The 57671-nt window shown below is 74.1% G+C and carries 46 protein-coding genes, 1 tRNA gene and 1 riboswitch (2 of these 48 running past the window's edge); of the genes, 16 read left to right on the top strand and 31 right to left on the bottom strand.

The window, feature by feature from the left end; translation table 11 throughout:
• Nucleotides 1-1219: the 5' portion of a hypothetical protein gene (locus ACZ4UX_RS12870; RefSeq protein ID WP_465706651.1), read on the bottom strand. The gene continues 29 nt to the left of window position 1, outside the view; the window shows 1219 of its 1248 coding nt (coding positions 1-1219); its start codon is at nucleotides 1217-1219; its stop codon lies beyond the left edge, outside the window.
• A 383-nt stretch (nucleotides 1220-1602) separates the two neighbouring features.
• Nucleotides 1603-1729: riboswitch (cobalamin riboswitch) on the top strand.
• A 189-nt stretch (nucleotides 1730-1918) separates the two neighbouring features.
• On the opposite strand from ACZ4UX_RS12870, the gene ACZ4UX_RS12865 reads away from it, so the two are divergent.
• From ACZ4UX_RS12865 to ACZ4UX_RS12855, 3 genes are all read left to right on the top strand, one after another.
• Nucleotides 1919-4324, top strand: a complete 2406-nt coding sequence (locus tag ACZ4UX_RS12865; RefSeq protein WP_465706747.1) for a ribonucleoside-diphosphate reductase subunit alpha — start codon at nucleotides 1919-1921, stop codon at nucleotides 4322-4324.
• A gap of 35 nt (nucleotides 4325-4359) precedes the next feature.
• Nucleotides 4360-5355 (top strand): ribonucleotide-diphosphate reductase subunit beta, encoded by a 996-nt coding sequence (locus tag ACZ4UX_RS12860; protein WP_329492241.1) that lies wholly within the window; start codon nucleotides 4360-4362, stop codon nucleotides 5353-5355.
• 195 nt (nucleotides 5356-5550) lie between these two features.
• Complete coding sequence (locus ACZ4UX_RS12855) at nucleotides 5551-6612, top strand: ferritin-like domain-containing protein (RefSeq protein ID WP_465706650.1); 1062 nt, start codon at nucleotides 5551-5553, stop codon at nucleotides 6610-6612.
• A 50-nt stretch (nucleotides 6613-6662) separates the two neighbouring features.
• Here ACZ4UX_RS12855 and def read toward each other — a convergent pair whose 3' ends face one another.
• The 8 genes from def to ACZ4UX_RS12815 all read right to left on the bottom strand — a co-directional run bounded on the left by def (nucleotide 6663) and on the right by ACZ4UX_RS12815 (nucleotide 14529).
• Nucleotides 6663-7304, bottom strand: a complete 642-nt coding sequence (gene def / locus ACZ4UX_RS12850) for a peptide deformylase (protein ID WP_465706649.1) — start codon at nucleotides 7302-7304, stop codon at nucleotides 6663-6665.
• Nucleotides 7305-7366: 62 nt separating this feature from the next.
• Nucleotides 7367-8356 (bottom strand): tetratricopeptide repeat protein, encoded by a 990-nt coding sequence (locus ACZ4UX_RS12845; RefSeq protein ID WP_329489532.1) that lies wholly within the window; start codon nucleotides 8354-8356, stop codon nucleotides 7367-7369.
• 247 nt (nucleotides 8357-8603) lie between these two features.
• On the bottom strand, nucleotides 8604-9905 hold the full coding sequence (locus ACZ4UX_RS12840) for an HD-GYP domain-containing protein (protein ID WP_465706648.1): 1302 nt from the start codon (nucleotides 9903-9905) through the stop codon (nucleotides 8604-8606).
• On the bottom strand, nucleotides 9902-11335 hold the full coding sequence (locus ACZ4UX_RS12835) for an HD-GYP domain-containing protein (RefSeq protein WP_465706647.1): 1434 nt from the start codon (nucleotides 11333-11335) through the stop codon (nucleotides 9902-9904). Before ACZ4UX_RS12835 ends, ACZ4UX_RS12840 begins: the two co-directional genes overlap by 4 nt.
• Nucleotides 11336-11641: 306 nt before the next feature.
• Entirely contained in the window at nucleotides 11642-12046 is a 405-nt protein-coding gene (gene rsrA / locus ACZ4UX_RS12830) for a mycothiol system anti-sigma-R factor (protein ID WP_465706646.1), read from the bottom strand.
• Entirely contained in the window at nucleotides 12043-12786 is a 744-nt protein-coding gene (locus ACZ4UX_RS12825) for a sigma-70 family RNA polymerase sigma factor (RefSeq protein WP_380391665.1), read from the bottom strand. Before ACZ4UX_RS12825 ends, rsrA begins: the two co-directional genes overlap by 4 nt.
• 287 nt (nucleotides 12787-13073) lie before the next feature.
• Entirely contained in the window at nucleotides 13074-13709 is a 636-nt protein-coding gene (locus ACZ4UX_RS12820) for an alpha/beta hydrolase family protein (RefSeq protein ID WP_329489527.1), read from the bottom strand.
• A 67-nt stretch (nucleotides 13710-13776) separates the two neighbouring features.
• Complete coding sequence (locus ACZ4UX_RS12815) at nucleotides 13777-14529, bottom strand: SOS response-associated peptidase (RefSeq protein ID WP_465706645.1); 753 nt, start codon at nucleotides 14527-14529, stop codon at nucleotides 13777-13779.
• A 154-nt stretch (nucleotides 14530-14683) separates the two neighbouring features.
• Here ACZ4UX_RS12815 and ACZ4UX_RS12810 point away from each other — a divergent pair, with 154 nt between their 5' ends.
• From ACZ4UX_RS12810 to hisN, 5 genes are all read left to right on the top strand, one after another.
• A complete protein-coding gene (locus tag ACZ4UX_RS12810; RefSeq protein WP_465706644.1) occupies nucleotides 14684-15400 on the top strand; it encodes a M50 family metallopeptidase in 717 nt (238 codons plus the stop codon).
• Nucleotides 15401-15490: 90 nt separating this feature from the next.
• Complete coding sequence (aroA, locus tag ACZ4UX_RS12805) at nucleotides 15491-16822, top strand: 3-phosphoshikimate 1-carboxyvinyltransferase (RefSeq protein ID WP_352293076.1); 1332 nt, start codon at nucleotides 15491-15493, stop codon at nucleotides 16820-16822.
• Nucleotides 16823-16838: 16 nt separating this feature from the next.
• Nucleotides 16839-17894, top strand: coding sequence for a ribosome small subunit-dependent GTPase A (rsgA, locus tag ACZ4UX_RS12800; RefSeq protein ID WP_465706643.1), 1056 nt, complete (start codon nucleotides 16839-16841; stop codon nucleotides 17892-17894).
• A 118-nt stretch (nucleotides 17895-18012) separates the two neighbouring features.
• A complete protein-coding gene (locus ACZ4UX_RS12795) occupies nucleotides 18013-18336 on the top strand; it encodes a DMT family transporter (RefSeq protein WP_329489522.1) in 324 nt (107 codons plus the stop codon).
• Nucleotides 18337-18730: 394 nt separating this feature from the next.
• Complete coding sequence (gene hisN, locus ACZ4UX_RS12790; RefSeq protein ID WP_329489521.1) at nucleotides 18731-19528, top strand: histidinol-phosphatase; 798 nt, start codon at nucleotides 18731-18733, stop codon at nucleotides 19526-19528.
• Nucleotides 19529-19752: 224 nt separating this feature from the next.
• Here the strand turns inward: hisN and ACZ4UX_RS12785 are convergent, their stop codons facing one another.
• Nucleotides 19753-21231, bottom strand: coding sequence for a catalase (locus ACZ4UX_RS12785; protein WP_465706642.1), 1479 nt, complete (start codon nucleotides 21229-21231; stop codon nucleotides 19753-19755).
• 107 nt (nucleotides 21232-21338) lie between these two features.
• On the opposite strand from ACZ4UX_RS12785, the gene ACZ4UX_RS12780 reads away from it, so the two are divergent.
• Nucleotides 21339-21758: a Fur family transcriptional regulator gene (locus tag ACZ4UX_RS12780; protein WP_359834982.1), complete on the top strand. Its 420-nt coding sequence runs from the start codon at nucleotides 21339-21341 to the stop codon at nucleotides 21756-21758.
• Between the two features lie 7 nt (nucleotides 21759-21765).
• Here the strand turns inward: ACZ4UX_RS12780 and ACZ4UX_RS12775 are convergent, their stop codons facing one another.
• The 3 genes from ACZ4UX_RS12775 to ACZ4UX_RS12765 all read right to left on the bottom strand — a co-directional run bounded on the left by ACZ4UX_RS12775 (nucleotide 21766) and on the right by ACZ4UX_RS12765 (nucleotide 27251).
• Nucleotides 21766-23748 carry a tetratricopeptide repeat protein gene (locus ACZ4UX_RS12775; RefSeq protein WP_465706641.1) on the bottom strand — a complete coding sequence of 661 codons (1983 nt, stop codon included), beginning with the start codon at nucleotides 23746-23748 and terminating at the stop codon, nucleotides 21766-21768.
• Nucleotides 23749-24130: 382 nt separating this feature from the next.
• Nucleotides 24131-24204: transfer RNA gene (locus ACZ4UX_RS12770), tRNA-Met, on the bottom strand.
• A gap of 56 nt (nucleotides 24205-24260) precedes the next feature.
• A complete protein-coding gene (locus ACZ4UX_RS12765; protein WP_359803242.1) occupies nucleotides 24261-27251 on the bottom strand; it encodes a UPF0182 family membrane protein in 2991 nt (996 codons plus the stop codon).
• 278 nt (nucleotides 27252-27529) lie between these two features.
• On the opposite strand from ACZ4UX_RS12765, the gene ACZ4UX_RS12760 reads away from it, so the two are divergent.
• The gene (locus tag ACZ4UX_RS12760) at nucleotides 27530-28093 is read left to right on the top strand and encodes a PPA1309 family protein (protein ID WP_329489516.1); all 564 of its coding nucleotides are present in this window, start codon (nucleotides 27530-27532) and stop codon (nucleotides 28091-28093) included.
• A gap of 62 nt (nucleotides 28094-28155) precedes the next feature.
• Here the strand turns inward: ACZ4UX_RS12760 and ACZ4UX_RS12755 are convergent, their stop codons facing one another.
• From ACZ4UX_RS12755 to ACZ4UX_RS12740, 4 genes are all read right to left on the bottom strand, one after another.
• The gene (locus ACZ4UX_RS12755) at nucleotides 28156-29241 is read right to left on the bottom strand and encodes a YlbL family protein (RefSeq protein WP_465706639.1); all 1086 of its coding nucleotides are present in this window, start codon (nucleotides 29239-29241) and stop codon (nucleotides 28156-28158) included.
• 42 nt (nucleotides 29242-29283) lie between these two features.
• Complete coding sequence (locus tag ACZ4UX_RS12750; RefSeq protein WP_465706638.1) at nucleotides 29284-29454, bottom strand: hypothetical protein; 171 nt, start codon at nucleotides 29452-29454, stop codon at nucleotides 29284-29286.
• A gap of 200 nt (nucleotides 29455-29654) precedes the next feature.
• Nucleotides 29655-30095 (bottom strand): molybdenum cofactor biosynthesis protein MoaE, encoded by a 441-nt coding sequence (locus tag ACZ4UX_RS12745; protein ID WP_329489513.1) that lies wholly within the window; start codon nucleotides 30093-30095, stop codon nucleotides 29655-29657.
• A gap of 144 nt (nucleotides 30096-30239) precedes the next feature.
• Nucleotides 30240-31388 carry an NAD-dependent epimerase/dehydratase family protein gene (locus ACZ4UX_RS12740; RefSeq protein ID WP_380388081.1) on the bottom strand — a complete coding sequence of 383 codons (1149 nt, stop codon included), beginning with the start codon at nucleotides 31386-31388 and terminating at the stop codon, nucleotides 30240-30242.
• A 209-nt stretch (nucleotides 31389-31597) separates the two neighbouring features.
• On the opposite strand from ACZ4UX_RS12740, the gene ACZ4UX_RS12735 reads away from it, so the two are divergent.
• Together ACZ4UX_RS12735 and ACZ4UX_RS12730 are read left to right on the top strand one after the other, a co-directional pair.
• Nucleotides 31598-33175: a zinc-dependent metalloprotease gene (locus ACZ4UX_RS12735; RefSeq protein ID WP_465706637.1), complete on the top strand. Its 1578-nt coding sequence runs from the start codon at nucleotides 31598-31600 to the stop codon at nucleotides 33173-33175.
• The gene (locus tag ACZ4UX_RS12730; protein ID WP_465706636.1) at nucleotides 33172-33759 is read left to right on the top strand and encodes an NUDIX hydrolase; all 588 of its coding nucleotides are present in this window, start codon (nucleotides 33172-33174) and stop codon (nucleotides 33757-33759) included. Before ACZ4UX_RS12735 ends, ACZ4UX_RS12730 begins: the two co-directional genes overlap by 4 nt.
• 133 nt (nucleotides 33760-33892) lie before the next feature.
• Here the strand turns inward: ACZ4UX_RS12730 and ACZ4UX_RS12725 are convergent, their stop codons facing one another.
• Nucleotides 33893-34462, bottom strand: coding sequence for a M48 metallopeptidase family protein (locus ACZ4UX_RS12725; protein ID WP_329492238.1), 570 nt, complete (start codon nucleotides 34460-34462; stop codon nucleotides 33893-33895).
• A 414-nt stretch (nucleotides 34463-34876) separates the two neighbouring features.
• Between ACZ4UX_RS12725 and ACZ4UX_RS12720 the strand changes: the two genes are divergently transcribed.
• Both ACZ4UX_RS12720 and ACZ4UX_RS12715 read left to right on the top strand, forming a co-directional pair.
• The gene (locus ACZ4UX_RS12720) at nucleotides 34877-35962 is read left to right on the top strand and encodes a ThiF family adenylyltransferase (RefSeq protein ID WP_465706635.1); all 1086 of its coding nucleotides are present in this window, start codon (nucleotides 34877-34879) and stop codon (nucleotides 35960-35962) included.
• 140 nt (nucleotides 35963-36102) lie between these two features.
• A complete protein-coding gene (locus ACZ4UX_RS12715; protein WP_359803250.1) occupies nucleotides 36103-37494 on the top strand; it encodes an ABC1 kinase family protein in 1392 nt (463 codons plus the stop codon).
• Nucleotides 37495-37584: 90 nt separating this feature from the next.
• Here ACZ4UX_RS12715 and ACZ4UX_RS12710 read toward each other — a convergent pair whose 3' ends face one another.
• From ACZ4UX_RS12710 to ACZ4UX_RS12695, 4 genes are all read right to left on the bottom strand, one after another.
• Nucleotides 37585-37830, bottom strand: a complete 246-nt coding sequence (locus ACZ4UX_RS12710) for a Clp protease/crotonase-like domain-containing protein (protein ID WP_380388100.1) — start codon at nucleotides 37828-37830, stop codon at nucleotides 37585-37587.
• A 149-nt stretch (nucleotides 37831-37979) separates the two neighbouring features.
• Nucleotides 37980-38348 carry a WhiB family transcriptional regulator gene (locus tag ACZ4UX_RS12705; protein ID WP_380388088.1) on the bottom strand — a complete coding sequence of 123 codons (369 nt, stop codon included), beginning with the start codon at nucleotides 38346-38348 and terminating at the stop codon, nucleotides 37980-37982.
• Between the two features lie 168 nt (nucleotides 38349-38516).
• The gene (locus tag ACZ4UX_RS12700) at nucleotides 38517-38999 is read right to left on the bottom strand and encodes a hypothetical protein (protein WP_465706634.1); all 483 of its coding nucleotides are present in this window, start codon (nucleotides 38997-38999) and stop codon (nucleotides 38517-38519) included.
• Between the two features lie 296 nt (nucleotides 39000-39295).
• On the bottom strand, nucleotides 39296-41527 hold the full coding sequence (locus tag ACZ4UX_RS12695) for an ATP-dependent DNA helicase UvrD2 (RefSeq protein WP_465706633.1): 2232 nt from the start codon (nucleotides 41525-41527) through the stop codon (nucleotides 39296-39298).
• 189 nt (nucleotides 41528-41716) lie between these two features.
• Here ACZ4UX_RS12695 and ACZ4UX_RS12690 point away from each other — a divergent pair, with 189 nt between their 5' ends.
• Nucleotides 41717-41974: a mycoredoxin gene (locus tag ACZ4UX_RS12690; RefSeq protein WP_329489505.1), complete on the top strand. Its 258-nt coding sequence runs from the start codon at nucleotides 41717-41719 to the stop codon at nucleotides 41972-41974.
• A gap of 35 nt (nucleotides 41975-42009) precedes the next feature.
• On the opposite strand, the gene ACZ4UX_RS12685 is transcribed toward ACZ4UX_RS12690, so the two are convergent.
• The 6 genes from ACZ4UX_RS12685 to ACZ4UX_RS12660 form a co-directional block, all read right to left on the bottom strand.
• Nucleotides 42010-42864, bottom strand: coding sequence for a GntR family transcriptional regulator (locus ACZ4UX_RS12685; protein ID WP_465706632.1), 855 nt, complete (start codon nucleotides 42862-42864; stop codon nucleotides 42010-42012).
• Nucleotides 42865-43141: 277 nt separating this feature from the next.
• The gene (gene nudC, locus ACZ4UX_RS12680; RefSeq protein ID WP_465706631.1) at nucleotides 43142-44083 is read right to left on the bottom strand and encodes an NAD(+) diphosphatase; all 942 of its coding nucleotides are present in this window, start codon (nucleotides 44081-44083) and stop codon (nucleotides 43142-43144) included.
• Between the two features lie 81 nt (nucleotides 44084-44164).
• Nucleotides 44165-45577 (bottom strand): dipeptidase, encoded by a 1413-nt coding sequence (locus ACZ4UX_RS12675; RefSeq protein WP_352295766.1) that lies wholly within the window; start codon nucleotides 45575-45577, stop codon nucleotides 44165-44167.
• A gap of 139 nt (nucleotides 45578-45716) precedes the next feature.
• Nucleotides 45717-48605 (bottom strand): FtsX-like permease family protein, encoded by a 2889-nt coding sequence (locus ACZ4UX_RS12670; protein ID WP_465706630.1) that lies wholly within the window; start codon nucleotides 48603-48605, stop codon nucleotides 45717-45719.
• Nucleotides 48602-49375, bottom strand: coding sequence for an ABC transporter ATP-binding protein (locus ACZ4UX_RS12665; RefSeq protein ID WP_329489500.1), 774 nt, complete (start codon nucleotides 49373-49375; stop codon nucleotides 48602-48604). Before ACZ4UX_RS12665 ends, ACZ4UX_RS12670 begins: the two co-directional genes overlap by 4 nt.
• 73 nt (nucleotides 49376-49448) lie before the next feature.
• Nucleotides 49449-50087, bottom strand: a complete 639-nt coding sequence (locus ACZ4UX_RS12660) for a PadR family transcriptional regulator (protein WP_329489499.1) — start codon at nucleotides 50085-50087, stop codon at nucleotides 49449-49451.
• A 76-nt stretch (nucleotides 50088-50163) separates the two neighbouring features.
• Between ACZ4UX_RS12660 and ACZ4UX_RS12655 the strand changes: the two genes are divergently transcribed.
• Nucleotides 50164-51135 carry an endonuclease/exonuclease/phosphatase family protein gene (locus ACZ4UX_RS12655; protein WP_465706629.1) on the top strand — a complete coding sequence of 324 codons (972 nt, stop codon included), beginning with the start codon at nucleotides 50164-50166 and terminating at the stop codon, nucleotides 51133-51135.
• Between the two features lie 32 nt (nucleotides 51136-51167).
• Here the strand turns inward: ACZ4UX_RS12655 and ACZ4UX_RS12650 are convergent, their stop codons facing one another.
• From ACZ4UX_RS12650 to ACZ4UX_RS12640, 3 genes are all read right to left on the bottom strand, one after another.
• Nucleotides 51168-52340, bottom strand: coding sequence for a PP2C family protein-serine/threonine phosphatase (locus tag ACZ4UX_RS12650; RefSeq protein WP_465706628.1), 1173 nt, complete (start codon nucleotides 52338-52340; stop codon nucleotides 51168-51170).
• A 210-nt stretch (nucleotides 52341-52550) separates the two neighbouring features.
• On the bottom strand, nucleotides 52551-55778 hold the full coding sequence (locus ACZ4UX_RS12645; protein ID WP_465706627.1) for a UvrD-helicase domain-containing protein: 3228 nt from the start codon (nucleotides 55776-55778) through the stop codon (nucleotides 52551-52553).
• Between the two features lie 77 nt (nucleotides 55779-55855).
• On the bottom strand, nucleotides 55856-57671 hold the 3' portion of the coding sequence (locus tag ACZ4UX_RS12640; protein ID WP_465706626.1) for an ATP-dependent helicase. Its footprint extends 1502 nt past the window's final position; only the last 1816 of its 3318 coding nucleotides appear in the window; its start codon lies off the right edge, out of view — the gene reads right to left on this strand; it ends in the stop codon at nucleotides 55856-55858.

Genomic DNA, 57671 nt, shown 5'->3' with positions numbered 1-57671 from the left:
CGCCCGCCGCCTTGGTGCGTTGGAGGAGCTGGTTCTTCACGTGCTCGTCGAAGCCCCCGGCGGCCGCGGTCGCGGCGGCGTCCGCGGTGTTGCCGCCCTTGGCGGAGCCCTCGACGGTGAAGAAGCCGTACCGGCCCAGGGTGCCCTTGGTGTTGGTGCAGCCGGGGGTGGTGCAGAACGCCGGCGAGCCGGGGGCCGCGGCGCCCTTGAGGTGGCCGACGTAGTTCTTCACCGCGGTCTCGGCCTGCTGCTTGTGGTCGAAGACCGCGACGCCGACCGTCACCGCGCTGTCGCCGGAGACGTAGGTGGCCCGGAGCACCTGGCGGCAGCCCTGGTCACCGAGGACCTTGCCGAGGCCGCCGACCGTGGAGTTGCCGTCCCAGCAGGGCGAGTCGAGCGAGACCACGGTGCGGTTCCAGGTGGCGCCGTTGACCGTCACGGTGAGCGCCGAGAAGAGCGCCGCCGCGTCCTGCGGAGCCGGGTCGGTGGTCGCCTCCCAGAGCGGCTTCGACGGGTCCTCGGGCGTGGCGCTCGGGGTGGCCGTCGGGGACGCCTTGCCGGACGCCGTGGGCGCCGGCGGCTGGGTGGCCGCCGTGGCGGCGCCGGTGGGATCCGCGACCGGCTTCTTGTCGTCGCCCTTGTTCAGGAACAGCAGGCCGCCGGCGACCAGGCCGCCGACCACCAGGAGGGTGACCACGCCGCCGATGATCCGCGTCCGGCCCTTGCGCCTGGCCTCCGCCTCGTTCCGGTCCGCGAGGGCGGCCCAGTCCGGCTCGGCGTGCTGCGGCACGGGCTGGGGGTGCGGGTGCGGGTGCTGCTGGGGCTGCGGCTGCCACTGCTGCGGCTGCGGCTGGACCTGCTGCTGGTGCACCGGGGGCTGGGGCTGCACCGGCGCCGGCTGCTGCGGGACCGGCTGCGGCACGGGCGGCTGGACCTGCTGCGGCGGCTGCGGCACGGACGGCACCGGCGGCTGGACCGGCTGCGGCGCGGGCACCGGCGGCCCGTACGAGGCGGGCGGCGGACCGAACCCGCCCGGGGCCGGCGGCACCGGCTGCGGCGCGCCGGGGTACGGCGCGGGCGGCGGGCCCTGCGGCGGCTGTCCGGGCGTGCCCGGCTGCTGGTTCTGCGCGCCACCCGGCCCGGCGGGAGGGGGCGGCTGCTGCCCCGGCGAGCCGGGTCGGCCGCTCCACTCCCCGGGCGTGCCCGTTCCGTCGCTCATGCGCCCCCCTCACTGCCTTCGGCGGCCGCTCCGCGAATCACGTCGGTGTCGACGACTCGCTGGCTCCGCTCCCTCATGAGCCGAGATCGTAGGGCATGCCCCTGACGGCGGGCCTGCCCGGTGGCCGATCCGTTTCCGAATCCGAACACCGGCCGGGCCCCGGGCACTCCCGGCGATGCCCTGCGCCGCGGTCCGCGAAGGCCCTGGAACGACCCTGCGGCGGCCCCCGGCGCCGGCCCCCGCGGCGGGCGGCCGGGGGCCGGCCGCAGCCCCGGAACGGCCCCGGAACAGCCCGGGAAAGGCCTCTCGCCGGTACCACCTGCGATCACGTCGACACGCGACGCCGCACAACATGTGGGGTCGCATCGAGCGGACACCACTAGATGTATGCTCATCCCTGCTGTCGACGCAGGGGAACCCGGTGCGAGTCCGGGACTGCCCCGCAGCGGTGTGCGGGCGGCTCCGACAGAGCCCGCGAGTCCGAATACCTGCCGACGGCGTGCCGCCTGGCCTCCCCGCAGAGGCCTTTCGCACCAGCACCACTTCCGGGCCTCGCGGGCGGGCCGGGGATGCCACCGTCGCGCGCCGCCTCCGGGCCGGCGCGCCGTGCTCCCCTGCCCCGAACGGTCCGGCCCGAGCCACCGCCGACGCCGATCGCCGCCAGGAGAGAGCGCCTTGACCACCGCTGCCTCAGTCACCCTGCCCGCCCAGGGTTCCAGCTCCGCCCCCGTCGACCCGACGGTGTCCGACCCCGGTGGCGCACTGCTCCGGCTGCTGACCGACCGCAGCGCCGACCTCCCCCAGGTGGACCCCGGCCATGTCGCCGCCGCCGCGCTGCGCGGCCGCCACGCCGGCTCGGACTTCGCCGAGCTGCGCGGGCTGGCCGTGGACGCCGCAGCGTCGATGATCGCCGAGGACCCGCAGTACTCGAAGCTCGCCGCGCGACTGCTCGCGCTGGAGATCGTCGACGAGGCGGTGAGCCAGGGTTCGGTCACCTTCTCGGACTCGATCGCGGTCGGCCACGCCGAGGGCCTGATCGGCGACTCCACCGCCGACTTCGTCGCCAAGCACGCCACCGCCCTGAACGCGCTGATCGACCCCGCGGGCGACGGCCGCTTCGAGTACTTCGGCCTGCGCACCGTGCAGTCCCGGTACCTGCTGCGCCACCCGATCACCCGCAAGGTCGTCGAGACCCCGCAGCAGTTCCTGCTCCGCGTCGCCTGTGGTCTGGCGGTCGGCGACAACGAGCAGTCGGTGCGCGAGGTCTCCGAGCTGTACGGCCTGATGAGCCGGCTGGAGTACCTGACCTCCTCGCCGACGCTCTTCAACTCCGGCACCAAGCACCCGCAGATGTCGAGCTGCTACCTGCTGGACTCGCCGCTGGACAACCTGGACTCGATCTACTCCCGGTACGCCCAGATCGCCCGCCTCTCCAAGCACGCCGGCGGCATCGGCCTGTCCTACTCGCGGATCCGCTCGCGCGGCAGCCTGATCCGGGGCACCAACGGCAAGTCCAACGGCATCGTCCCGTTCCTGCGCACCCTCGACTCCTCGGTCGCCGCGGTCAACCAGGGCGGCCGCCGCAAGGGCGCGGCCTGCGTCTACCTGGAGACCTGGCACGCGGACATCGAGGAGTTCCTGGAGCTGCGCGACAACACCGGTGAGGAGGCGCGCCGCACCCACAACCTCAACCTGGCGCACTGGATCCCGGACGAGTTCATGCGCCGCGTCAACGCGAACGCCGACTGGTCGCTGTTCTCCCCCGCCGACGTGCCCGAGCTGGTCGACCTCTGGGGCGCCGAGTTCGACGAGGCGTACCTGAAGGCCGAGCAGGCCGGCAAGGCCGTCCGCACCATCCCGGCGCAGACCCTCTACTCCCGGATGATGCGCACCCTGGCGCAGACCGGCAACGGCTGGATGACCTTCAAGGACGCCTCCAACCGCGCCGCCAACCAGACCGCGCTGCCCGGCCGCACGGTGCACAGCTCCAACCTCTGCACCGAGATCCTGGAGGTCACGGACGACTCCGAGACCGCCGTCTGCAACCTCGGCTCGGTCAACCTCGGCGCCCACGTCGCCCCCGGTGCCACCGCCGCCGACCTGCTGAACGCGATGGACTGGGACCGCCTGGACGCCACCGTCCGCACCGCCGTCACCTTCCTCGACCGCGTGGTGGACATCAACTTCTACCCGACCCCCGAGGCCGGCGCGTCCAACTCGCGCTGGCGCCCGGTCGGCCTCGGCGTGATGGGCCTCCAGGACGTCTTCTTCCAGCTCCGCCTGGACTTCGACTCCGCCGAGGCGAAGGCCCTCTCCACCCTCATCGCCGAGCGCATCATGCTCACCGCGTACGAGCGTTCCGCCGACCTGGCCGAGCAGCTGGGCCGCCACGAGGCCTACGGCGAGACCCGCGCCGCCCGCGGCGAGCTGCACATCGACCACTTCGGTTCGGCCGCGCCGCACTGGGCCGGCCGCTGGGAGGCGCTGCGCGCCCGGATCGCCGAGACCGGTCTGCGCAACTCGCTGCTGCTCGCCATCGCCCCCACCGCCACGATCGCCTCGATCGCCGGTGTGTACGAGTGCATCGAGCCGCAGGTCTCCAACCTGTTCAAGCGCGAGACCCTCTCCGGCGAGTTCCTCCAGGTCAACCCGTACCTGGTGCGCGAGCTGAAGGAGCTCGGCGTCTGGGACCAGCAGACCCGGGACGCGCTGCGCGACGCCAACGGCTCCGTCCAGGACCTCAACTGGCTGCCCGCCGAGGTCCGTTCGCTGTACCGCACGGCCTGGGAGCTGCCCCAGCGCGCGCTGATCGACCTGGCCGCCGCCCGGATGCCGTACATCGACCAGAGCCAGTCGCTGAACCTCTTCATGGCGGCGCCCACCATCGGCAAGCTGAGCTCGATGTACGCGTACGCGTGGAAGGTCGGTCTGAAGACCACCTACTACCTGCGGTCGCGGCCCGCCACCCGGATCGCCCAGGCCGCCTCGGGCACCGCCCGCGCCGCCGCGCCGGTGCCGGTGGCGTCCCCGACCCTCAGCCCGGAGGAGGAGGCCGCGCTGGCCTGCTCCCTGGAGAACCCCGAGTCCTGCGAGGCCTGCCAGTGAGCACCACCCCCGAAGCCCGTCCCGACCGCGAGAAGATGCTGCTCGACCCCGGCTTCGAGCTGACCCTGCGGCCGATGCGGTACCCGTCGTTCTACGACCGCTACCGGGACGCGATCAAGAACACCTGGACCGTCGAGGAGGTGGACCTGCACTCCGACGTCGCCGACCTCGCCAAGCTGAGCGACGGCGAGCGGCACATGATCGGCCGGCTGGTCGCCTTCTTCGCCACCGGTGACTCGATCGTCTCCAACAACGTGGTGCTGAGCCTCTACAAGCACATCAACTCCCCCGAGGCCCGGCTCTACCTGTCCCGGCAGCTGTTCGAGGAGGCCGTGCACGTCCAGTTCTACCTGACGCTGCTCGACACCTACCTGCCCGACCCCGAGGACCGCAACGCGGCCTTCGCCGCGGTGGAGAACATCCCCTCCATCCACCAGAAGGCCCAGTTCTGCTTCAAGTACATGAACGCGGTCGACCACATCGACTCGCTGCGGAGCAAGGACGACCGCCGGGCGTTCCTCCTCAACCTGATCTGCTTCGCGGCCTGCGTCGAGGGCCTGTTCTTCTACGGCGCCTTCGCGTACGTGTACTGGTTCCGCAGCCGCGGCCTGCTGCACGGCCTCGCCACCGGCACCAACTGGGTGTTCCGGGACGAGTCCATGCACATGGACTTCGCGATGTCGGTGGTGGACACCGTCCGCGAGGAGGAGCCCGACCTCTTCGACGAGAAGATGGCCCAGCAGGTCACCGAGATGCTGGAGGAGGCCGTCGAGGCCGAGCTCCAGTTCGCCCGTGACCTCTGCGGCGAGGGCCTGCCCGGCATGAACACCGAGTCCATGCGCGAGTACCTGCAGGCGGTGGCCGACCAGCGGCTCGCCCGCCTCGGCCTGCCGATCCGCTACGGCTCCACCAACCCCTTCGGGTTCATGGAGCTGCAGAACGTCCAGGAGCTGACCAACTTCTTCGAGCGCCGGGTCTCCGCGTACCAGGTCGCCGTCGAGGGCTCGGTCTCCTTCGACGACGACTTCTAGGCCCGCCCGGCCCGCCCGGCCCCGCTCCTCCGGGGGCCCGGCCAACAGCCGCCGCCCCGCCCGGTGTTCGCACCCGGCGGGGCGGCGTCGTTCGCTCGTCCGAATGAAACCGCCGGGCCCCACCGGAACGGCACGCATACGGACGGTGCCGCCCCCCGCTACGGTCCGGCCACAGCCGAACGAAAGGGGCCCACCGTGCCGACCGGAATCCTCGACTACCGGAGCGACGCCATCGTCCAGCTCATGAGCATGGCGGAGGAGGACTGGACGGAGCAGGAACTCAAGGACGCGCTCCAGCGGGCGATCATGCTGGAGTTGTCCACGATCCCGCCCTACGCCACCGCGCTCTGGTCGATCACCGACCCCGACAACTCCAAGCCGGTGCGCCACACCATCCGCGAGATCGTCTTCGACGAGATGTCGCACTTCGGTCTGGTCTGCAACATGCTCACCAGCATCGGCGGCACGGTCGTCCTCACCGACCCGCTCACCGTCCCGAAGTACCCGGGTGAGCTCCCCGGCGGCGTCAACCCCGGCCTGGAGGTCTACCTGAGCGGGCTGACCCGCGAGTCGGCCGGCCTGTTCTCCGACATCGAGAAGCCCGAGCACCCGCTCGCCTTCGCCGCCGACGGCAACACCATCGGCGCCTTCTACCAGCGGATCGCGAACGTCTTCCCCACCTTCGCCCACCTGCTCACCGGGCAGCGGCAGGTGAGCTTCCCGCTCGGGTCGAGCCACGGCGCCGGCAACGACATCGTCCCGATGAACACCATCGACGACGTGCTGGCCGCCATCCACGTCATCCAGTCGCAGGGCGAGGGCACGGACGCCTCGCCGGAGAACCCCTTCCCCGGCGCCCCGGGCGAACTCGCCCACTACTACGCCTTCAAGGAGATCGCCGAAGGCCGCAAGCTCGTCCTCGACGAGGGGACGAAGAAGTACGGGTTCACCGGCCCGGAGGTCCCGCTGCCGGACACCTCCCCGGTCGCCCGGGTCCCCCTGGGCGGCTGGGCCAACAGCCCCGGCAACGAGCCCGACCAGCCCACCGCCACCCTCCTGGCGACCTTCAACCAGCACTACAGCGACATGCTGTACGCCCTCGAAGGCGCCTGGGGCGACGCCGGCCCCGACTCGATCGGCCCGGCGATCGGGCAGATGGGCCAGATGCGCCGGACCGCCCAGCAGATCAACGACGTCAAGCTGCCCGCCGCCCCCCGCTTCACCTACGGGCCGGAGTGGCTGTTCGTGCCGCGGTAGGCACCCGTGCGGAAGGGCCGGTGCGCGTGCACCGGCCCTTCCGTGACACGTCAGCCGTTCGACACCGTCGCGTACCGCGGCGTGCCCTCGGCCATCTGCCGCAGCGCGTCCTTGCGGTCCCGCTTCGACAGCTTGTCGATGTAGAGGAACCCGTACAGGTGGTCGGTCTCGTGCTGCAGGCAGCGGGCGAAGAAGCCGGTGCCCTCGACCCGGATCGGGTTGCCGTCCTTGTCCTGGCCGGTCACCGCGGCGTAGTCCGGCCGGGGCAGCTCGGCGTACGCGGTCGGCACCGACAGGCAGCCCTCGTTGCCGTCGTCCAGCACCCGCTTGCTGCCGGCCGGCAGCTCCTCCAGGACGGGGTTGATGACGTGGCCGACGTGGCGCACACCCTCGTCGTCCGGGCAGTCGTAGACGAACACCTTGAGGTCCACGCCGATCTGGTTGGCCGCCAGGCCCACGCCCTCGGCCGCGTACATCGACTGGAACATGTCGTCGATCAGCCCCGACAGCTCGCCGTCGAAGGCCGTGACGGTCTTGACCTCCCGGTGCAGCACCGGGTTGCCGTAGACGGTGATCGGACGCGCGGTGCCCTTCGAGAGGTCCGGCTCCTCGCCGACCACCTTCACCGGCTGGGCCTCACCCTGCGCGGGCTCGTGGTCGTGGTCGTGCTGGTGGTCGTGCTGCTCCGCCATCGCTGTGTGTCTTCCGCTTCCCTGGATCGTCTGGCCGTACCGACCAAGGGTAAGCGGACCGCTCAGCAGACCTCTTCGAGATCCCGGTACGCGCGGGTACCGGGGGCGGCCGCCACCCAGCGGTCCAGCAGCGTCCGCACCAGCAGCGCCGGAGCCGCGATCCCGCACTCCCGCTCCACCAGCCAGGACATCCCGCCGGCGCCCTGGCTCAGATGGCTCAGGTGCCCCGGGTGGGCCGCGTCCCCGTCGTCGTGCGGGTCGTGGTGCGCGGTGTGCCCGTCGTCGGAGGCCATCCGGCTCTCCGAACACGCCCGGCAGAGCAGCCGCACCGACGACGTCCAGTCCTCCGCCGCGTACCCCGCGTCCGCGACCAGCCGCTCCAGGGCGTCCCGGTCCGCCGCGGTGGCGGCCTGCAGCAGCACCACGTAGGTCGGCACCGGGGAGGGCGCCCACAGCTCGATCTCGTCGAACACCGGGTACGCCACCCCGTCGGTCACCCGCTCGCCGTGCGGGGCGCCGTCGTGCAGCACCACCTCGCCCCAGCGGCGGCCCGACGAGGGCAGCGGGATGGACAGCACCTCGATGCGCGCGGGATCCAGCCGGCGCCCCCAGACCACCTCGGACTCGCCGTCCGGCGACAGCCGCACCGGCGTCGTCCCCAGGTCCAGGCTGACCGGGCCGTCCGGGTGGGCCCCGGCCCCGCCCGGCAGCCGCAGCCCGTACGCCTGCCAGGCCCGCCGCGCCAGCGGCCAGTCCTGCAGCGCCGTCGCCGTGATCCCCAGGTTCCACCAGTCGGGGGCGCCCTGCTCGCGGTCCAGCAGCGCCACCGCCCGCAGCCCGGCCGCCCGCGCCTGCTCCCAGTCCCGCCGGAACTTGTGCAGCAGCGCGAGGTTGAACCAGGAGTCCGACAGCCACGGCTCCAGATCGGCCGCCATCACCAGCAGGGCGCCCGCGTCCTCGTAGCGGCCGTCGCCGATCAGCGTGAAAGCCCGATCGGTCGTCTGCCGCCAGGTGGCGGACGGCCGGTGCCGTGCCCGGTGGAAGATCCTCACGTTCGTCCCTGCCGTCGTCGTCCGCTCAAGTCCCGTGTCCGCTCCCGCTGCCACGGGCCCGGTGCCCCGGGTCGGTGTTCCACGCTACGACCGCATCCAACCACGCCCGCCGTCGCCCGCGCTCCCCGCAGCCGGGGTTCCGGCCGCTCCCGGCCCCACCCCTACCCAGCCTGCCCGCCCCGACGCCCCGCCTCAACCCCAACCCCTGAACAGCGCCCGCCGCCCCCACCCGCCGCGCGCCCCTCCCCTACCCCCGCACCCTCACCAGCGCGTCCACGACCCGTCCGTCGTAGATCCGGCCCCGCCCCAGCCGCAGCACCTCCAGCACCTCCAGCCGCCCCACCACCTCCTCCACCCCGCGCCCGCGCGCCGCCGTCAGCAGGTCGTCGTGCGCGTTCGCCACCCGGATGATCCGGGCCGCCAGCGGCACCGCCCGCTCGTCCGGGTCCGGCCGCCCGGGCCAGGGATCGGCCAGCCGGGCGACCTGCTCGGCGACCTGCCGCGGCACCCCCGTCCGCCGGATCACCTCGCTGCCCAGCCGGGCGATCCGCTGCTGCTCCTCCTCCGGGAGCAGCGCCGTCGCCCCGTCCGGCACCGGCTCGACCAGCGACAGCTGCCCGATGTCGTGCATCAGCGCCGCGTACTCCAGCAGGGCGAGCTCGCGGGTGCTCAGCCCCAGCTCGCGGCCGACCGCGCACGCCGTGTCGGCGACCCGGCGGGCGTGGCCGTACGGGGTGTAGCCGGCCACCTCGGTGGCCTTGGCCAGGCTGGCGATGGTCTGCCCGGTGGTGGCCCGGACAGCGGCGGCCCGCCGGAACGACACCTGCGCCAGCAGCAGGGGCGCGCAGAACAGCGGCAGCGCCCAGAGTCCGACCTCGCCCGCCGCCAGGCTGACCAGCATCCCGGTGGCGGCGATCGCCGAGCCGATCCCGAACAGCGACCGCAGCTCGTCCTCCAGCGCCGCCGGGAACCGCAGCCCGCTCCGGGCCCGCCGCAGCACCGCCGCCAGGGTGGCGTCGCAGAGCGCGGCCAGCGCCGCCACCACCGTGAGGAACACCCCGTAGGCGGGGCCGTCCGCCGAGAACCGGTCGACCACTCCGCTGTTGTAGAGCGGCTGGAAGATCGCGGCCGCGAACCCGGCCCCGAGCAGCCGCCGGGCGGCGCCGTCGAGCCGGGCCCGGTCCCGCCACGGCGCCCGCCGCGGCCGCCGGGCCCCGCGGGGCAGCGCCACCGCCGGGAGCAGCGCCAGCAGCAGCCCCGCGCCGGTCACCGCGACCGCCTGGAGCACGCCGTGCGCGGTGGGCAGCCCGCGCAGCGGCCCCAGCAGGGCGTACGCCAGCGCACCGGCGGCACCGATCGGTGCCTGCTCGCGATCGCCCGGAAGAGTGATCCGGACGCACTCGCCGAGCGCGATCAGCACGGTGAACGCCAGCGCCACCCCGGGCTCGGCCATCCCGCGCACCGCCACCGCGCCGAACGAGAACGCCAGCAGCACGACGGCCGCGGCGTGCACCGCGGCCACCCCGCGGGCCGGCGGGCGGGCGCTCACGACGGTCCGGCCGTCGGCACGGTGCCGCCCTGGGCGGGCACCCGGCCCGGGCCCGGCCGCGCCGGTTCGGGCACGCCCAGCGGGATGTCGGGCACCGCCCGGATGCAGTCGTCGTCGGGGGGCAGCACCGGCTGCCAGTCGTGCACGGCGAGCGCGTCGACCAGCGCCCGCACCATCACCGGGTCGAACTGGCTGCCCGAGCAGCGCTCCAGCTCGGCCACCGCCTCGGTGACCGGCCGGCCGCGCCGGTAGGACCGGGTGGAGGTCATCGAGTCGAAGGCATCGGCGACCGAGATGATCCGGGCGAACTCGGGGATCTGCTCGCCCGCCAGCCCGCTCGGGTAGCCCCGGCCGTCCATCCGCTCGTGGTGGTGCAGGATCCCGGCGTGCGCCTCGCCGAGGAAGACGATGCCGCGCACCAGCTCGTAGCCGTGCACCGGGTGGACCTCGACGGCCCGCCGCTCGGCCTCGTCGAGGGGACCGTTCCTGCGCAGCAGCTCGGTGGCCACGCCGAGCTTGCCGACGTCGTGCAGGATGCCCGCGAACCGCAGGGTACGCAGCCGCTCGGCCTCCATGCCCAGCTGACCGGCGATCAGCACCGCGGCCTTGCCGACGCGTTCGCTGTGCCCCCGGGTGTAGGAGTCCTTGATCTCCACGGCCTGCACCAGCGCCTGGACGGTGGCCTGGTGGGCGTCCCGCTCGCGGTGGCCTTGGGCGAACACCCAGGCCGAGATGGAGAGCGGCAGCAGGGCCAGCAGCGCCGCGAAGGCCCCGTACGGGCCCTGCCAGAGCACCGCGACCATCAGCCCGCCGGCCGCGTGCACCAGCACCGGCAGCCCGAACGCGGCGACCGGACCGAGCAGCAGGACGCTCGCCCGCCGGCCCTCGGCCAGCACCAGCATGCCGCCCACCAGCACCCCGTTGGCCAGGCAGAACGCGGCCAGCGCGGCGGCCCCGGGGAGCAGCGCGGCCGGGAAGCGGGAGCCGAGCAGCAGCTGCGGTCCGGCGAGCAGGTGGAAGACCGCCGAGGCGGCGAAGGCGGAGAGGGCGAGCTGGGCGCCGTTCCACACCTGGCGCCGGCGGCCGTCCGGCTCGGTGTCGCCGAACAGCGCGATCGGCACCGCGACCAGGGCGGCGGCGGCCGGTGCGAGCATCAGCACCCCGGCGAACAGCACCGGGAAGAAGGCGTTGGCCAGGGGCCGGGCCGGTGGCCGGGAGGGCAGCGGCGGCCGGCCCAGCAGGGCCCGGAGCAGCCGTCGGCAGGGGGTGGGCTGGCCCTGCGCCAGCGATTCCCAGCAGCCGTGCAGAAAGGCCAGCAGGCCGACCTTGGGCCAGTCCACCGGAGCGCCGAGCCAGCGTGGCACGGCGGCCGGGACGGGCCCCGGCAACAGGGGCAGCAGGCAGCAGAGCGCCGCCACCGGGACGGCCACGAGGTAGCACACCGCGCCCGTCGGCAGGTCCGTTCCTCCACTGTCGGTAGCGATCTCGACCTCCCCGCCGTCCTGGCCCGCTCCGCGCTCAGCGCACCGGGCTACCGGCGGTGAGCGTCCGTCAGGAGGATAGGCCGCCGTTCCGGCGTCGGGGCGCATGATCGCGGAATGCCGCAGTTGGCGCACCACCAACTCACTCGAACGAGTGAGGGCGCCCGCAAGCGGAGACGGAGCGACCCCCGGAGCGCACGCTCCGGGGGTCGCCTGGTCCTCGGGTGGACGGCCCGCCGTGGGACGGCGGCGCGCTCACTCCGCCGGAGCGCCCGCCTCGACCGGCGTACCGGGCCTGGCCGCCGCCTCGGCGGAGGCCTTCGCGGGCGGCCGGCCCTGCTCGCTGTCGCCGTGCGCCTCGACCGCGGCATCCACGGCGACCACCACCGCCTCGCCGGAGCGCTGCCCGGCCCGGATCGAGTCGATCCTGGCCAGCACCTTGCCCCGCAGGTCGGCCGGGGTGTCGTCGCAGCCGCAGCACCGCTTGATCAGCGCCTTGATGGCCTGCTCCAGGCCGTACTTCTCCAGGCAGGGTGAGCACTCCTCGAAGTGCACCCGCAATTTGTCGTAGTCGCCCTCGGCCATCTCGTTGTCGAGGAATTCGTAGAGGTGGTCGAGGACCTCGCCACACTCGGTGTCGTGCGGATCGCCGCAGCTCATGAGCCCGAGCCCTTCGCTTCCTGCCCTGCCCCGCTGCCGGCCGGGACCAGCCCGCGCTCACGGGCGTAGTCCTCCAGCATGCCGCGCAGCTGACGGCGGCCGCGGTGCAGCCGGGACATCACCGTACCGATGGGAGTACCCATGATGTCCGCGATCTCCTTGTACGCAAAGCCCTCGACGTCCGCGAGATAGACGGCGATGCGGAACTCCTCCGGGATGGCCTGGAGGGCGTCCTTCACATCGCTGTCCGGGAGGTGGTCGAGCGCCTGGGTCTCGGCCGAGCGCAGACCCGTCGACATGTGCGACTCGGCCCGGGCCAGCTGCCAGTCCTCGATCTCCTCGGCGGCGGTCCGCTGGGGCTCCCGCTGCTTCTTGCGGTACGAGTTGATGAACGTGTTGGTGAGGATGCGGTACAGCCAGGCCTTGAGGTTGGTGCCCTCGCGGAACTGGTGGAACGACGCGTACGCCTTCGCGAACGCCTCCTGGAGGAGGTCCTCCGCATCGGCCGGATTGCGGGTCATCCGCAGCGCGGCGGAGTACATCGGATCCAGGTAGCCCAGGGCGTCGCGCTCGAAGCGCTCCCGCCGGGCCGCCTCGCTCTCCGCTGCGGACACCCGGAAGGTGTCCTCACCGATCGCCTCGGCCAGCTCCTCACCGGTGAGCGCCTCGCCCGCGGGCAGGCTCTCCTCCGGGCCCCGGCCCGGCTCGGCCTCGTGCTCGGTCCCGACGACCGGACCCACCTCCTCGGCATGGCCGCCCACAGCGGGCCGCCCCGAAATGGAGGATATCGGGCTGACGGGCTTCTCGCCCGCGGCAATCCACTCCGACCAGGAGGGGGTGAAGGCCGCGGAGGCCTCGCGCTCCTCCGGCCGCTCGGGGCACGCGATCGAACCCATCTGTGCTGCCTTCCGTCCGGGACTCAAGCTGACGAGGGTGTCAACCATGCCGAGGGCGCCCGCATTCCCGGCCCCCGGCAGGTTTTCACCCGCCCGGGTGAGCGGTTGGCGACCGTGCGTTCCCGGGCGGCTCAGAGCAGCCCGAGCACCCAGTCGCCGACCGCCCCGGTGATCAGCTCCAGCACCTCGTCCTGCCCGGTGGGCGCCCGCTTCGGCACCTCGAAGCCGTGGCTGCCGTAGGGCACCGGCACCATCCGGTGCCCGGCCGGCAGCGCCGGGAACTCGGCGGGCCCGCCGAACGGATCCGCCACGCTCTGCACCACCAGCGTCGGCAGCCCCGACTCCAGCAGCTCCCCGGCCCGGCTCTTCTCCGGCTTGCCCGGCGGGTGCAGCGGGAACGCCAGCGCCACCACCCCGGCCGCGCCGGTGGCGGCGCCCGTCCGGCAGGCCACCCGGGCCCCGGCGCTGCGCCCGCCGACGACCAGCGGCACCCCCTGCCCGGCGAGGCGCTCGGCGACCGGCGTCCACCCGGTGTCCAGCGTCCTGGGCGCCGGCCCCAGCCGCTTCCCGGCCACCCGCCAGGGCTGCTCGACCAGTGCCACCGTGATCCCGCGCGGCGGCAGCGCCGCGGCCAGCGCCACCAGGTCGCGCGCGCCGATCCCGCCGCCGGCGCCGTGGCCGAGCGCCAGCAGCGCCTTCGGCGCGGCCGCCGGGTGGTAACTGATCCGGGCGTCCCCGGCGGGGGTGGGGACGAGTTCCTGCGTCACGGCGTGGACTCCAGTGCTCGGAGAGCGGTGCCGACGGGGCGCGCCGGCGGGAAGCGGGGCTCAGAAGTCAGAAGAGGGTGGTCTCGTGCTCGGCCTCGACCCACGGCCGGGTCAGCTCGGGACCGTTGTTGCGGATGCTGCCGACCGCCGGCGAGACCGGTGTGGCCAGCAGCGCGCCGGGCGGCGGCGGGACCAGCAGCGGGCGTATCGCGTCCGGGTCCACCAGCCCCGGGTCCAGCCAGTCGTCGTAGGACTCCCGGTCCAGGAAGAGCGGCATCCGCTCGTGGATCGGGGCCAGCAGCTCCTCCGCCTCGGTGGTGACGACGGTGAAGGTCACCAGCCAGGCCTCCGGGTGGTCCGCGGGCACCGCCCGGTCGCGCCAGAACTCGTACAGCCCGGCCAGCGCCAGCGGGCCGCCGTCGGCCCGGGAGACGAAGAACGGCTTCTTCCGGGGCTTGCCGCGCTCGCCCGGCAGGGTCTGCCACTCGTAGTAGCCGTCGACCGGCAGGATGCACCGCCGGGAGGCGAGGGCCTGCCGGTACGAGGGCTTCTCGTGCACCGTGTCCGAGCGGGCGTTGATCATCTTCACCGCGGTCTCGGGCGACTTCGCCCACTGCGGCACCAGGCCCCAGCGCAGCACCCGCAACTGCCGGACCGGGGCCGGCTCCCCCTTGCGCTGCCGTTCCAGCACCACGAAGGCGCGCTCGGTCGGCGCGACGTTCCAACTGGGTGCCAGCGTCTCGACCGGGTCCCACTGCTGGACGCCGAAGAGCTCGACGAGGTCCTCGGGCCGGAGGCTGGAGGCGAAGCGACCGCACATGCCGTCAGCTTGCCACGACCACCGCTCTCAGCACTTCCTCATCCCGAAGTGCGAACCGCGGCCTCCCGCCCGGCCGTCCCCGCATGGGAGGCTGCCACCCGGGCCGGCCGACCGCGGCCGCCCCGGACCGGGCCGGACGAGAACGGGAGCGGGCATGGACGCACAGGGCATCGGCGAGGTGTGGGACCGCGTCACCGGCACCCAGCCCGCCCCGCCGGGCTGGCTCACCCTGGCCACCGGCGCCGCCGCCCTGCTCCTGGTGGCGGCCCGCCCGCTCTGGCGGTTCGCCCGCAACGCGATCACCATCGCCCACGAGGGCGGACACGGCCTGGCCGCCCTGGCCACCCGCCGCAAGCTCGCGGGCATCCGGCTGCACTCGGACACCTCCGGCCTCACCCTCTCCTACGGCCGCCCCACCGGGCCGGGCATGGTGCTCACCGCCGCCGCCGGCTACTGCGCCCCCGCCCTGCTCGGCCTCGGCTGCGCCGCACTGCTCGCGGCCGACCGGATCACCCTGCTGCTCTGGCTCGCGATAGCCCTGCTGCTGGCCCTGCTGGTCCGGATCCGCAACGCCTTCGGCTTCCTCACCGTGCTGCTCGCCGGCGCCGCCTTCTTCCTGGTCTCCTGGTTCGGCAGCACCGACGTCCAGGCCGGCTTCGCCTGCCTCGGCAGCTGGTTCCTGCTGCTCGGCGCCGTCCGCCCGGTCCTGGAGCTGCAGCACCAGCGCCGGCGCGGCCAGGGCGGGGACTCCGACGCCGACCAGCTCGCCCGGCTCACCGGCGTTCCCGGGCTCGCCTGGGTGTTCCTCTTCCTGGTCACCGCGCTGGCCTGCCTGGGTCTCGGCGCGAGCTGGCTGCTGTCCCCGCTGTGAGCCGCGGGGCCGACGGTGCCCCGCCGACCGGCCCGTCCCGCCATCCGGCCGCGGAGCGGACAGTTCCCGTACGGCCCCTAAACTTGCCCCATGACCGAGACCCTGTGGCCCGCCCCCGTCGCGACCACCCCCGTTGACGCCACCGTCACCATCCCCGGCTCCAAGTCGGTCACCAACCGGGCTCTGGTGCTGGCCGCCCTCTCCACCGAACCCGGCTGGGTGCGGCGCCCGCTGCGCAGCCGCGACTCCCAGCTGATGGCCGACGGCCTGCGGGCGCTCGGGGTCGGCATCGAGGAGCAGGTCAACAACGACTCCGGCGGCCTCGGCGGCGGGGAGGCCTGGCGGGTCATCCCGGCCCCCGCACTGCGCGGCCCGGCCTCCGTGGACGTCGGCAACGCCGGCACGGTCATGCGCTTCCTCCCCCCGCTCGCCGTCCTCGCCGACGGCCCGGTGCACTTCGACGGCGACCCGCGCAGCTACGAGCGCCCCCAGCACGGCGTGATCAACGCCCTGCGCGCGCTCGGCGCCCGGATCGACGACGGCGGCCGCGGCGCCTTCCCGCTCACCGTGCACGGCACCGGCGCGCTGGACGGCGGCGTGGTGGAGCTGGACGCCTCCTCCTCCTCGCAGTTCGTCTCCGCCCTGCTGCTTTCCGGCGCCCGGTACAACCAGGGCGTCGAGGTCCGCCACGTCGGCGGCCCGGTCCCCTCGCTGCCGCACATCCGGATGACGGTCGAGATGCTGCGGCTGGCCGGCGCCCAGGTGGACGCCCCGGAGGACGGCGGCGAGAAGGACGTCTGGCGGGTCACCCCCGGCGCCCTGCTCGGCCGCGACATGGTGGTCGAGCCGGACCTCTCCAACGCGGCGCCGTTCTTCGCCGCCGCCCTGGTCACCGGCGGCCGGGTGACCGTCCGCGACTGGCCGAAGCACACCACCCAGCCCGGCGACCAGCTGCGCGACATCTACACCCGGATGGGCGGCGTCTGCGAGTTCACCGACGAGGGCCTGCAGTTCACCGGCACCGGCCGGATCCACGGCATCGAGGCGGACCTGCACGACGTCGGCGAGCTCACCCCGGTGATCGCCGCCGTCGCCGCGCTCGCCGACTCCGAGTCCCACCTGTACGGCATCGCGCACCTGCGGATGCACGAGACGGACCGGCTGGCCGCGCTGGCCAAGGAGATCAACGACCTCGGCGGCGACGTCACCGAGACCGAGGACGGCCTGCGGATCCGCCCGCGCGCGCTGCGCGGCGGCGTGTTCCACACCTACGAGGACCACCGCCTGGCCACCGCGGCCGCGGTGATCGGGCTGGCCGTCGAGGGGGTCCAGGTGGAGAACGTGGCCACCACCGCCAAGACCTTGCCGGACTTCCCGAGGATGTGGGACGAGTTGCTCGGCGGAGCAGTGGTGGGCGGCTGAGCGGGAGACTGGGCACATGCGCCGCTACGGCAAGGACTCCGACGAGGACGACATCCGCAACCGCCCCGCCCGCCGGGGCTCCCGGCCGCGGACCCGGATCCGGCCCAAGCACGACGACGCGGCCGAGGCGATGGTGCTCACCGTCGACCGCGGCCGGCTGACCTGCCTGCTGGACGTCGGAACGAAGCAGGAACGCGAGATCGTCGCCATGAAGGCCCGTGAGCTGGGCCGCAAGGGCGTCGTCGTCGGCGACATCGTCAACATCGTCGGCGACCTCTCGGGGGACGCCGACACCCTGGCCCGGATCGTCCGGGTCGAGGAGCGCACCTCGGTGCTGCGCCGGACCGCGGACGACGACGACCCGTTCGAGCGGATCGTCGTCGCCAACGCCCAGCAGCTGGCCATCGTCACCGCGCTGGCCGACCCGGAGCCCCGGCCCCGGCTGATCGACCGCTGCCTGGTGGCCGCGTACGACGCCGGCATGGAGCCGCTGCTGGTGCTCACCAAATCCGACCTGGCCCCGGCCGAGCCGCTGCTGGAGTCCTACGCCCCGCTCGGCATCAACTACGTGGTGACCCGGCGGGACGAGCTGGCCACCGAGGGCGCCGAGGCCGTCCGGGCGCACCTGCGCGGCCGCTCGACGGTGTTCATCGGCCACTCCGGCGTCGGCAAGACCACCCTGGTCAACGCCCTGGTACCGCTCCACCAGCGGAGCACCGGGGTGGTCAACGCGGTGACCGGTCGCGGCCGGCACACCACCGTGTCGGCGCTGGCGCTGCGGCTGCCGCCGCCCCCGGGCGCCAAGCCGGGCTCGAAGAAGGCGCTCGACCCGGGCTGGGTGATCGACACCCCGGGGTTCCGCTCCTTCGGCCTCTCGCACATCGACCCGTCCCGGGTCATCCTGGCCTTCCCCGACCTGGAGCCGGGCACCGTCGACTGCCCGCGCGCGTGCAGCCACGACGAACCGGACTGCGCACTGGACGCCTGGGTCGCGGACGGCCACGCGGAGCAGGCCCGGCTGTACTCGTTGCGCCGTCTGCTGGCGAGCAAGGAGACCCGCGAGGGCGACTGACGGCGCGGCCCCGGCCGTTTTCGCCGCGTTCGAGGTGTCGGAGCGGGCCAGCCTGGTGATCATAGGAAAGTCGGGCCGGATCACGGCCCGGCCCGTCGATCGACAGGGAGAGCACGCGATGGCATGGGCCCTGGTGATCCTGGCCGGCCTCCTGGAGACCGGCTTCGCGATCAACCTCAAGCTCAGCGAAGGCTTCACCAAGCTCTGGCCCACCATCAGCTTCTGCGTCTTCGCCCTCAGCAGCTTCGGCCTGCTCACCCTCTCCCTGAAGAGCCTGCCGGTCGGTCCGGCGTACGCGGTCTGGACCGGCATCGGCGCGGCCGGCACCGCGATCTACGGCATGCTCTTCCTGGACGAGACCACCTCGGTGCTCAAGCTGGTCTCGATCTCCCTGGTCATCGCCGGCGTGATCGGCCTCCAACTCAGCGGCACGGCGCACTGAGTTTTCGCCCACTCGCCTCCGGGGCGCTCGATCCGGTGCCGACGGTCGGCGCTCCAACGCCCTCGTACCTCGGTCGTCCTCGCTTCTCCCTTTCGGCACCGGCGCGCCCCTTCGGCTCGGGGCGGGTTCGGTGGGGGGTGGGGGCTACCGAAGGCCGGCGCCGGTGGGCCCCTTCGGCTCGGAGCGGGATCGGTGGGGGCGGGGGCTCCGGGATGTCGGCACCGACGCGCTCCTTCGGCTCGGGGCGGGGCCGGGCGGGTCGGCTCGGGTGGCGGGGGCTACGGGAGGGCTGCACCGGTGGGCCACTCGGCTCGGGGGCGGGACCGGTGGCTGCTGCCGTCCGCTCCGCGAGCCCGACTGGGCCGATCCGGGTGGGCTCGCTAGGGTTTCGACCATGGCCGATTACCACGACGATCTCCGACTCGCCCACGTCCTCGCCGACTCGGCCGACTCGGTCACCCTGGAGCGCTTCCGCGCCCTCGACCTGAAGGTCGAGACCAAGCCCGACCTCACCCCGGTCAGCGACGCCGACAAGGCCGCCGAGGAGCTGGTGCGCAGCGTGCTCCAGCGCGCCCGCCCGCGCGACGCGGTGCTCGGCGAGGAGTTCGGCCTGCAGGGCACCGGGCCCCGCCGCTGGGTGATCGACCCGATCGACGGCACCAAGAACTACATCCGCGGTGTGCCGGTCTGGGCCACCCTGATCGCGCTGCTGGAGGACGGCCCGGACGGCGTGGAGCGCCCGGTGGTCGGCATCGTCTCCGCCCCCGCGCTGAACCGCCGCTGGTGGGCGGCCAAGGACCTCGGCGCCTTCGCCGGCCGTAGCCTGACCAAGGCCGCCCGGATCCACGTCTCCGGCGTCTCCCGTCTGGAGGACGCCTCGTTCTCCTACTCCTCGCTCTCCGGCTGGGAGGAGCGCGGCCGGCTCGACCCCTTCCTGGACCTCACCCGGGCCTGCTGGCGCACCCGCGCCTACGGGGACTTCTGGTCCTACATGATGGTCGCCGAGGGCGCGGTCGACATCGCCGCCGAACCCGAGCTGTCGCTGTGGGACATGGCCGCGAACGCCGTCATCGTCGAGGAGGCCGGCGGCCGGTTCACCGGTCTGGACGGCGTGCCCGGCCCGGGCGGTGCCGACGCCGTGGCCAGCAACGGCCTGCTGCACGCGGAGGCCCTGCGCCGCCTGAGCGTCTGACCCGGAACGCGCATGGGTGCGGGGCCAGGGGGGGGGGGGGGGGGGGGGGGGGGGGGGGGGGGGGAGGGGGGGGGGGGGGGGGGGCTAGGTCTCTCCCCGAGCCCCTCCCCCCCCCCCCCCTCCCCCCTCCTCCCCCCCCCCCCCCCCCCCCCCCCCCCCCTCCCTCTCCCCCCCCCCCCCCCCCCCCCCCCCCCCCCCCGGCCCCGCGGCTCATCGGGGTACCGCTACCGCTGCTTGCGCAGCTCCCGGACCGCCGTCTCCAGCCGGCGGCCGTAGTCGGCGTCGGCCTGGCGGAAGTTCTCGACCGCCCGTTCGACGATGTCCTCGCGGTCGGCCGAGACCTTGGCGATGAAGCCGGCCAGGTTGGCGATCAGCCGCTGCTTCTCCTCCTCGCCCATCAGCCGGTACAGGTCGCCCGCCTGCACGAAGTCGTCGTCCTCGGCGTGCGAGGGCGCCTCGTGGGTGCCGGTCGCGCCGGTGACCGCCGTCGCGGCCCAGAGCGGGCGGCCGGTCTGCACGGGGCCTCCGAAGCTGTTGGGCTCGTAGTTCTTGCGGCGGCCGTGGCGGCCGTCGTAGAGGTAGCCGTCCCGGCTGTTGGTGCGCGCCTCGGTGGCGTGCGGGCGGTTCACCGGCAGGTGGTCGGCGTTGATGCCGACGCGGTAGCGGTGGGCGTCCGCGTAGGCGAAGAGCCGGCCCTGGAGCATCTTGTCCGGGGACGGGCCGATGCCGGGCACGAAGTGCGACGGCGAGAAGATCGACTGCTCGACCTCGGCGAAGACGTTGTCGGGGTTGCGGTTGAGCTCCAGCTTGCCGAACTCGACCAGCGGGTAGTCGGCGTGCGGCCACACCTTGGTCAGGTCGAAGGGGTTGAAGCGGTAGTGGGCCGCGTCCGCCGCCGGCATGATCTGGACGCTGACCGTCCAGCTCGGGTACTCGCCGCGCTCGATGGACTCGCGCAGGTCGCGCTGGTGGCTGTCCGGGTCCTCGCCCGCGAGCCTGGCCGCCTCCTGCGCCGTCAGGTTCTTGATGCCCTGGTCGGTCTTGAAGTGGTACTTGACCCAGAAGTACTCGCCGGCCTCGTTCTGCCACTGGTAGGTGTGCGAGCCGAAGCCGTCGAGGTGGCGGTAGCTGGCCGGGATGCCGCGGTCGCCGAAGAGCCAGGTCACCTGGTGGGTCGCCTCGGGCGACAGCCCCCAGAAGTCCCAGACGTTGTCCGCCTCCTGCGAGCCGGTGTACGGGTCCCGCTTCTGGGTGTGGATGAAGTCCGGGAACTTGGTGGCGTCCTTGATGAAGAACACCGGGGTGTTGTTGCCGACGAGGTCGTAGTTGCCGTCCTCGGTGTAGAACTTCAGCGCGAAGCCGCGCGGGTCGCGGACGGCGTCGGCGGAGCCGAGGTTGCCGGCCACGGTGGAGAACCGCAGGAAGGTCTCGGTCTCCTTGCCCACCTCGGAGAGGAAGCGGGCCCGGGTGTACGCGGTGACGTCGGCGGTCACCGTGAAGGTGCCGTAGGCCGCCGCGCCGCGGGCGTGCACCACCCGCTCCGGGATCCGCTCCCGGTTGAAGTGCGCCAGCTTCTCGAAGAGTTGCTGGTCCTGAATGAGCGCCGGGCCGCCGACGCCGGCGGTCTCGGTGTTCTGGTTGTCGGCGACGGGGGCACCCGCCTCCGTGGTGAGGGTGGGGCGCAGCTCGTCCTGGGTGCTCATAAGGGGGTGCCTCCGCGTGGTCCGGTCGTGACAACAACTCGATCCTAACTTGGACTTTGTCCAAGTCAATACTGGAACCAAAGTGAGAGCTCACCTATCCTGTACGCATGAGCGACCTGCTGGAACGACTTCGCGGACGTGGGTGGCGGCTGACCTCGCAGCGCCGGGTCGTGGCCGAGGTCCTCGACGGGGACCACGTCCACCTCACGGCCGACGAGGTGCACTCGCGCGCCGTGGAGCGCCTGCCCGAGATCAGCCGCGCGACGGTCTACAACACGCTCGGCGAGCTGGTCTGCCTCGGCGAGGTGCTGGAGGTCGCCACCGACGGCCGGGCCAAGCGGTACGACCCCAACGCGCACCGGCCGCACCAGCACCTGGTCTGCTCGGGCTGCGGCGCCATCCGCGACGTCCACCCGCAGGGCGACCCGCTGGCCGGCCTCCCGCAGGGCGAGCGGTTCGGCTTCGTCCTCTCCGGGGCCGAGATCACCTACCGGGGCCTCTGTCCGGACTGCGCGGACCGCGGCTGAGCGAGCGCTACGCGCTCAACTCCGCGTGCAGCGCGCCGAGCAGCCGGCCGGCCCGCTCGGCGACCTCGGCGGGGCCGTAGTCGGCCGCCCGCCGGCACCAGTTCTCCGCCTGCACCGGCTCGCCGCGGCGCAGCGCCAGCAGGGCCAGCCGCAGCGCCGCCCGGCCGTGCCCGGCGTCGGCGGCCCGGGTGTACCAGAGCATCGCCTCGGCCTCGCAGTCCTGCCGGGCCAGCAGCAGGCCCAGGTTGAAGGCCGCGCTGCGGCTGCCCGCCCCGGCCGCCCGCCGGTACCAGCTCTCGGCGATCTCCAGCGCCCCGCGCTCGGCGGCCCGCACGCCCATCCGGACCTGCGCCCGGCGGTGGCCGGCGTCGGCCGCGACCGCGTACCAGTGCTCGGCCTCCTCGTCCGCGTCGCCGCGCCGGTCCAGCACCGAGGCCAGCCGGAACGCGCCCTCGGCCGACCCGCCGGCCGCCGCCTGCCGGTAGCGCTCCAGCGCCCCCGCCAGGTTGCCGCGCTGCTCCTGGGCCACCGCCAGCTGGAGGGCCGCCTCGCCGTGGCCCTCGGCGGCGGCGCGCGCGTACCACTCCTGCGCCTGCCGGTGGTCCCCGCGCCCGGCGTGCAGCACGCCCAGGTTGAAGGCGCCGTCCACGCTGCCGGCCTCGGCGGCCTTGGAGAACCAGGGCTCGGCGCCCGACTCGTCGCCGCGCTGGAGCAGCACCACGGCCAGCGCGTTGCACGCCTCGCGGTGCCCGGCGTACGCGGCGCGGCGGTACCACTGCTCGGCCTGCTGGTCGCGCCCGGCCCCGGCGCAGAGCAGTCCGAGGTTGAAGGCGCCGTTCTGGTCGCCGGCGTCCAGTGCGCTGCGGTACCAGCGTTCGGCCTCGGCCGCCTCGCCGCGCGAGGCGTGCAGCGCGCCCAGGGCGTTGGCGGCGTTGCCGTCGCCCGCCTCGGCCGCCTCCTGCCACCACTCGGCGGCGGCCGTGAGGTCCCCGGAGTCGCGCAGCAGGAAGCCCAGCGCGCAGGCCGCCCGCGGCTCGCCGTTCTGCGCCGACTGCCGGTACCAGCGGGCCGCCTCGTCCAGCAGGCCGTGGTCGACCCGGGAGCGCTCCTCCAGCAGCACCCCGAGCCGCAGCGCGGCGCGGGCGTGGCTGCGGGCGGCGGCGGTGCGGTACCAGGTCTCGGCGGTCTCCTTGTCCCCCGCGGCCTCGCGCATCCGGGCCAGCCGGTAGGCGGCCTCGCGGTGGCCGGCGTCGGCGGAGACCTTGAACCAGCGCTCGGCGCGCACGTCGCGCCGGTGCTCCATCAGGTCGCCCAACGCGTAGGCGCCGAGCGGGTGCCCGTGGTCGGCGGCGAAGTGCAGCCAGTACTCGGCGGCCTCCTCCTCGCCCTGGTCCCGCAGTTGGAGCCCGAGCGCGTGCGCGGCGGGCGCGCTGCCGGCCACCGCGGCCTGACGCCACCACTGGGCCGCCTCCGAGCGGTGCCCCTGCTGGTGCAGCAGCACGCCGAGGTTGTTGGCGGCCGAGCGCAGCCCGGCCGCGGCGGCGCCGCGCAGGTACGGCTCGGCGTCCTCCAGGTCCCCGCGGCGCAGCAGCAGGGTGCCGAGCCGGCCGGCGGCGTCCGCGTCCCCGTCGTCGGCGGCCTGGCGGTGCCGGGCCTCCAGGGCGGCCTGCTCCCGGGCGGCCAGGGCGGTCTCGAAGCTGGCGGAGTCGAATCCGGCCCGCTCGCGCCCCTCCTCGCTGCCCTCCTCGTCCTCGGTGGCGGCGCCGTAGGGGCCGATGGCGGCGGTGAACTGGCTGGCGGAGACGTGCACCAGGCTGTCGGGGCCGTAGCCGTCGACCGGCCGGCGGTCCGTCAGTCCGCCGGTGCGCTGGGCGGGCAGGGCGCCGGGCCGGTCCTCGGAGTTCTCGGAGCTATCGGCCCAGCCCTCGGTGTCCGCCTCGGTGGTCGCCGCGGACTTGGCTCCTGGCCCGTTCTTGCCGATCAGCCTCATGCCGACTCCCGCTCCCCCAGAGTGTCGCGGCATCCTCCCCCGGCCCGCGGCCGGACGGACCCGCTGCCGGCCTCCGGCCGAAGGGGTCCCCATGGGGCGCGCTGGAGCCGACGGCCGGTCAACAGCCGCGCAACGTCCCCCATGTGTCCCATCGTCGCATCACCCGCAACCCGCGTACACCTGCCCCGGCCGAATTCGGCGGCGCGGAACCGAAGCCGACGAAATTGCTTCGGCGCTTTGTCGATTTCCCGACACTCGGGTCCACAAACCCCGATGCCGGCGTCGATGGCGACGATCGATCCTACCGGAGGGGCCCACACCACCCCCGGCGGGAAACGCGAGAGGCCCGGAGGATGATCCTCCGGGCCTCTCGGCTACTGAGTAGCGGGGACAGGATTTGAACCTGCGACCTCTGGGTTATGAGCCCAGCGAGCTACCGAGCTGCTCCACCCCGCGTCGGTAGTGAAACCATAGCACGGTCGCGGGGTGGAACAGGAATCGGTTCTCCCAGCTCAGGGGCTCGCGCCCGCCGAGGGGCTCGGCGAGGCCCCGGCCGGCGCGGTGGCCGAAGGCGTGGCGGCGGGGGTGCCGCCGGCCTTCTGCTGCGCCGCCTGGGCCGCCTTGATCGCGTCGCCGAGCGCCTTCTGGGCCTGGCCGTAGGCCGCCCAGTCGCCGCTCTTGAACGCGTTCTGGCTGTCGTTGTACGCCTTCTCGACGTCCGCCCAGGCCTTCTGCAGCTCCGGGGTGGTGGCCCCGCCGGTGCCCGGGGTGGCCGGCGCCGTCGGGGTGGGCGTCGGGGTGCTCGGGGTCCCCGGGGTGGTCGGCGCGGTCGGCGTGGTCGCCGGGGCGGCACCCGCGAAGACCTTCTTCAGCGCCTCCTCCAGGGTGTTCTCGAACGCCACGTTGTCGTTGCCGTACACCGCGAGCACCTTCTGCAGCGTCGGGTACTTGGCACCGCGCCCGCGCACGTACACCGGCTCGACGTTGAGCAGGCCGCCGCCGACCGGCAGGGTCAGCAGGTTGCCGTACTCCAGCTCGGAGTCACCGCCGCTCTTCAGCAGGGTGATCTGCTGGGCCACTTCCTGGCGGGAGTTGAACTGCGACTGCACCAGGTTGGGCCCGAGGGTCTTGCTGTCCCCCGGCACCTTGAGCAGCCTGATCTTCCCGTAGTCAGGCCCCGGGTCGGCGCTGACCGCCATGAAGGCCGCCAGGTTCTCCCGGCCGCTCGGCACGAAGGTGCTGGTCAGCGAGAAGCTAGCGGAGGTGACCGCCGGGTCCGGCATCCGCACCGTCAGGTAGTACGGCGGCTGCGGCTGCTTGGTGTCGCTGGTCGGGTCGACCGGGATCTGCCAGATGTCGCTGCCGTTGAAGAACGAGTTGGCGTCCGTCACGTGGTACTGGCCGAGCAGGTCGCGCTGCACCTTGAACATGTCCTGCGGGTAGCGCAGGTGCGGCATCAGCGTGCCCGGGATGTCGGCCTTGGCCTTGACGGTGTCCGGGAACGCCTTCATCCAGGTCTTGAGCACCGGGTCGTTCTCGTCCCACTGGTAGAGCGTCACCTCACCGGTGTACGCGTCCACGGTGGCCTTGACCGAGTTGCGGATGTAGTTGACCTGGTTGGCGGCGGTCAGCAGCTCGCCGCGCTGGTTGGTCAGCGAGTCCTTGGTGGCCGTGCCCAGCGTCGTCTTGGACGAGAACGGGTAGCCGTCGGAGGTGGTGTAGCCGTCGAGCACCCAGACCACCCGCCCGGGCCGGCCGTCCGGGCCGGGCTGCACGACCGGGTACGGGTCGGCGTCGATCGACAGCCACGGCGCGACCTTCTCCACCCGCTCCTTGGGCGTCCGGTCGTAGATGACCTTCGCGCCGTCGGTGATCGCCCCCGCGTAGAGGATCTGCGGCTCGGCGAACTTCACCGCGTACGCGGCCCGGGTGATCGGGTTGTCCAGCGAGACGCCGCTGCCGCCGGTGTACTGGTACTGCTTGTTCTCACCGGAGTCGGTGGTGTAGTCGATCTCCTGGTTGGCACCGCCGACGATCGAGTACGTGCCGGTCTTCTCGCCGTAGTAGACCCGCTGCTGGTAGTCGCCCAGCGAACCGGTGGCCGGCAGGCCGGACTCGGTGAAGACCGGCTGGCCCTTGTCGTTGACCTGGTTGCCCTTGGCCACCACCGCGCCGTAGCCGTGGGTGTACTTGAAGTGGTCGTTGATCCAGTTGCGCTGCACGCCGTTGAGGTCCAGCTCACGCAGGCCGATCACGGTGTCCTGGGCGGTCTCGCCCTTGCCGTAGCGGTCCACGTCCAGCGTGGACGGGAAGGCGTAGTACGAGCGCTGCTGCTCGATCGACTGGAAGGTCGGCGAGACCACGTTCGGGTCCAGCAGCCGGATGTCCGCGATGGTCTGCGCGTCGGGCTTGAGCGCCTCGGCCGTGGTCGAACCCTGCGGGGTGTACTGGGTGGTCTGGCTGTCCGCGATCCCGTACGCCTGCCGCGTCGCGTCGATGTTCTTCTGGATGTACGGCGTCTCCTTGGCCTGCTCGTTCGGCTTGACCTGGAACTGCTGCACGATCGCCGGGTACACCCCGCCGATCAGCACCGCCGAGAGCACCATCAGCCCGAGGCCGATCAGGGCCGGTGCCCAGGTGCGGCGGATCGGGGTCAGGAAGAACAGCACCGCGCAGATGATCGCGACGAAGAACAGGATGGTCTTGGCCGGCAGGAACGCGTTGGCGTCCACGTAGCGCAGGCCGGTCCAGCCGGTGACGCTCTTGTACGAGCCGGTCTTCACCGCCAGCGCGTACCGGTCCAGCCAGTACGCCACCGCCTTCAGCAGCACGAACACGCCGAGCAGCACCGCGAGGTGGCCCTGCGCGCCGGCACTGGCCCGGCGGCCCGGGCCCTGCAGCCGCAGTCCCCCGTACAGGTAGTGCACCAGCGCCGAGGTCAGCAGCGAGACGATCACCGCGCTGAACGCGAAGCCGAGCAGGAACTCGTAGAACGGCAGCTCGAAGGCGTAGAACGAGACGTCCATGCCGAACTGCTGGTCCTTGACGCCGAAGGACGTCCCGTTGGTCCACAGCAGCCAGGTCCGCCACTGGCCCGAGGCGGCGGCGCCGGCCACCAGGCCGATCACCAGCGAGATCCCGATCAGTGCCCAGCGCTTGAACGGCGCCAGGCCGGCCCGGTAGCGGTCCAAGCTCTGCTGCTCCACCGACATCGCCGACAGCGGCGGCCGGAGCCGGTGCGCCAGCCAGATGTTGGCGCCCACGACCAGCGCCATCAACAGGCCGAAGACGGCGAACAGGCCGACCTTCGTCCAGAGCTGGGTGGTGAACACCGAGGAGTAGTGGACCGACTTGAACCAGAGCCAGTCCGTCCAGAACCCGGCGAACATGACGAACAGCAGGAAGAGCACCGCGAGTACGCCCAGGGTCAGCAGGAGTACCCGCGCCCGCCGGGAGGGCGGGCCTACCCTGCGCCGGAATCCCGGCCCTGAGCGTTCCGGCATCTGGAATACCACGGGGCACCTCAGCTGTGTCGTCTGGAATCGAGCGGTCGTCAGTGCAACTTAACCAGGCTTTAGCCGAGTTCCCACCGTTAGCAGACGGTTACTCCGGCGTTCCCCGGCCGCAGCCGTCCGGCCGTCCGGCCACCGGACGCGCCACCGGACTCCGCCGCGGTCCGGGCGCTCCCGGGCGGCCCCGCGGCTCCGCCCCGTGGGCGCCGCGCCCGCCCCCGCCGGACCTGTGGCACCGCCCGGACCGCCCGGCGTGTGAGGATTGAGGCATGTCCGATGTCTCCAATTCCCCCGACGACGTCTCCAAGCTCCCGGCCGCGACCCCGCTGACCCGGGCCGCGCTGGAGATCGACGAGTACGCCGCCACCCTCGGCTGGGACCTCCCGGCCCGGCTGTTCGCCCTGGTGGACAGCGCGGCCCTGCTCAAGGCCGATCCCGGGATCGCCAAGAAGCTCGGCCTCTCCGACAGCCCGGAGGCCGGCCTCACCCCGATCGAGCAGGACGAACTGCCCGAAGGCATGGAGCTGGACAAGTTCCTGGGCACCATCGCCTGGCCCGACGCGGTGGTCGGCTGCGCCCTGGTGGTCGAGCGGCTGATGCTGCCGCCGGGCGCCGAGCAGTCCCGCCCGCGCAACGCCAGCGACGCCCAGCTCGCCGACTGGGTGGCCAACCACCCCAACCGCGAGGAAGTGCGGATCACCGCCGCCGTGCTGCGCGACGGCAAGCGGGAGATCGCCCTGCGGCTGCGCTCCAAGGACGTCGCCCGCGAGGTGCTGACCGGCCCCGACCTCGTCCCCGGCCTGACCGCGGCGCTGCTCGCCACCTTCTCCTAGGCCACGACCGGTACGCCGCGGGCCCCGGACTGGATCGTCCGGGGCCCGCGGTGTCCGGCCGGTCAGCCGGTGGCGCAGGAGGGCAGCGCGGCGGTCTGCCCGCTGCGCACCTGCTCCAGCGACTTCAGCGCGCCGTCCAGCGTCTCGGTCCTGATCAGGGTCAGTCCGGACGGGGTGTTCTTGCCGGCCTCGGCGCAGTTGGCGGCGGGGGTGAAGAAGTACTGGGCGCCGGCGTCCCGGGCCGCGATCAGCTTCATCGATATCCCGCCGATCGGGCCGACGCCGCCGGCGTCGTCGATGGTGCCCGTCCCCGCGACGAACCTGCCGCCGGTGAGGTCCTCCGGCGTCAGCTTGTCGATGATGCCCAGCGAGAACATCAGGCCCGCGCTCGGCCCGCCGACGTCCTGGAGGCCGATGTCGATCTGGAACGGGTAGGTGTGCCGGACGCCGGGCCGGATGCCGACCATGGCGGCGCCGGTGTCGGGGGACTTCACGGTCGGGACGGCGATGTCGGTCCGGGCCGCCGCCGGGTCCGCCTTGCTCGCGTCCTTGACCATCGGCACCACGGTGAAGACGGCCGTCTCGCCGGGCTGGTGCTTGGTGACGGCCTTCGCCACGCTGTCCGCGTCGGTGACCGGGGTGCCGTCGACCGCGATGATCCGGTCCCCGGCGTGCAGCTTGCCCTCGGCCGGGGCGCCGGCCGTGACCGACTGGACGATCAGCTCGTTACCGACCGGGATGCCGAGCTGGGTCAGCGCCGCCGTCCGCGCGTGGTCCTCGGAGAGCGCGAACTCCTCGGCGTTCTGCCGCTTGGCGTCGGCGTCCGTCTGGCCCTTCGGGTAGACGTTGTCGTGCGGTACCACCAGCACGTCGTCCCGGAGCCACCCGACCACCGCGTTGACCAGGCTGGGCTCGTACTTGGCACCGGTGACCTGGACGGTGGTCATGTTGAGGTGGCCGCTCACCGGGTAGGACTCGTGGCCGGTGACGGTGATCACCGGCGTGCCCGTCTTCTCCTGCACCCCGAGCGTGTTGTACGTCGGCCCCGGGCTCATCTCCGTGTACGGCACCTTCATCATCACCGACGCGCAGAGCAGCGCTATGAGCAGCAGGGTGGCGGCGAGCATCGTCGCAGAGCGGCGTGGCATGCCTCGACAGTACGGGACGCGCCCGACGCCACGCCCGCCGGGCTACCGGCCGGGGTCCTCGCCCGGGCCGGGGGCGGCGGTGGTGCGTTCCATGGCGGCCATGAAGCGCCGGTGCTCGGCGAGGGAGGCGGGGTCACCGGTGGCTCTGGGGGACCGCTGGGCCCAGCCCGCCCACACGGCGGCGAACAGTGCGGCGATGACAGGAATGATCAACCAGGCGAGCGCAGCCATATCAGTACTCCCAGCTCGTCGTGTCTATGAGCAGACTAACCACCCCGCCGGAGAACGCGGGTGGCGCCGTCCGGGTTACGGCACGGCCGATCGGCTCACTGCCAGGGAGTATCCGGGGCGCCGGCCCGGACCCGTTCGGGTGAAGGTCCGGCGCGCCTGCGCGTCGGCGGCGTCCGGGTGGGTCAGCAGCCGCCGGCGCCGACCCACTCCTCCTCGCCGTCGGAGAACACCTGGTGCTTCCAGATCGGCACCTCGTGCTTGAGGTCGTCGATCAGCCGGCGGGCGGCGGCGAACGCCTCGCCCCGGTGGGCGCAGGAGACGGCGACGATCACGGCCTTGTCGGTGATCTCCAGCCGGCCGATCCGGTGCACCGCGGCGAGCGCCCGGACCGGGAACTCCGCGACGACCTTCTCGGCGATCCGGCGCATCTCCTGCTCGGCCGAGGGGTGGCAGCTGTACTCCAGCGCGGCGACCGACTTCCCGCCGTCGTGGTCCCGGACCGTCCCGACGAAGACGGTCGTACCGCCGGCGGCGTCGTCGCCGACCGCCTCGTAGACCTCGTCGAGCGAGAGGGGGGTGTCGCGGACGGCGAGCAGGCGGATGGGGTCGTGGTTGTCGGCCATACCCCCATGATTCCCCATCGCGGGCGACTTCGGGCAAGGGGGTTCCGTATCACGATTGGGAAATTTCGCATCGTGAGAACCGAGGCAGGCCGACCGCGGTGGGCACCGGTGCGGCGGGCCCCGCCCGCCGCGGCCGTCGAAGGGTCAGAAGCGGCGCCGCTTGCGCGCCCGCCGGACCAGCGCGGCCGTACCGACCAGCGCCACCGTCGCCCCGGCCGCGCCCAGGCTGGTGGCGGCCTCCTTGCCGCCGAGCCGCCGCCCGGCCACCGCGTGCTTCCCGGAGACCTGCGCCAGCAGCTCCGCCAGCACCTGCTCGTTGCTGTAGGTCGGACGCCAGCCCGCCTCGTGCAGCCGGCTGCCGGACACCACCCAGGGGTACATCGTGTACGCGAGGTCCCCGGCCGGGGCCGGGGTCAGCCCGAGCCGGTGCAGCCGGGCCGCGGTGCCCAGCGCGAGCGAGGCCGGCAGCTCCATCCGCCGGATGCCCGACAGCCGCTCCACGTCCTCCTGCTCCAGCCAGCCGTCGCAGCCGACCGTGACCTCGCCCTCGACCAGCCCGAGCGCCGCGTACTCCAGCGCCGCCGCCAGGTCGTCCACGTGGCAGAACTGCCAGCACGGCCGGGAGCCCGCCACCACCAGCAGCCGGGGCGCCTCGAAGTGCCGGGTCAGCACGGTGTCGACGCCGGGCCCGACCACCACGGCCGGACGCAGCACGGTCACCTGCAGCCCCGGGTGGGCCCGCGGGGCCCGCCGCGCCAGCCGCTCGATCTCCAGCAGGTCGCCGACCAGCGAGGCCTCCTCGGTGGCCCGCAGCTCGGAGTCCTCGGCCAGCGGCACCTCGTTGTCGGCGAGCGCGCCGTAGACCATCGCGGAGGTGCACAGCACCACCCGGTGCACCCCGGCCGCCGCGGCGGCGGTCAGCACGGTCTGCGCGCCGCGCACGTTGTAGGCGCTGCGGGCGCGCGGATCGGACTCCATCCCGAGGTCCATCGCCAGGTGGACGACCACGTCCACACCGGCCAGCCGCTCGGCCACCGCCGGGTCGCGGACGTCCAGGACGCGCCACTGCACGCCCGGCACCTCGCCCCGCCGGTCGTCGACGGCGAGCACCTTCCTCACCCCCGGCGAGGCGACCAGGCGGGCGGCGACGCGCTCGCCGAGCACACCGGCGGCGCCGGTGACGGCCACGGTCAGTGGCCGTCCGCCGTAGGCTGGAGGCGGCGACGCCGTGATGTCCGGGGCGTCCTCTCCTCCGGTCAGCCCAGAGCGAACGTCCGAAGGCGGGGAACTCACCGGCCATCCTCCACGGTTAGCTTATGTGCGTACGTACGTGTGTCACGTACGTCCATCCTGCCCGAGGCGAAGGCCCGGCGGTGCACCCGGCGCGGACCAGCCGTGCGGGAGCCGCCCACCGAACGCGAGTCCCCCACTCCGCGGACCGTCCCGGGCGGGCCGAAATTCCGCCACCACCCCGCATGACGGCCGACCGGATCGAGGACCCCGTGAGCGACCTTCCCTTCGGATTCGGCGTTCCGCCAGAGGAGCCCGAGGACGGCAAGCCCGAGGACGGCAAGGGCAAGCCCGGCGACGAGCAGAAGAAGAAGGACCAGGGCGGCGAGCAGGGCGGCCCCCAGCCGTTCGGCTTCGGCGGGAACCCCTTCGGCGCGCTCTTCGGCATGGGGATGCCCGGCGCTCCCGGCGCTCCCGGCACCCCGAGCGGGCCCGGCGGGGGCGACAACCCCTTCGCCGCGATGTTCGGCGGCCTCAACCCCAACGACCTCGGCGCCGCCTTCCAGCAGCTCGGCCAGATGCTCTCGTTCGAGGGCGGCCCGGTGAACTGGGACCTCGCCAAGGACATCGCCCGCCAGACCGTCGTCGCCGAGCCCGTCGAGGGCAAGTCCAAGGACCGGTCGGTCGGCGCCTCCGAGCGCTCCGCCGTCGCCGAGGCCGTCCGGCTCGCCGACCTCTGGCTGGACGGCGCCACCGAGTTCCCCTCCGGGGCCGGCACCGCCGTCGCCTGGAGCCGGGCCGAGTGGATCGAAGCCACCCTGCCGGTCTGGAAGGACCTCGTGGACCCGGTCGCCGAGCGGGTGGGCACGGCCATGGGCGGCGTCCTGCCCGAGGAGATGCAGGCCATGGCGGGCCCGCTGATGGGCATGATGCGCTCGATGGGCGGCGCCATGTTCGGCACCCAGATCGGCCAGGCGCTCGGCGCGCTCGCCGCCGAGGTGGTCGGCTCGACCGACGTCGGCCTGCCGCTGGCCCCCGCCGGGAAGGCCGCGCTGCTGCCGCAGAACATCGCCGAGTTCGGCGAGGGCCTGAACGTGCCCGCCGACGAGGTCCGGCTCTACCTCGCCCTGCGCGAGGCCGCCCACCAGCGCCTCTTCGCGCACGTGCCGTGGCTGCGCGCCCACCTGTTCGGCGCCGTCGAGGCCTATGCGCGCGGCATCAAGGTCGACACCTCCCGGATGGAGGAGCTCGCCGGCCAGCTCGACCCGAGCAACCCCGAGGCGCTCCAGGAGGCCCTGGCCGGCGGACTGCTCCAGCCCGAGGACACCCCCGAGCAGAAGGCCGCGCTCGCCCGTCTGGAGACGGCGCTCGCGCTGGTCGAGGGCTGGGTCGACGCCGTGGTGCACACCGCCGCCGAACCGCACCTGCCGCAGGCCGGCGCGCTGCGCGAGACCGTCCGCCGCCGCCGTGCGGCCGGCGGACCCGCCGAGCAGACCTTCGCCACCCTGGTCGGCCTGGAGCTGCGCCCGCGCCGGCTGCGCGACGCCGCCCGGCTCTGGGCGCTGCTCGCCGACGCCCGGGGCATCGAGGGCCGCGACGACCTCTGGCAGCACCCCGACATGCTCCCCACCGCCGCCGACCTGGACGACCCGGACGCCTTCGTGCACCGGGACACCGCCGGCGACACCGAGGGCGGCCTGGACTTCGACGCGATCGACAGGCTGCTCGGCGAGGCCGCCGCGGGCGGGCCGTCGAAGCCCTCGGAGCCCTCGAAGCCTTCGGAGTCCGCCAAGCCCGACCTGGAGAAGAAGGACGACGGCGAGGACGGGAAGGGCGAGCCCACCGCATGACGCTCACCGAGACGGGCGCGTCCGCCCTGCACGCGGACGCGGTCCGCACCCTGAGCGGCTGGCGTCCGGCCGACCCGGACCAGGAGCGGCTGCGCCTCGACTACCTGGACCACCTGGCCGAGCAGCCCGAGGGCCTGTTCCGCTCCTGCCTGCCCGCTCACATCACCGCCAGCGCGGCCGTGGTGGACCCGGCCGCCGGGCGGGTGCTGCTGACCCTGCACCCCAAGGTCGGCCTCTGGCTGCAGATGGGCGGCCACTGCGAGCCGGGCGACCGCGACCTGGCCTCCGCCGCGCTGCGCGAGGCCACCGAGGAGTCGGGCATCCCGGACCTCGTGCTGCTGGCCGCCGACGGCGTACCGGTACCGGCCAAGCTCGACCGGCACCAGGTCCGCTGCACCGGCAAGGACCGGCCGGAGAACACCCACCTGGATGTCCAGTACATCGCGGTGGCCCCGCCCGGCGCCGAGGCGCTGATCAGCGAGGAGTCGCTGGACCTGCGCTGGTTCGGCTTCGACGAGCTGCCCGAGCTGACCGACCACTCGGTGCGCGACCTGGTGGCGCGCGCCCGGCAGCTCACCGGCTGAGGCGCGACAGACCTGAGGGGGCGCGGGCCACAGCGGCCGCGCCCCCTCTGTCGTGCGTCCGTCCGCCGCTGACCCGCGCCCGTCCGCCCCGCGTCGCCCGCCGCCCGCGCCCGCCCGGGGCGCGGGGCTCCGGTCAGCCGCAGGATCCGGCCGGCTCGGCCTCCGGCGGACCCGCGTGCCGGGCGCCCGGGATGTGCGGCAGCCGGGCCGCCGAGGCGACGCCCTCCAGATAGCCGCGCGCCCGCTCCGTCCGCGGGTACGCCTCCAGCAGGGCCCAGAACGAGGCGCCGTGGTCCGGCACCAGCAGGTGGGCGAGCTCGTGCAGCAGCACGTAGTCGACGACGTACTCCGGCATGCCCTGCAGCCGGTGCGAGAGCCGGATGGTCCGCTCGCTGGGGGTGCAGGAACCCCAGCGCGAGTTCTGGTTGGTGACCCAGCGGACCTGGACCGGCTGGGCGCGGTTGCCCAGGTAGGCGGCGGACAGCTCGCGCGCCCGGACCGCCAGCGCGTCGTCGCCGAGCACCCGGCGGCTCTCCTGGGCGGCCAGCTTCTCCAGCATCTGCGCGACCCAGCGCTGTTCCTCGGCGTGCGACATCCGGGCCGGGATCAGCACGACCGTGCGGTCCCCCTCGCGGTAGGCCGAGACGGTGCGGCTGCGCCGGGCACTGCGGCGGACCTCCACCCGGGAGCGGTCGAAGGGCAGCTCGACGTGTTTCTCCGACGGCGCGGGGGGCTGCGCGGGCGCCGATCCGGGCTGTTGGTCCGGGCGCCCGCGCGTGCTCGGCGTCGCGACCTGGGACCCGGAGGCTGCACGGGCACGCCGACGCGACGCCGGGGGATGGGAGTCCCGTTCGGCTGCCATGGCACACGACGTTACCCGGTACCACTGACAGAAGTCCGCTGCCATGGCCGAAATCTTTCGTGGAGTGATCGGGAACGAAAGGCCGACGGCGGGTGTCCGGAATGCGACCCCGTACCGGCCGGCAGGTTATCCACAGGGCATGCGAACGGATCATTCGATCATGTGCCCGTGCCTGTGGACAACGCCGGGCACGGATCCGCGCCGATCGGGCAGGCTGGCCCCGGCCGTCCGGAAACGATCGGAAGGAAATCCACCGTGCGCCTCCTGCTGAAGCCCGCCCTCTCCCGCAGCTGGCGGGACTCCGAGACCCTGCAGTTCGGCACCGTCCGCCGGTACGCCGGGGTGGTCGAACGCGCGGACCGGGCCCGCTGCGACTTCCTCGGCCTGCTCGACGGGACGCGGGACCGGCCCGCGCTGCTGGCCGCCGGCGAGCGGGCCGGCCTCGGGCGCGAGCCGACCGGCGCGCTGCTGGACGAGCTGGAGCGGACCGGGCTGCTCGACGACGCCGAGACGGCGGGCCGTGCGCTGGCCCGCTTCCCGCAGCCGCACCGGGAGCTGCTCGGCCCGGACCTCGCTTCGCTCTCCCTGGTGCACTCCGCCCCCGGCGCCGCCCCCGCCGTCCTCGGCCGCCGGGCCGACCACCGGGTCGAGGTGCGCGGGGCCGGCCGGGTCGGCGCCGCGATCGCCGCCGTCCTGGCGGCCGCCGGTACGGGGGCGGTCACCGTCACCGACACCGGCCGGGTGCGGCCCGCGGACTGCTCCCCCGCCGGCCTGCCGCCCGGCGAGGTCGGGCGGCTCCGGTCCACCGCGGCCCGCGACGCCGTCCGGCGGGCCTCGGCCCGCCGCACGGCTCCGGACACCCGCCGCCCCTCGGCGCGGGACCTCGACCTGGTGGTGCTGGCGCCGAGGGACGGCAGCGGTGCCTTCGCCGGCGGCGCGGCCGAGGCCAGGGAGCTGCTGCGGGCCGGGGTGCCGCACCTGTACGTCGGGGTGGTGGAGGAGTTCGGCGTGGTCGGCCCGCTCGTCGTGCCGGGTGTCTCGGCCTGCGGCCACTGCCTGGTACTGGCCCGCGAGGACGAGGATCCGGCCTCGCCCCGGATCCTGGCCCAGCTCGCCGACGAGGGCCCCGGCCGGGCCCGCACCCCCGCCTGCGACACCGGCCTGGCCACGGCCGTGGCGGGCCTCGCCGCCCTCCACGCCCAGGTCTACCTGGACGGCGGCCGGCCGCCGAGCCTCGACGGCTGGTGCGAACTCTCGGCCGTCGACGGCATGTCCCGGCGGCTGCGGCTGAAGGGCCACCCCGACTGCGGCTGCCTCTGGCAACCGCAGCCGCCGGGATGACCGCGGCGGGGCGCCGCGGCGACCGCCGCACGACAGGTCGGAAAAGGGGGCCGGGACCGGGGCGGCGAGCGGGCACAATGGCGTAGTGATGGTCGGCCCCCGGTCGTGGGGTGCCGGGGGCGTGTGGATTGGAGGCCCGGGTGAGCGATCTTCCGCGCAAGGCAATGACCCGCACGGCACGGCTCGCAGCCCTGCCGCTGGGAATCGCCGGGCGGGCCACCCTCGGGCTGGGGAAGCGGATCGGCGGGCGCTCCGCCGAGGTGGTGACGGCCGAGCTCCAGCAGGCCACCGCCGACCAGCTCTTCAAGGTCCTGGGCGAGCTCAAGGGCGGGGCGATGAAGTTCGGGCAGGTGCTGTCCGTCTTCGAGGCCGCGCTGCCCGAGGAGGTCGCCGGGCCCTACCGGGCGGCCCTGACCAAACTGCAGGACGCCGCCCCGCCGATGCCCGCCGCCAAGGTCCACACCGCGCTCGCGGAGCGCCTCGGCGAAGGCTGGCGGGAGCTGTTCCGGGAGTTCGACGACCGGCCGGCGGCCGCCGCCTCGATCGGGCAGGTGCACCGGGCCGTCTGGCACGACGGCCGCGAGGTGGCCGTCAAGGTCCAGTACCCGGGCGCGGGCGACGCCCTGCTGGCGGACCTCACGCAGCTGAGCCGGGTGGCCTGGCTGCTCGGCCCGCTCATCCCCGGCCTCGACATCAAGCCGCTGATCACCGAGTTGCGCGAGCGGGTCGCCGAGGAGCTGGACTACGAGCTGGAGGCGCAGGCCCAGCGCCGGCACGCCGAGGAGTTCGCGGGCGACCCGGACATCCAGGTGCCCGGCGTGGTCGCGCAGGCCGACCAGGTGCTGGTCACCGAGTGGATGGACGGCACCCCGCTGGCCGAGGTGATCACCGGCGGCACCCAGGAGGAGCGCGACCGGGCCGGGCACCTGCTGGCCCGGTTCCTGTTCGCCGGCCCGTCCCGGACCGGTCTGCTGCACGCCGACCCGCACCCGGGCAACTTCCGGCTGCTCAAGGACGACGGCCCGGTCGCCGGCTGGCGGCTCGGGGTGCTGGACTTCGGCACCGTCGACCGGCTGCCGGGCGGGCTGCCCGCCCCGATCGGCGCCTCCCTGCGGATGGCCCTCGCGGGCGACGCCGCGGGCGTGCTGGAGATGCTGCGCGAGGAGGGCTTCGTCAAGCCCTCGATCGAGCTGGACCCCGACGCGGTGCTGGACTACCTCGTCCCGATCATCGAGCCGGCGGCGGTGGACACCTTCCACTTCACCCGGGCCTGGATGCGGGCCCAGGCCGCGCGGATCGCCGATCCGCGGTCGCCCGCCTACAACCTGGGCAAGCAGCTCAACCTGCCCCCGGCGTACCTGCTGATCCACCGGGTCACGCTGAGCACCATCGGGGTGCTCTGCCAGCTGGGCGCCAACGCGCCGTTCCGGGCGGAGATGCGGCGGTGGCTCCCGGAGTTCGAGGAGCGCCCCGCCACCCCGCCGAAGGCGCGCACCGCCACCAGGGCCACCAAGGCTGTCAAGAAGCCCTGACCGGTCCGGGCAGCAACGGCCGCAGGCCGCCCCCCGGTTCGGGGGGCGGCCTGCGGCACGACGGGGGTGGAACTCTTACGTCCCGGCGCGCTACATCAGCGCGACGGCGAGGGCCTTGCGGGCCCGCAGCGAGGCCCGTTCGGCCCTCAGCTTGAGCCGGCGGGCCCGGGCGACCCGGGAGACGAGCCGTTCGTGCTCGGCCTCTTGCAAGCGCTCTTGCATATGGGCACGGGCCAGGGATTCGTGGAGGAGTTGCATCTCGAGGGTCCTGTTCTGGATCTGAAGTTCGGTGGTCTGCTCGGCGCGGACGGTCGGGTCAATGGCGGCGGGGGTCATGTCGTGGTCCTGCTCGTGGTGCGACGTAGGGAAGTGGACGGTGCGGGCCGCGTCGGCCTTGGCGGCGGCGATTCGCACGGAGCGGCGAAGGGCGCTGTCCAGCGGGGGCTGCTCTCCCCGGCGGACGGCCTTGGCTCCGAGCGCGGGGTTCACGCTGCGACCTCGGTCTTGCGCGGGCGGCCACGCGGCCGCTTGCGGGCCACGACGACACCCTGGACGAAGAGCTCGCCACCCCAGACGCCCCACGGCTCGCGCCGCTCCAGCGCACCGGTCAGACACGCGTCCTTGACCGGGCAGGTGCCACAGAGGGACTTCGCGTACTCGACGTCGGCGGGCGTCTCGGCGAAGAAGACCTCCGGGTCGAAGGCGCGGCACGGGATGGGGAGACCGAGCGCCTCGGCCTGCTCGATGGTGGTGATCTGCATCAGGGAAACCTCCGGAGGGTCGGCCTGGTCGGCCGGGGTGATCTGGCTTGTCTGCGGTACGGACGGGATGGGCGGCGTGATGACCGTGGACACTGTGGGCGTCTTCCTCGTCTTTTCAGTGGGTCCGGCTCAGCTGACTGGTGGGGCTGGGCCGGAGGCCCCGGAGGGCCTGGGTGGTCTTGCGTACCGGACAAAACAGAAGGGCCGCGGATCCCGGTGTGACGGGTTCCGCGGCCCTGGAGGTGCCGACCTGAGGCTTCCTCAGGTTCGTTCTCTCCAGGGTTCAGGCCCGCGGAAGGCCCGCATCCGGACGGCCGTGGCTCCCGTAAAGGCGGCCATGGCCTGCTCGTTGATCTGCTGCTCGTTCTGCTTCTGGGCGTTTCCGGCACCGATGACCCGCGCATAGCCGCCATGCATGGCGGCGGCTACGGCTGCCTTCGGTGCCTGGGTCGGTCGCTCGTCACGCAGGGAGCGCGACGTGCTCACGGCCGCCCAGCCACGGGACAGACCGGTCTCGACAGAGGTGCCGTCAATACCGCCCGTGATATCCGCGCCGCAGACGCCAGTGTGTCCAAGACCACTGACAACGGAGGCGACGGAAGCGGGAATGACGGAGGCACCCACGGCTTCGAGACCCAGACCGGTTCCACCCAGCTCGGCGAGAGCCCGCAGGCGGGCGGCACGCAGAGAGGCAGCGGCGACGACGGTCTGGCCAGTCAGTTTGGTGATCATGATGGTTTCCACTGTCTTCGCCTCCTCTCGGCGTCTCGCGGGGCCTGGTTTCCCGGGCTCCGAACTGTTCGGATGTCTGTCTCGGTGGTGCAGGTGATGCAGGTGGTACGTGGTGCGGAGAAGCTGTCGGGCCCAGGAGGACATGGCACAGGCGTCACCCCGTGCGTTCGCGTCCCCTTGACCGCTCCGGCAGGCTATTGCGCTCCCGGTACGGCGCGCAAACTATTTTTCCGGCGAGTTTCTCGACGGCTTCCGAAGGAGCCCGGGGCATCGGCTCCGCCCGCCCCGGGGACCTCCCCGGGACCGGCTCAGGCCGGTTCGTCCGGATCGCCGTCCTCGACGTCGACCGGATCCTCCGTGAGCTCTTCCCCCGCACACAACGAGAGCACGGCGGCCCCGTACTTGTCCAGCTTCATCGCACCGACCCCCGAGATCACCGCCAGCTCCTGGGTGGTCGCGGGGACGTCCTCGGCGATCGCCATCAGCGTCGCGTCGGTGAACACCACGTAGGCCGGGGCGCCCTGCTTCTTCGCCTGCCCGGCCCGCCACTCGCGCAGCCGCTCGTACAGCGCCTCGTCCATCGTGGAGGGGCAGCTCTCGCAGCGGCGCAGCTTGCGCTCGACCGCCTCGGTGAGCACCCGCTCGCAGACCCGGCAGCGGACCGGGCCGCGCACCCGGCGCCCGGCGGAGCGCTCGCCCGCCTCGACGCCACCGCGTCCGCCCCGGCCCCCGGCGCGCGCGCCCGGTGCGCCGGAGTTCGGCCGCAGCCCGTCCAGGAAGCGGGTCGGCTTGCGGTTGCCCCGGCCGCCCGGCGAGCGGGAGAGCGACCAGGAGAGCGAGAGGTGCTTGCGGGCCCGGGTGACGCCGACGTAGAGCAGCCGGCGCTCCTCCTCGACCTGCTCGTCCGTCTTGGCGTAGATGATCGGCATGGTGCCCTCGGTGAGGCCGACCAGGAAGACGGCGTCCCACTCCAGGCCCTTGGCGGCGTGCAGCGAGGCCAGCGTGACGCCCTCGACGGCGGGCGCGTGCTGGGCCGCGGCCCGGCCGTCCAGCTCGGCGACGTACGCGGCCAGGTCGGCCGGCTCCCCGGCCGCCGTGCGGGTGCGCTCGAAGTCCTCGGCGAGCCGGACCAGCGCGGCCAGCGACTCCCAGCGCTCGCGCACCGCGCCGGAGCCGGCCGGCGGCTCGGCGGTGAAGCCCCGGGTCGCGAGCACCGCCCGGACCTGCGCGGCGAGGCCGGGGGTGCCGTCGGTGAGCGGGTCGGAGGCGGCCCGGGCGGCGCCGCGCAGCAGCACGCCGGCGTCCCGCACCTCGGGGCGCTCGAAGAACCGCTCGGCGCCCTTGAGCTGGTAGGGGACGCCGAGGTCGGCGAGCGCCTGCTCGTAGACCTCGGACTGGCCGTTGGTGCGGAACAGCACGGCGACCTCGCTGGCCCGCACCCCGGACGCCAGCAGCTCCTTGATCCGGCGGGCGGTGGTCTCGGCCTCGGTCGGCTCGTCCTCGTACTCGGTGTAGACGGGCTCGGGACCGGCCTCGCGCTGCGAGACCAGCTCCAGCCGGTGCCGGGCCGCCTGGCCGCGGGCCTGCGCGAGCAGCCCGTTGGCCAGGTGGACGACCTGCGGGGTGGAGCGGTAGTCCCGGACCAGCTTGACCACCGTCGCCTCGGGATGGCGGGTGCGGAAGTTCAGCAGGTAGTCGGGGGTGGCGCCGGTGAACGAGTAGATGGTCTGGCTGGCGTCGCCGACCACGCAGAGGCTGCCCGCGGCGGGGCCGGTCCACTGGTCGAGCAGCCGCTGCTGGAGCGGCGAGACGTCCTGGTACTCGTCGACGGTGAAGTGCCGGTACTGGGAGCGGACCTGGTCGGCGATGTCCGGGCGGTCCTCCAGGATCGCGGCGGTCAGCAGCAGGACGTCCTCGAAGTCGATGACGCCGCGGCGGCTCTTGGTCTCCTCGTACACCCGGTACACCTGGGCGATCTCGGCCGGGTCGCGCGGGGCCTCGCGGGCCGACTTCTGCACCGCGGCCGGGTAGTCGTCCGGGCCGATCTGGGAGACCTTGGCCCACTCGATCTCGGCGGTGAGGTCGCGCAGTTCGGTGCGCTGGACGCGCAGCCCGCAGCGCGCGGCGGACTCGGCGACCAGCTGGACCTTGCGCTCCACCAGCTGCGGCACCGGGCCGCCCACGGCGCGCGGCCAGAAGTACTGGAGCTGGCGCAGCGCGGCGGCGTGGAAGGTGCGGGCCTGGACGCCCTCGGCGCCGAGCTGGCGCAGCCGCCCGCGCATCTCCCCCGCCGCGCGGGCGGTGAAGGTGACGGCGAGCACCTGGGCGGGCTGGTAGACCCCGCTGCGGACCCCGTAGGCGATCCGGTGGGTGATGGCGCGCGTCTTGCCGGTGCCGGCGCCGGCGAGCACGCAGACGGGCCCCTGCAGGGCGGTGGCGACGGCCCGCTGCTCGGGGTCGAGCCCGGCGAGCACCGCGTCGGGGCCGGACGCGGCGCGGTAGTCGTCGAACGGGCTGCCGCTCAAGAGGTCTTCCTGCATGCGTTCCATCCTCTCAGCCCGGTGCGACAACCGGGGCGGGCTTGTCCACAGGCCCGGTGCGATCGCAGGATGAACGGTGCGCGCTCGGGCGTGCGAGGTCGATCTCACGCCGGGCGCACGCGGAATGACCGTTGCGTGACGGACGTTCCTCCCAGAGACCGCACGCCCTCTTCCCGAAGGAGCCCCTCGATGTCCGGCAGCGTGACGATGTACAGCACGACCTGGTGTGGGTACTGCAACCGACTCAAGAGCCAGCTGACCCGTGAAGGCATCGGCTACACCGAGATCAACATCGAGGAGGACCCGAACTCGGCGTCCTTCGTCGAGTCCGTGAACGGCGGCAACCAGATCGTGCCGACGGTGCTGGTGACGCCGGCGGGCGGCGGCGAGCAGGTCGTGATGACCAACCCGAGCCTGATGCAGGTCAAGAAGGCCCTGGCGGCCTGACCCGCGACGGCCCGCGGGGCCCGGGCCGGCGCACCTCAGGGGGCGTCGGCCCGGGCCGGGTCCACCGGCGCCGCGGGTGCGGGCAGCTGGGTCCGGGCGGCGAGGTCGCCGACGCCGTAGACCAGCCGGCTGCGGTCGGCGGAGTAGCGGGTCTCGATGACCCGGACGGGGCCGCGCCGGTCGTAGGTCACCCGGGTCTGGACCATCAGCGGCACCCCGGGGCCGCCCTGGAACCACTGCGCCTCCTCGGGGCCGGGCATCCGGGCCACCAGGTGGTCCACCGCCCCGATCTCGGTCCGGCCGAGCAGGGCGAGCACCGCCTCGTCCCCGCCGTCGATCTGGTCGGGCTCCATCAGCGGGGTGCCCGCGGCGAGGCCGGCCCGGTAGTGGCTCTCCTCGATCGAGTACGGCTCACGGTCCAGCAGCCGGAGCTGGCGGCGGACCACGATCGCCTCGCCGGGCCGGAGCCCGAGCCGCTCGGCGATGTCGACCCGGGCCCGGACGATCATCATCTCGAAGTCGACGGTGAGCTCCCGGCCGGCGTCGGCGGCCTCGCCGAGGTAGACGGCGGTGGGCACGGCCAGGCAGTCCCGCGGCCCGGCGAGCGGGTCGCGCGGCGCCGGGGCCGGTCCGTAGGCGCGGTGGTCCAGGACGGGGTGCTCCCGGAGGTAGGTGCCCTTGCCCTGGAGCCGGACCAGCCGGCCCTCGTTGACCAGGACGTCGACGGCCAGCCGGACGGTGTTACGGGCGACCCCGTACTGGCGCTCCAGTTCGCTCTCGACCGGGAGGGCGGCCTGGGCGGTGAATTCGCCCTCGGCGATCCGGCGGCGCAGATCGGCGGCGAGGCGCTGGTATTTGGGGGATTGGGTGGTGCCCCGGGGGATTGTCACCCGAGTGAATGTAGCGAGGGCGGTGACCCGGTTTCAGCCGATTCCGACAATGTCGACCCGGATCGGCGACGGCGGGCCCACGACGGGCGCCCTGGCCCGCCGGAACACGGCAGGAGGCGGCCCCTCCGGATACGAACGTCAGCGCGCCCGACCGGCGCGAAATCCGTCCGGACCACCCGTTCGGCCGTGCCGGGCCCCTGGATGACCGGCGCGACGGAGGGCACGAAACGAAATCGGGGGCGCGCGGCAATAAGCCGCACGCCCCCGATTGTCGGAATTACCAGCGCGCCGCCGAAGGCAGCCGCTCCCCGTACCAGAGTTCGACCAGGTGACGGGCGATCGAAATCCCGGACGGCGGCAGGATCTCGCCCGCCGCCATGCCGGCCCGCAGCTCCTCCCGGGAGAACCAGCGCGCCTCGGCCAGCTCCTCGCCGTCCACGGTGATGGCCGTCCCGTCCGGATCGGCCTTGCCCATGAAGCCCAGCATCAGACTGGACGGGAACGGCCACGGCTGGCTGGCCACGTAGGCGACCTCGGCCACCCGCACCCCGGCCTCCTCGAAGACCTCGCGGACCACGGCCTGCTCGATCGACTCGCCCGGCTCGACGAACCCGGCCAGGGTCGACCAGCGGCCCTCCGGCCAGAGCGCCTGCCGGCCCAGCAGGCAGCGGTCCTGCTCGTCGGTGATCATCATGATCACCGCCGCGTCGGTGCGCGGGTAGTGCTCGGCCGCACAGGAGGTGCAGCGCCGGACGTGGCCGGCGCCGGCCTTCTCGGTCGGGTGCCCGCAGCGCGAGCAGAAGCTGTGCAGCCGGTGCCAGTGCTCCAGCGCGACGGCGTGCACCAGCAGCCCGGCGTCCCGGTCGGAGAGCATCCCCCCGACCTCGCGCAGCCCGGCCGGGCGGGCGTCGCCGTCGAGGCGCCCCGGCAGGCTCTCGCCGGCCAGCGCGAAGTACGACACCCCGTCCTCGTCGGTGCCGAGGAAGTAGCGGTCCCCGGTCTGCGGCGCCTCGAACGAGGGCATCAGCACCAGTTCGGTGCCCTGCCCGGTGTCCACCACGAACGCCTCACCGCCGGCGATCGGCAGCACCTTGGTGGCCGGGTGGCTCCAGGCGGCCGCCAGCCAGGGCTCGTCGAACCGGTGCTGGGCCGCCCGGTCGACGCCGGCCCGGGCCAGTGCCGGGGGCAGCGGGCGTTCGGTCTCAGGCACGGTGCTCACTTCGTTCCATCCCCACGTGATGAATCATCCGGATGAGTGGTCTGTTCGCCAGGACGGGCCGCGGAGGGCTCCCCGCGGCCTTCACGCCGCCTCGCCGCCCGGCCGCCAGTTCTCGGCCAGGTCGGCCCAGAGGTAGGCGGTCGTCTCCACGCCCTTGGCCAGCAGGTCGAGCTCGACCTTCTCGTCGACCGAGTGCCAGCCGTCCGAGGGCACCGAGATGCCGAGGAAGAGCACCGGCGCGCCGAGCACGTCCTGGAGTTCGGCGGCCGGGCCGGAACCACCCTCCCGGGTGAACAGGATCCGCTGCCCGAAGGCCCGCTCCATCGCCCGGACGGTGGACCGCAGGGCCGGGTGGTCCAGCGGGGTCAGGCAGGGCCGGGTGGCGCCCGGGAACTCCAGCGCGTACCGGATGCCCTCGGGCACCCGCTCGGCCACCCAGGACCGGACGGCCTCCTGGACCCGCTCCACCTCCTGGCCGGCCACCAGCCGGAAGGAGAGCTTGAGGTGCGCCGAGGACGGCACGATGGTCTTGCCGCCGGGGCCGGTGTAGCCGCCCCAGATGCCGTTCACCTCGGCGGTCGGCCGGGCCCAGACGCGCTCCAGGGTGGAGTAGCCGGCCTCACCGAGGGTGCCGTGCGACTTGGCGACCTTCAGCCACTGCCCCTCGTCGAAGGGCAGCTCGGCGAAGAGCTCGCGCTCGCGCGCGGTCAGCTCGATCACGCCGTCGTAGAAGCCCGGGACGGCCACCCGGCGGTCCTCGTCGTGCAGCGCGGCGGCCAGTTCGGCCGCGACCGCCGCCGGGTTGGGGACGGCGCCGCCGAAGGAACCGGAGTGGATGTCGCTGTCCGGGCCGTAGAGGTCGATCTGGGCGTCGGCCAGGCCCCGCATGCCGGTGCAGACCGTCGGCGTGGTCTCGGACCACATCCCGGTGTCCGAGATGATCACCACATCGGCGGCCAGCCGCCCGGCCTCCCGGCGGACCAGCGCGGGGAAGTGCGGCGAGCCGGACTCCTCCTCGCCCTCGATCAGCAGCTTGAGGTTGACGGCCGGCGCGGTGCGCCCGGTGGCGGCCAGGTGGGCGCGGACCCCGAGCGTGTGGAAGAACACCTGCCCCTTGTCGTCGGCGGCCCCGCGCGCGAACAGCTGCCGGCCGACCACGGTCGGCTCGAAGGGCTCCGTCGCCCAGCCGTCCTCCTTGGCGGCGGGCTGCACGTCGTGGTGCCCGTAGACCAGGACGGTCGGCGCGGACGCGTCCCCCGACGGCCACTCGGCGAACACCGCCGGCAGGCCGTCCGTCTCCCAGACCTCGACCACCGGGAACCCGGTCCCGCCCAGCTTCGCGGCCAGCCACTCGGCGGAGCGGCGGACCTCACCGGCCCGCTCGGGCTCGGCCGAGACGGAGGGGATGCCCAGCCAGTCGGAGAGGTCGGCCAGGAACTCGGCCTGGTGCCGGTCGATGAAGGAGCGGACGACGCTGTCCGGGGTTCTCGTCATACGGACGACTTTAGTTCGCCCGTGCGGGTGCCCGCCCCGGCCGTCCGGCCACCGGGCGCCGGACGGCCTGTAACGTCCGTCACCCCCGGCCGCACGGGGGCGGCGGCCGGGGGTGACGGGGGACACGGGGAACGCGCGGTCAGCCGGAGCGGCGCAGCAGCGAGATCCGCGAGCGGGTGAGCAGCGTGGCCAGCCCCACCGCGAGCAGCGGCAGGACGATCACGGTGACGCCGATGTCGAGCCACGGGAAGACGATCACGCTGTGGTCGGCCGTCTCCTCGGGGGACATCCCCGGGTAGGAGACGGACACGCCCTCCACCTTGCGCAGGGCCACCGCCGGGACCACCCCGGCGACCACGCCGAGCAGGGTGCCCATCGCGGCGATCACCCCGCACTGGAAGCCGGAGAGGCTGCGGCGGATCCGCGGCGCGGCGCCGACCGCCGCGAGGGTGGTCAGGTCGCGCTGCGAGTCGGCGGCGGCGAGCCCGGTGGCGATGCCGGCGGCGCCGAGCGCGACCAGGGCGGCGAAGCCCGTCAGACCGAGGCTGACCAGGTCGTCGTTGGACCGGAAGCCGCGCTCGACCCCGAACTGGGTGCCGTCGGCGAGCTTGTCGATCGCCGCCGTCGCCTTCTGCTCGGCGCTGTCGGACGGCGCCTTGGCGGGCAGCCAGACCGAGCCGGCGTCATGGGTGCCCAGCCCGAGCCGGCCGGCGGTCTCCGGGCTCACCAGGGCCTGGCCACCGGTCGGGACGACGGCGCGGAACAGCACCGCGTCGACGGCGATCTCGTGGCTGGGCGTGTCGTGCACGGGCGAGGCGTTCAGCTTGTTCGACTGCTCCTCGGCCGGCTCCGTCACGCTCACGACGAGCTTGCCGTCCTTGACGTAGTCGGCGTCGAACACGACGGCCTTGCCGGCGGCCAGCGCCTGGCTGGCGGCCGGGTCGTCCACACCGAACAGGTTGCGCAGCAGGGTGGCGTCCCCGGCGGCCACCATGCCGAACGGGTTGACCCGGTAGGAGTGGTTCGCCCTGCAGCGCGCGTCCTCCTTGCGGAGCCGCTCGGCCTCGGCCGGGGCGATGGCCTCGCTGCCCTTGTCGAACAGCGGGCAGCGCAGCTCCTTCGGCAGCTCGGTGGTGACGTAGCCGCAGTTGCCGTGCGTCCGGTCGCAGTCGCCCTTGAGGCCGACCTCCTGTACGTCGGCGCGCCGGCCGAGGTCGGGGATGTTGCTCTCGACGGCGCCGCGCAGCTGGGGCAGCAGCTTTCCGTCGGCGGCCGAGCCCCAGCCGCTGCTCACCGTGACCGCGCCGGCCGGCGCGGCGGCGACGTACTCCCGGCGGTGCTCCTCATGGCTGCTGGCGGTGTAGATGCCGACGGCGACCGAGCCGGCGACGGCGGCCATCACCGCCGCGACGGCGGGGGCGGTGCGTCCGCGGTGGCGGACCGAGTCGCGCAGCGCGAGCCGGGGGCCGAGCGGCAGCCAGCGGCCGATCCGCCCGAACAGGCCGACCAGGTAGGGCGTCAGGGCGACCATGCCGAGTTCGGCGATCATCGAGCCGCCGAGCACGGCCGTACTGCGGTTGCCGAAGCCGCTGGTCGCGCCGAGCAGGGCGAGCGCGGCGCCGCCGCCCACCATCAGCAGGCCGAGCAGCGCGAGCTTGCGGCTCGGCGGCTTGAGCGAGTCACGGCCGGTCAGCGCGGCGACGACGTCCTGCCGGGAGGCCTGGACGGCCGGGACGACGGCCGCGAGCAGACCGGTGACCAGGCCGATGCCCAGGACGCCGAGCAGGTCGAGCGGCTGGAGGTCGAAGTGGCCGAACCGCTCGCCGGCGTAGTTCTCGGCCTGGGTGCGCAGCACCGCGACCAGGCCGACGCCGACGGCCAGACCGAGGGCGGCGCCGGTGACTCCGAGCACGACCCCGCCGCCGAGGACGACCGCGCGGACGTCGGCCCGGTTACCGCCGCCGGCGGCGAGCAGCCCGAGCTGGCGCCGGGAGCGCCTGGCGCCGACGGCGAAGGCGGGGCCCGCGAGGAGCACGATCTCCAGCAGCGCCATGCCGACCACGGTGGCGAGGATGACGACGGAGGTCCGGTCGAGGTAGGGGGTACCGCCGCTGCTCTGGCCCTTCTGGGCGTAGAGCGGCACCTCGGAACGGGCCGGCGGGTCGAGCAGCACGCTGCGGGAGGCGACGGTGAAGCCGTACTTGTTGAACTCGGTCACCTTGGGCCAGTCGATCGCGGCCCCGGCCGGGAGCTTGACCAGCCAGCGGGCGCTCTCCCCCAGCGCGGAGCGGCCGAGGCCCTTGTCGGCGCCGGGCAGCTTCATCAGCGGGTCGACCAGCGCGCCGGGGCGGGCGATCAGCCCGGTGGCCCGCAGGTCACCGGGGTACTCGGCGACGGCCGTGATGGTGAAGGGGGTGGCCTCCAGACCGCGCGGGGAGGTGCGGTCGCCGATCCTGAGGCCGGAGCGGTCGAGGAAGTCCCGGGTGACGGCGACCTCGTGGCCGGCGCTCGGGGCGCGGCCCTCGACCACGTCGATCCGGCCCTTCCAGACCGGGTCGTTCAGGTCGGCCTCGGCGGTCCGCACGCTGAGCAGGCCCTGCACGGTGCTGGTGGGGACGAACGGGCCCTCGCGCAGCGGGACGAGCGTGGTGCCGGCCGGGACCAGCTGCTTGACCAGTTCGGCCGGCTCGGTGTCGAGGCTGCGGCGCTGTTCGGGCGTGTACTGGGGCCGGCCGTTCTCCACCTTGGCCTCGTCGGCGCCGGTGAGGTCGAAGGGCTGGTCCGGGTCCGGTGCCTGCAGGATGATCGAGCCGCGGTCGACCAGGTGGATCTCGGCGTCGGACTGGCCCATGGTGCGGACGATCCGCTCGACGGGGTCGAGTTCGGCGCTGCGGAAGAACACGTCGGCGCCGGTGACGCCGAGCACGGGCAGCGCGACCATGGCGACCACGAGCGCGCTGCGGCCCTTGGCGCGCAGGGCGTCCCGTCGGGCGATCCGCAGGGCGACCCGCCAGGCGCTGAACCTCACTGCGCCACCGGGCCCTTCGCGTTGGTGGCCGCGGAGACCAGCAGGGTGCCGGCGTCCTGGCTGATGCTCTCGTCGACCATGCGGCCGTCGCGGAGGAAGACCACGCGGTCGGCCCAGGCGGCGTGCCGGGCCTCGTGGGTGACCATCATCGCGGCGGCGCCGGCGTCGCAGCGGGCGCGCAGCACGGCGAGGACGGACTCTCCGGTGGTGGAGTCGAGGGCGCCGGTGGGCTCGTCGGCGAGGACGAGCCGGCGGTCGCCGATCAGCGCGCGGGCGATGGCGACGCGCTGCTGCTGCCCGCCGGACATGTCGTCGGGGAAGCGGTCGGCGAGCTCGGGGATGCCGAGCTCCTCCAGCGCGGTCATCGCCTCGCGGCGGGCGGCGCGGCCGGAGAGACCGTCGAGCTCGCGCGGCAGCGAGACGTTCTCGGCCGCGGTGAGGGCCGGGATCAGGTTGTAGTCCTGGAACACGTAGCCGACCGAACGGCGGCGGACCTCGGCCAGCTTCTTGCGGTTGAGGCCGCCCAGGGCGGTGCCCTCGACCAGGACCCGACCGCTGCTCGGGGTGTCCAGCCCCCCGGCGAGCGTCAGCAGGGTCGACTTGCCGGAGCCGGAGGGCCCCATCACGGCGACGAACTCGCCGGGGTGCACCCGGAGGTCCACGCCGCGCAGCGCGTGCACCTCGGCCGCGCCCTGGCCGTGCACCCGGGTGACGTTGTCCAGGTGCAGCACCGGTTCGGTGCCGAGCCTGCTCGGATCGGTGTGGATCACACTTCCCCCTGCTGTTCTGGGCCCGGGGTCGCGGATGGCGGCCGGGCCGTGGTTCGTGAAGTCCGTACGGGGTTCAGGCCCGGGTGCGGCGCCGCCCGCGCCGGACGACCTCGGGCTCGGCGGCGCGGGCCTCGGCGGCCCGGGCCTGTTCGATCTCGGCGTGCTGGGCGAGGCGGGTCTCGCAGTGGTCGAGCCAGCGGATCTCGGCCTCGGTCTGGAAGATCAGCTGTTCGAGGACGAGCAGCCAGGCGAGGTCGGCGCCGGGGGCGGCCGACGGGCCGGCGCCGCCGGGGCGGGCCTCGCCGGTCAGCGCGCGGGCCTTGAGCCGGGTGTAGTCCTGGAGCGCCTTGATGCTGTGGCGGCGCTGGCCCTGGACGACGGCGGGCACGTCCACCCCGGGGACGGTGACCGCCATGGCCAGCTTGATCGCCAGCTCGTCGCGCGGCGGGCTGGTCCGCGGCACCGGGGTGTCGAACCAGGTGCGCAGCTCCGCGCGTCCTGCTTCGGTGACCGCGTAGAACTGGTGCCCCTCCTCGTCCTCCCCCGCGGGCTCGACCAGGCCGTCGCGCTCCAGGCGGGACAGGGTGGTGTAGACCTGGCCGACGTTGAGCGGCCAGGTGGCACCGGTGCGCGCCTCGAACTCGGTGCGCAGCTGGTAGCCGTAGCGCGGGCCCTGGTCGAGCAGGGCGAGCAGACCGTGACGGATGGACATACCGAGTATGTATACCCGGTATGCCCGGCGGGCTCAAGCGGCGCCCCCTCCCGGTGAGCGGGTACCGTCGTGCGGTGTGAGCCAGTTGCGCATCGCCACCTTCAATCTGTTGCACGGTCAGCCGCTCGCCCCGGACGGTGCTCCGCGGCCCTACCCCGCCGACGCCGGTGGACCGTTGGCGGAGGCGGTGGCCGCGCTGGACGCCGACGTGCTCGCCCTCCAGGAGGTGGACCGCTACCAGGCCCGCTCCGGCGGCACCGACCAGGCCGCCGTCGCCGCCAAGGCGATGGGCGCCGCGGACTGGCGGTTCGCCGCCGCGCTGCACGGGCGCCCGGCGCCGGTCGCGGGCTGGGTGCCGGAGCCCGCCGGCCCCGCCGGACTCCAGGTGTACGGGCCGAACGAGGTCGGCGACGACGCGCCGCCGTCGTACGGCACCGCACTGCTGACCCGGCTGCCGGTGCGGCACTGGCGGGCCCGGCGGTTCGCCCCGGCCCCGTTCGGGCTGCCGCTGCGGGTGGCCGGCCGGCGCGGGCTCACGCCCGTCCCGGACGAGCCGCGGGCCGCGCTGGCGGCCGTACTGGAGGGCGAGCACGGGCCGTTCACCGTGGTGGCGGCGCACCTGTCGTTCGTGCCCGGCTGGAACATGGCGCAGCTGGCGGGGATCCGGCGCTGGATCGCCGACCTGCCGCAGCCCTACCTGGTCCTGGGGGACTTCAACCTGATCGGCGCGGTGCCCCGGACGGTACTGGGCGGGGCCACCGCGCTGGACCGGACGGCGCCCCGGGCGCGGGTGCGCGAACTGCGGGCGGCCCGGCGGGCCCGGCCGGCCCTGGTCGAGCCGCGCCGGCGGCGGGTGCGCGAGCCGCGGGCGCGGCTCCAGGGCTGGTACGACCTGGCCCGCACGCCCACCTACCCCTCGCACCGGCCAGCCGTGCAGTTCGACCACGTGCTCGCGGTGGGCGTGCCGCGCACCGCGGTCGGCCCGGCGGCCGCCCCGCGGGCGGTGGTGTCGGACCACCGCCCGCTGGTGGTGGAGGTCGGCCTGTAGGCGGTCCGGCCGGGCCGCCCGGTGCCGGGCGGTCAGCTCCGGGGGTGCGTCAGCTGCCCGTTCTGGTGCGGCAGGTGCGGCTCCGGCCCGAGCGGGTCGTACTGGAGCAGCAGCATCGCCGCGTCGTCGCCGAGCTGGCGGCCGACGTGGCGGACCACGTCCTGGTGCAGGCGTCGCAGGACGTCCACCGGGTGGCCGTCCGCGCAGTGCGGCAGCCGCTCGGCGAGCGGGTAGAAGACGCCGGCCCGGTCCCGGGCCTCGATGACTCCGTCGGTGAACAGCAGGACGCGGTCCCCCTGCCGCAGCGGGACCTCGTGCACCGGCGGCCGGACGTCGACCGGGTCGAGGACGCCGAGCGGGGGCACCGTCTCGGCGAGCTCCAGCGGCCGGACCGGCTCGGTGCCCCGCAGCAGCAGCGGCGACGGGTGGCCGCAGTTGACGATCTCGGCGGTGCCGTCGGGCCGGACCCCGATCAGCACCAGGGTGACGAACTCCTCCTCCACGCCGGGGTGCTCGTTCTCGTGCAGGGCCCGGTCGAGGCTCACCGCGAGCCAGCCCGCCACCCGGTCCAGCGCGGGCTCCTGGTGGGCGGCCTCCCGGAAGGCGCCGAGCACGGCGGCGGCGGTCTCCACCGCGCCGAGCCCCTTGCCCCGGACGTCGCCGACCACGGCCCGGACCCCGTGCCGGGTGTTGACCACCTCGTAGAGGTCGCCGCCGATCCTGGCGTGCGCGGCGGCGGCCTCGTAGTGGACGGCGGCCCGGACGGTGCCGACCCGCTCGGGAACCGGCCGCAGCAGCACCCGGCGGGCGATCGAGGCGACCAGCTGGGCGTCGGCCAGCGCCTTCTCCTGGCGCAGCCGCAGGGTGGCGCTGACCCAGCCGATCGCGGCGACCAGCACGACGGCGAAGACGGTGGCGCTGTGCACGGACTCGCCGAGCGAGTCGCTGCTGGCGGCCATCAGGAAGGCCACGGCCTCGGTGCAGAGGCCGATGGCGAGCGGGTACCAGGTACGCCGGCTGACCACGGCGGCCAGCGCGGGAACGGCGGTGAGGGCCGGCTCGACCGTCACCTCGGTGTTGCTGACGTAGTCGAGGGCCACGACCAGCGCCATGCCGATGAACGGCAGCGCGAGCGCCGTCCTCGGCCAGGTGCCGGTCGAGCCCGGAGCGGTCCCCGGGGCCGGCCCGGCGAACCGCTCTCTCATCCATCCGGTCGCGCTCAACTTCGGTCTCTCCAGCAGAAGACGCCGGTGCCCCGTGGGCACCCGCGGTGATGACTGAGGGTTGGGGAATGCGGGCCTCGCTGGCGGCCGGAGCACAGGGGTTGACCGGTTACCGACCCCACAATAGGCACGAAACGTGCACTACGCACAGGTTTCGCCCGCTGCCGTGATGACTTGAATGCTCTGCGTGACTCATTCTTCACTGTTCCCGATCAGGAGCCGTTCCAACTCTTTTCGGTCGGGAAGTCCTGCGGGTTGTTCGACCCGACCGCTGCGGACGTACAGGAAGGACGCCGTGACCTGCTCCGGCGGAACTCCCAACTGTTCGGCCCAGGCGACCCGGTAGACCGCGAGCTGGAGCGGATCGGCGGTCTCCTCGCGGTGCGTCTTCCAGTCCACCACTTCGTAGCGTGACGCGCCGCCGAATTCCGACCGGCCGTCATCTTCCCGGTAGACCGCATCGATCCGGCCGCGCACCACCCGGCCCGCCAGCACCAACTGGAACGGCGCCTCGACCCGGTAGGGCGTCCGGTTCGCGTAGGGCGTGCGCAGGAACGCCTCCTTGAGCCGCTCCAGGTCCTGCTCGTCCTCGATGCCGTCGTCGTCCGCGCCCGGCAGCGCGCCCGGCTCGATCAGCAGCAGCGGCTCGATCCGGGACTGCACCCAGGCGTGGAACCGGGTGCCCCGGCGGGCGGCCGGCTGCGGCGGCCGGGGCATCGGGCGGGCCAGGTCGTGCGCGAAGCCGTCCGGATCGGCGGCCAGCCGCTGGAGCTGGGTGGCGGACAGCGCGGCGGGCAGCGGCACCTCCCGGACGCTGCGCCGGGACCGCTCCAACTCGCCGACCAGCGCGGTGAGGTCGCGGTCCCAGGACTCGACCTGGCGGCGGTCCTCGGCGGCCATCGGCTCCGGTTCGGGGGCGGGCAGGCCGGCGAGGCGGCGGTGCACCACCTCGGCGACCCGGCGGCGGGCGTGCTGGGCCGCCGGATCCAGCGGCAGCGGCCAGGGGCGCTCGACGGGCGCGGCCAGCGCCGGGTTCTCGGCGCCCTTGGGCGGCTGCTCGGCCCAGTGTTCGAGCTCGCCCGCGCCGGGCCGCTCGCAGTGCGTCCGCAGCCGCTCCAGGAAGGCGGACGGGCCGCGCACGGTCTTCTGGCTGGGGCCCCACCAGTGCCCGGAGGCCAGCAGCAGCGACCGCGGCCGGGTGAAGGCGACGTAGCCGAGGCGCAGTTCCTCGGTGCCCGAGTGCTCGGCGAGCGCCGCCTTGAAGGCGGCCATGGACTTGCTGTTCCACCCGCCGCGCACATCGGGCAGGGTGGCCGCGTCGCCGCGCAGGGCGTGCGGCAGCACCCGCTTGACGCTGGTCCAGCGCTCGCGCGTGGTCGAGGACGGGAAGGCGCCCCTGACCAGCCCGGGAACGGCCACGACGTCCCACTCCAGGCCCTTGGACTTGTGCGCGGTGAGGACCTTCACGGTGTCCTCCCCGCCGGGCAGGCTGCTGTCCAGCCCGCGCTCGTACTCCTGGGCGGCGCGCAGGAAGCCGAGGAACGCCGACAGGCCCGGGTCGCCGTCCAGGTCCGCGAAGCCGGCCGCGACGTCCAGGAAGGCGTGCAGGGTCTCCCGGCGGCGGGCGGCCAGGGCCTGGGGGGAGGCCGCGAGTTCGACCTCCAGGCCGGTGACCGCGAGCACCCGGTGCAGCACGTCCATCAGCGGCTCGGCGAGCGAGCGGCGCAGCTCGCGCAGCTCCCGGGCGAGCCGGGCGAAGCGCGGCCTGGCCTCCGCGGAGAACGGCAGCTCGTCGGACCGGTCGCCGTCCCCGCCGGACGCCGGGTCCAGGAAGGTCTCCAGCGCGTCGGCCAGCGAGACCACCTCGGTCGGATCGGCCTCGGCGACGGCCGCGGCCAGCGCCTCGACGCCCTCCGGCCGGGCGGTGCGCACCAGTTCGGCGGCGCGCCGGCCGAGCAGGGCGAGGTCGCGCGGGCCGATCCGCCAGCGCGGGCCGATCAGCAGCCGGACCAGCGCCGCGTTGGCGGTCGGGTCCTGCAGCACCTCGCAGGTGGCCACCAGGTCGGCCACCTCGGGCAGTTGCAGCAGGCCGCCGAGTCCGACCACCTCGACCGGCACCTCCCGGGCGACCAGCGCCGCGTGGATGTCGGGGAAGGCCGCGCCGCCCCGGCAGAGCACGGCGATCCGGCCCGGGGCGGTCCCGGTGCGGACCAGGTGGGCGATCGAGTCGGCCAGCCAGTCGATCTCCTGCGCGTGGGTGGGCAGCAGCGCGGCCCGGACGTAGCCCTCCTGCTCGGCGCCGGGAGCCGGGCGCAGCGCCTCGACGCCCTCGTGCATCGCGCGCAGCGGTTCGGCCAGCTCGTTGGCGAAGGCGAGCAGCCGCCCGCCGCTACGGCGGTTCTCGCTGAGCGAGTACCGGGCCGCCCCGGAGCCGTCGGCCTTCGGGAAGTGCCGGGGGAAGTCGTCCAGGTTGGCGACCGAGGCGCCGCGCCAGCCGTAGATCGCCTGGCAGGGGTCGCCGACGGCGGTGACGGGGTGGCCGGTGCCCCGCCCCTCGGGGCCGGCGCCGTACAGGCCGGCCAGCATCAGCCGCTGCGCCACCGAGGTGTCCTGGTACTCGTCGAGCAGCACCACCCGGTACTGGGCCCGGAGCAGCTCGCCGACCTCGGGGCGCTGCTGCGCGAGCCGGGCGGCGGCGGCTATCTGGTCGCCGAAGTCCATCAGCCCGGCCGCGGCCTTGCGCCGCCGGTACTCCTCGACCAGGCGCAGCAGCTCCAGCCGGGCCCGGGCGGTGACCGGCACGGCCCGCAGGTCGTCGTTGCCGAGCCGGACGGTGGCGAGGGTGTCGAGCAGCTCCTCGTCGAAGGCGCGCAGCGCGTCCGGCTCGACCAGGTGCTCGGCGAGCTCGCCGTCCAGCGCGGTCAGGTCGGCGACCAGGTTGCTGAAGGTCCCGGTGAGCGCCGGGAAGGGACCGCGCGCGGTGCGCAGCACCTTGGCGGCGAGCTGGAAGCGGGTGGCGTCGGCGAGCAGCCGGACGTCCGGCTCGATGCCGATCCGCAGGCCGTGCTCCTTGAGCAGGCGGCCGGCGAAGGCGTGGTAGGTGGAGATCTCCGGCTCGCCGAGCGCCTCCTCGTCCGGTTCGGCCACGCCGCCGAGCCGCAGGGCCGCGCGGACGCGTTCGGCGAGCTCCCCGGCGGCCTTGTTGGTGAAGGTGAGGCCGAGCACCTCCTCCGGGCGGACGGCCCCGGACCCGACCAGCCAGACCACCCGGGCGGCCATCACCGTGGTCTTCCCGGAGCCCGCCCCGGCGACGATCACGGCCGGCTCCAGCGGGGCGCCGATGGCCGCCATCTGCTCCCGGTTGAACGGGATGCCCAGCAGCTCCTTGAGCTGGTCGGGGTGGCTGAGCGCGGCGGTCACCCCGCAACGTTAACGGGCACCGCCGACAGTCCGGGCCCCTCGCCCGGCCCGCTGTGGCCACCCCCACACCGCGGCGCTCACTCCACCACCTGGGCGCCGTCACGCTGGGCCGAGCAGCTGCGACGGAAGGTGCAGCGGTCGCAGCCGCCGCCGGTCCGCGGCACGAAGCGCTCGGCGAGGACCCGCCCGGCGGCGTCGGCCAGCAGGTTCTCGATCCACGGCTCGCCGTCCGGCGGGTCCTGGCGCTGCACCTTGGGCGCCTCCGGGGCGCCCTTGTCGGGCTTGCGCAGCTGCACCAGCTCGGCCCCGCCGGAGTCGGGGACCCGGCCCTCGAACCCGGGCAGCTCGTTGAGCGCCCCGGCCCGGACGGCGAGCTGGTAGACCGCGAGCTGCTTGTGCTCGGGCAGCGACTTGTCGGTCGGCGCCTCCTTGCCGGTCTTGAAGTCCACCACGTAGGCCCGCCCGGCGTCGTCCTTCTCCACCCGGTCCATCGAGCCGCGGATCCGCACCGAGACGCCGCCGACGTCCAGCGTGACGTCGAAGCCGTGCTCGGTGGCGACCACGTCGCGGCCGCGTTGCAGGACGTGCCAGTTCAGGAAGCGCTCCAGGGCGGCCCGGGCCTCGGTCTTCTCCTGCTGGGACTTCCAGGGCGCGTCGAAGGCCAGCGCGTCCCAGACCGTGTCCAGCCGCTCCATCAGCACGGCGAGGTCGGCGGGGGTGCGGCCGGAGCCGACCTCGTCGGCGAGGGCGTGCACCACGTTGCCGAAGCCCTGGGCGGCCGAACCGGCGCCGCGCGCCTTGACCTCCTTGTCCAGGAACCACTGCAGCGAGCAGTTCTCCAGCTGCTCCAGGCCGCTGCCGGAGAGCCGGACCGGCAGATCGGCGCTGCGCAGCGGCTCGGGGGCGGCGGTGGCGTCGTCCAGGCCCCACCAGCGGTCCGGGTGGGCGGCCGGCACCAGCGGCAGGCCGTCCTCGTCGGCGGCCAGCGCCAGGGTGGCGAGCCGCTCGGCGGCGGCGCGGCGCAGCTCGGGCGACCGGGCCGGGTCGACGGTGACCGCGCGCAGCTCGGCGACCAGCGCGGGGACGGACAGCGGGCGGCGCGGGCGGTGGGTGACGTCCTCGACGGTGACCGGCGGGGTGCGGCGCAGCACCTTGCCGGTCCGCGGGTCGACGTCCTCGCGGTAGAGCTCGCGCAGGAAGCGGGACGGCTCGTCGCCGTCGTCGGCGGGGGCCTTGACGGCGGTGACGATCAGCCGCTCCTTGGCGCGGGTGGCGGCGACGTAGAAGAGCCGGCGCTCCTCGCCGAGCAGGGCGGCCGGGGAGAGCGGCTCGGCCAGGCCGTCGCGGCCGATCCGGTCGGCCTCCAGCAGCGAGCCGCGGCGGCGCAGGTCGGGCCAGAGGCCGTCCTGGACGCCGGCCACCACGACCACCCGCCACTCCAGGCCCTTGGAGCGGTGCGCGGTCATCAGCCGGACGGCGTCCGGGCGGACGGCCCGCACGGTGAGGGTGTCGGCCGCGATGTCCTGGGCCTCCAGCTCGGCGAGCAGGTCGAGGGCGCTGCGGTGGCCGGTGACCTGCTCCTCGGCGCGGGCGGCGGTCTCGAACAGGGCGCAGAGCGCGTCGAGGTCCCGGTCGGCGTTGCGGCCGGCGGCGCCGCCGCGCAGCGCCGCCCGCTCCAGGCGCTCGCGCCAGCGCCGGCTGCCGTCCCAGAGCTCCCAGAGCGCGTCCTCCGCGGTGCAGCCGCCGGCCAGCCGCTCGCGGACCTTGCGCAGCAGGGTGCCGAGGTCGCGGGCGCGCCGGGCGTGCGAGGGGTCGAGGGCGATCAGCCGCTCGGGCTCGGCGAGGGCCTCGCGGATCAGCTCCTCGGCCGCGCGGGGCACGGCCGCCGCCCGG

It is taken from the genome of Kitasatospora sp. NPDC028961 (assembly GCF_055564815.1).
Note: the sequence above shows the minus strand (reverse complement) of the source record. Positions and strands in the feature narration are given on the sequence as shown.

Bases quoted from the DNA above. Each gene is read 5' to 3' on its own strand.
- ACZ4UX_RS12650 (WP_465706628.1), bottom strand. From the start codon at position 52,340: ATGAGAGAGCGGTTCGCCGGGCCGGCCCCGGGGACCGCTCCGGGCTCG.
- ACZ4UX_RS12860 (WP_329492241.1), top strand. From the start codon at position 4,360: ATGCTGCTCGACCCCGGCTTCGAGCTGACCCTGCGGCCGATGCGGTAC.
- ACZ4UX_RS12785 (WP_465706642.1), bottom strand. From the start codon at position 21,231: ATGAGCACCCAGGACGAGCTGCGCCCCACCCTCACCACGGAGGCGGGT.
- ACZ4UX_RS12810 (WP_465706644.1), top strand. From the start codon at position 14,684: ATGGACGCACAGGGCATCGGCGAGGTGTGGGACCGCGTCACCGGCACC.
- ACZ4UX_RS12815 (WP_465706645.1), bottom strand. From the start codon at position 14,529: ATGTGCGGTCGCTTCGCCTCCAGCCTCCGGCCCGAGGACCTCGTCGAG.
- ACZ4UX_RS12730 (WP_465706636.1), top strand. From the start codon at position 33,172: ATGACGCTCACCGAGACGGGCGCGTCCGCCCTGCACGCGGACGCGGTC.
- ACZ4UX_RS12780 (WP_359834982.1), top strand. From the start codon at position 21,339: ATGAGCGACCTGCTGGAACGACTTCGCGGACGTGGGTGGCGGCTGACC.
- ACZ4UX_RS12745 (WP_329489513.1), bottom strand. From the start codon at position 30,095: ATGGCCGACAACCACGACCCCATCCGCCTGCTCGCCGTCCGCGACACC.
- ACZ4UX_RS12710 (WP_380388100.1), bottom strand. From the start codon at position 37,830: ATGACCCCCGCCGCCATTGACCCGACCGTCCGCGCCGAGCAGACCACC.
- ACZ4UX_RS12775 (WP_465706641.1), bottom strand. From the start codon at position 23,748: ATGAGGCTGATCGGCAAGAACGGGCCAGGAGCCAAGTCCGCGGCGACC.
- hisN (WP_329489521.1), top strand. From the start codon at position 18,731: ATGGCCGATTACCACGACGATCTCCGACTCGCCCACGTCCTCGCCGAC.
- ACZ4UX_RS12690 (WP_329489505.1), top strand. From the start codon at position 41,717: ATGTCCGGCAGCGTGACGATGTACAGCACGACCTGGTGTGGGTACTGC.
- rsgA (WP_465706643.1), top strand. From the start codon at position 16,839: ATGCGCCGCTACGGCAAGGACTCCGACGAGGACGACATCCGCAACCGC.
- ACZ4UX_RS12755 (WP_465706639.1), bottom strand. From the start codon at position 29,241: ATGCCACGCCGCTCTGCGACGATGCTCGCCGCCACCCTGCTGCTCATA.
- ACZ4UX_RS12660 (WP_329489499.1), bottom strand. From the start codon at position 50,087: ATGTCCATCCGTCACGGTCTGCTCGCCCTGCTCGACCAGGGCCCGCGC.
- def (WP_465706649.1), bottom strand. From the start codon at position 7,304: ATGGCGGAGCAGCACGACCACCAGCACGACCACGACCACGAGCCCGCG.
- ACZ4UX_RS12760 (WP_329489516.1), top strand. From the start codon at position 27,530: ATGTCCGATGTCTCCAATTCCCCCGACGACGTCTCCAAGCTCCCGGCC.
- ACZ4UX_RS12695 (WP_465706633.1), bottom strand. From the start codon at position 41,527: ATGCAGGAAGACCTCTTGAGCGGCAGCCCGTTCGACGACTACCGCGCC.
- ACZ4UX_RS12795 (WP_329489522.1), top strand. From the start codon at position 18,013: ATGGCATGGGCCCTGGTGATCCTGGCCGGCCTCCTGGAGACCGGCTTC.
- ACZ4UX_RS12675 (WP_352295766.1), bottom strand. From the start codon at position 45,577: ATGACGAGAACCCCGGACAGCGTCGTCCGCTCCTTCATCGACCGGCAC.
- rsrA (WP_465706646.1), bottom strand. From the start codon at position 12,046: ATGAGCTGCGGCGATCCGCACGACACCGAGTGTGGCGAGGTCCTCGAC.
- ACZ4UX_RS12765 (WP_359803242.1), bottom strand. From the start codon at position 27,251: ATGCCGGAACGCTCAGGGCCGGGATTCCGGCGCAGGGTAGGCCCGCCC.
- aroA (WP_352293076.1), top strand. From the start codon at position 15,491: ATGACCGAGACCCTGTGGCCCGCCCCCGTCGCGACCACCCCCGTTGAC.